Source organism: Dyella acidiphila (assembly GCF_014863405.1).
In the GTDB taxonomy this organism is placed as follows: Bacteria; Pseudomonadota; Gammaproteobacteria; order Xanthomonadales; family Rhodanobacteraceae; genus Dyella_B; species Dyella_B acidiphila.
Genome location: NZ_JACZZA010000005.1, coordinates 230686 through 287801 on the forward strand (window position 1 = coordinate 230686; position 57116 = coordinate 287801).

Annotated in this window: 56 protein-coding genes (2 of these 56 only partly in view); 21 read left to right on the forward strand and 35 right to left on the reverse strand. The window is 63.8% G+C overall.

The window, feature by feature from the left end; translation table 11 throughout:
• The 16 genes from IGX34_RS10460 to IGX34_RS10535 all read left to right on the forward strand — a co-directional run.
• Positions 1-293 carry the end of a TMEM175 family protein gene (locus IGX34_RS10460; protein WP_192555662.1) on the forward strand. Its footprint begins 379 nt before the window's first position, so 293 of the gene's 672 nt are visible here — the last part of the coding sequence; the start codon falls outside the window, past its left edge; it ends in the stop codon at positions 291-293.
• 749 nt (positions 294-1042) lie between these two features.
• Positions 1043-1222, forward strand: a complete 180-nt coding sequence (locus IGX34_RS10465) for a Flp family type IVb pilin (protein WP_192555663.1) — start codon at positions 1043-1045, stop codon at positions 1220-1222.
• Between the two features lie 133 nt (positions 1223-1355).
• Positions 1356-1865: an A24 family peptidase gene (locus IGX34_RS10470; RefSeq protein WP_192555664.1), complete on the forward strand. Its 510-nt coding sequence runs from the start codon at positions 1356-1358 to the stop codon at positions 1863-1865.
• 13 nt (positions 1866-1878) lie between these two features.
• Positions 1879-2397, forward strand: a complete 519-nt coding sequence (locus IGX34_RS10475; RefSeq protein ID WP_192555665.1) for a TadE/TadG family type IV pilus assembly protein — start codon at positions 1879-1881, stop codon at positions 2395-2397.
• A 32-nt stretch (positions 2398-2429) separates the two neighbouring features.
• Positions 2430-3422 carry a Flp pilus assembly protein CpaB gene (gene cpaB / locus IGX34_RS10480; RefSeq protein WP_192555666.1) on the forward strand — a complete coding sequence of 331 codons (993 nt, stop codon included), beginning with the start codon at positions 2430-2432 and terminating at the stop codon, positions 3420-3422.
• A complete protein-coding gene (locus IGX34_RS10485) occupies positions 3419-4771 on the forward strand; it encodes a type II and III secretion system protein family protein (protein ID WP_192555667.1) in 1353 nt (450 codons plus the stop codon). The genes cpaB and IGX34_RS10485 overlap by 4 nt, the downstream gene beginning before the upstream one ends.
• A gap of 12 nt (positions 4772-4783) precedes the next feature.
• A complete protein-coding gene (locus tag IGX34_RS10490; RefSeq protein WP_192555668.1) occupies positions 4784-6055 on the forward strand; it encodes a CpaE/TadZ family protein in 1272 nt (423 codons plus the stop codon).
• Positions 6040-7398 carry a TadA family conjugal transfer-associated ATPase gene (locus tag IGX34_RS10495; RefSeq protein ID WP_192555669.1) on the forward strand — a complete coding sequence of 453 codons (1359 nt, stop codon included), beginning with the start codon at positions 6040-6042 and terminating at the stop codon, positions 7396-7398. The genes IGX34_RS10490 and IGX34_RS10495 overlap by 16 nt, the downstream gene beginning before the upstream one ends.
• Complete coding sequence (locus IGX34_RS10500; RefSeq protein ID WP_192555670.1) at positions 7395-8321, forward strand: type II secretion system F family protein; 927 nt, start codon at positions 7395-7397, stop codon at positions 8319-8321. Before IGX34_RS10495 ends, IGX34_RS10500 begins: the two co-directional genes overlap by 4 nt.
• A complete protein-coding gene (locus tag IGX34_RS10505; RefSeq protein WP_192555671.1) occupies positions 8318-9271 on the forward strand; it encodes a type II secretion system F family protein in 954 nt (317 codons plus the stop codon). Before IGX34_RS10500 ends, IGX34_RS10505 begins: the two co-directional genes overlap by 4 nt.
• Positions 9272-9273: 2 nt before the next feature.
• Entirely contained in the window at positions 9274-10104 is an 831-nt protein-coding gene (locus IGX34_RS10510) for a tetratricopeptide repeat protein (protein WP_192555672.1), read from the forward strand.
• Positions 10101-10418, forward strand: coding sequence for a DUF3613 domain-containing protein (locus tag IGX34_RS10515; protein ID WP_192555673.1), 318 nt, complete (start codon positions 10101-10103; stop codon positions 10416-10418). The genes IGX34_RS10510 and IGX34_RS10515 overlap by 4 nt, the downstream gene beginning before the upstream one ends.
• A gap of 5 nt (positions 10419-10423) precedes the next feature.
• On the forward strand, positions 10424-12529 hold the full coding sequence (locus IGX34_RS10520) for a pilus assembly protein TadG-related protein (protein WP_192555674.1): 2106 nt from the start codon (positions 10424-10426) through the stop codon (positions 12527-12529).
• 41 nt (positions 12530-12570) lie between these two features.
• On the forward strand, positions 12571-13293 hold the full coding sequence (locus IGX34_RS10525; protein ID WP_192555675.1) for a DUF2968 domain-containing protein: 723 nt from the start codon (positions 12571-12573) through the stop codon (positions 13291-13293).
• A gap of 404 nt (positions 13294-13697) precedes the next feature.
• A complete protein-coding gene (locus tag IGX34_RS10530) occupies positions 13698-14276 on the forward strand; it encodes an acetate uptake transporter (protein ID WP_192555676.1) in 579 nt (192 codons plus the stop codon).
• A 28-nt stretch (positions 14277-14304) separates the two neighbouring features.
• Positions 14305-15726, forward strand: a complete 1422-nt coding sequence (locus IGX34_RS10535; protein WP_225737377.1) for a hypothetical protein — start codon at positions 14305-14307, stop codon at positions 15724-15726.
• A gap of 373 nt (positions 15727-16099) precedes the next feature.
• Here the strand turns inward: IGX34_RS10535 and IGX34_RS10540 are convergent, their stop codons facing one another.
• From IGX34_RS10540 to IGX34_RS10580, 9 genes are all read right to left on the reverse strand, one after another.
• Positions 16100-17557, reverse strand: coding sequence for an efflux transporter outer membrane subunit (locus IGX34_RS10540; RefSeq protein ID WP_192555677.1), 1458 nt, complete (start codon positions 17555-17557; stop codon positions 16100-16102).
• Positions 17558-17576: 19 nt separating this feature from the next.
• Positions 17577-18602: an HlyD family secretion protein gene (locus IGX34_RS10545; protein ID WP_192555678.1), complete on the reverse strand. Its 1026-nt coding sequence runs from the start codon at positions 18600-18602 to the stop codon at positions 17577-17579.
• 30 nt (positions 18603-18632) lie between these two features.
• The gene (locus IGX34_RS10550; protein WP_192555679.1) at positions 18633-18830 is read right to left on the reverse strand and encodes a DUF1656 domain-containing protein; all 198 of its coding nucleotides are present in this window, start codon (positions 18828-18830) and stop codon (positions 18633-18635) included.
• A complete protein-coding gene (locus IGX34_RS10555; RefSeq protein WP_192555680.1) occupies positions 18820-20943 on the reverse strand; it encodes an FUSC family protein in 2124 nt (707 codons plus the stop codon). The genes IGX34_RS10550 and IGX34_RS10555 overlap by 11 nt, the downstream gene beginning before the upstream one ends.
• Positions 20944-20956: 13 nt before the next feature.
• Entirely contained in the window at positions 20957-21448 is a 492-nt protein-coding gene (locus tag IGX34_RS10560) for a MarR family winged helix-turn-helix transcriptional regulator (RefSeq protein ID WP_192555681.1), read from the reverse strand.
• Positions 21449-21809: 361 nt separating this feature from the next.
• A complete protein-coding gene (locus IGX34_RS10565) occupies positions 21810-22808 on the reverse strand; it encodes an LLM class flavin-dependent oxidoreductase (RefSeq protein WP_192555682.1) in 999 nt (332 codons plus the stop codon).
• A 66-nt stretch (positions 22809-22874) separates the two neighbouring features.
• Positions 22875-23897, reverse strand: a complete 1023-nt coding sequence (locus IGX34_RS10570; protein ID WP_192555683.1) for a cupin-like domain-containing protein — start codon at positions 23895-23897, stop codon at positions 22875-22877.
• Positions 23898-24019: 122 nt separating this feature from the next.
• A complete protein-coding gene (gene pgm, locus IGX34_RS10575) occupies positions 24020-25669 on the reverse strand; it encodes a phosphoglucomutase (alpha-D-glucose-1,6-bisphosphate-dependent) (RefSeq protein WP_192555684.1) in 1650 nt (549 codons plus the stop codon).
• 96 nt (positions 25670-25765) lie between these two features.
• A complete protein-coding gene (locus IGX34_RS10580; RefSeq protein WP_192555685.1) occupies positions 25766-26464 on the reverse strand; it encodes an HAD family hydrolase in 699 nt (232 codons plus the stop codon).
• Between the two features lie 195 nt (positions 26465-26659).
• Here IGX34_RS10580 and IGX34_RS10585 point away from each other — a divergent pair, with 195 nt between their 5' ends.
• Positions 26660-27505, forward strand: a complete 846-nt coding sequence (locus IGX34_RS10585) for a substrate-binding periplasmic protein (protein WP_192555686.1) — start codon at positions 26660-26662, stop codon at positions 27503-27505.
• 59 nt (positions 27506-27564) lie between these two features.
• Here IGX34_RS10585 and IGX34_RS10590 read toward each other — a convergent pair whose 3' ends face one another.
• From IGX34_RS10590 to IGX34_RS10615, 6 genes are all read right to left on the reverse strand, one after another.
• On the reverse strand, positions 27565-29646 hold the full coding sequence (locus tag IGX34_RS10590) for a S46 family peptidase (RefSeq protein WP_192555687.1): 2082 nt from the start codon (positions 29644-29646) through the stop codon (positions 27565-27567).
• A gap of 125 nt (positions 29647-29771) precedes the next feature.
• Positions 29772-31337, reverse strand: coding sequence for a DHA2 family efflux MFS transporter permease subunit (locus IGX34_RS10595; protein WP_192555688.1), 1566 nt, complete (start codon positions 31335-31337; stop codon positions 29772-29774).
• A gap of 10 nt (positions 31338-31347) precedes the next feature.
• Positions 31348-32586, reverse strand: coding sequence for an HlyD/EmrA/EmrK family protein (locus IGX34_RS10600; protein ID WP_192555689.1), 1239 nt, complete (start codon positions 32584-32586; stop codon positions 31348-31350).
• Positions 32587-32634: 48 nt separating this feature from the next.
• The gene (locus IGX34_RS10605; RefSeq protein ID WP_192555690.1) at positions 32635-34089 is read right to left on the reverse strand and encodes an efflux transporter outer membrane subunit; all 1455 of its coding nucleotides are present in this window, start codon (positions 34087-34089) and stop codon (positions 32635-32637) included.
• Positions 34090-34147: 58 nt separating this feature from the next.
• Positions 34148-34726, reverse strand: a complete 579-nt coding sequence (locus IGX34_RS10610; protein ID WP_192555691.1) for a MarR family winged helix-turn-helix transcriptional regulator — start codon at positions 34724-34726, stop codon at positions 34148-34150.
• Positions 34727-34741: 15 nt separating this feature from the next.
• Positions 34742-35329 carry a TetR/AcrR family transcriptional regulator gene (locus tag IGX34_RS10615; RefSeq protein ID WP_192555692.1) on the reverse strand — a complete coding sequence of 196 codons (588 nt, stop codon included), beginning with the start codon at positions 35327-35329 and terminating at the stop codon, positions 34742-34744.
• Positions 35330-35465: 136 nt separating this feature from the next.
• Between IGX34_RS10615 and IGX34_RS10620 the strand changes: the two genes are divergently transcribed.
• Positions 35466-36176 carry an SDR family oxidoreductase gene (locus IGX34_RS10620; RefSeq protein WP_192555693.1) on the forward strand — a complete coding sequence of 237 codons (711 nt, stop codon included), beginning with the start codon at positions 35466-35468 and terminating at the stop codon, positions 36174-36176.
• A gap of 23 nt (positions 36177-36199) precedes the next feature.
• Positions 36200-37498 carry an acetyl-CoA C-acetyltransferase gene (locus IGX34_RS10625; RefSeq protein WP_192555694.1) on the forward strand — a complete coding sequence of 433 codons (1299 nt, stop codon included), beginning with the start codon at positions 36200-36202 and terminating at the stop codon, positions 37496-37498.
• A gap of 19 nt (positions 37499-37517) precedes the next feature.
• On the opposite strand, the gene IGX34_RS10630 is transcribed toward IGX34_RS10625, so the two are convergent.
• Together IGX34_RS10630 and aqpZ are read right to left on the reverse strand one after the other, a co-directional pair.
• Positions 37518-38510: a DedA family protein/thiosulfate sulfurtransferase GlpE gene (locus IGX34_RS10630; protein ID WP_338015451.1), complete on the reverse strand. Its 993-nt coding sequence runs from the start codon at positions 38508-38510 to the stop codon at positions 37518-37520.
• A gap of 135 nt (positions 38511-38645) precedes the next feature.
• Entirely contained in the window at positions 38646-39347 is a 702-nt protein-coding gene (aqpZ, locus tag IGX34_RS10635) for an aquaporin Z (protein ID WP_192555696.1), read from the reverse strand.
• A 224-nt stretch (positions 39348-39571) separates the two neighbouring features.
• Here aqpZ and IGX34_RS10640 point away from each other — a divergent pair, with 224 nt between their 5' ends.
• Entirely contained in the window at positions 39572-40255 is a 684-nt protein-coding gene (locus tag IGX34_RS10640; protein ID WP_192555697.1) for a class I SAM-dependent methyltransferase, read from the forward strand.
• Positions 40256-40348: 93 nt separating this feature from the next.
• On the opposite strand, the gene IGX34_RS10645 is transcribed toward IGX34_RS10640, so the two are convergent.
• The 7 genes from IGX34_RS10645 to IGX34_RS10675 all read right to left on the reverse strand — a co-directional run bounded on the left by IGX34_RS10645 (position 40349) and on the right by IGX34_RS10675 (position 45978).
• Complete coding sequence (locus IGX34_RS10645) at positions 40349-40717, reverse strand: HU family DNA-binding protein (RefSeq protein ID WP_192555698.1); 369 nt, start codon at positions 40715-40717, stop codon at positions 40349-40351.
• A 139-nt stretch (positions 40718-40856) separates the two neighbouring features.
• Complete coding sequence (locus tag IGX34_RS10650) at positions 40857-41633, reverse strand: sulfite exporter TauE/SafE family protein (protein ID WP_192555699.1); 777 nt, start codon at positions 41631-41633, stop codon at positions 40857-40859.
• A gap of 100 nt (positions 41634-41733) precedes the next feature.
• Positions 41734-42324 (reverse strand): c-type cytochrome, encoded by a 591-nt coding sequence (locus tag IGX34_RS10655; protein WP_192555700.1) that lies wholly within the window; start codon positions 42322-42324, stop codon positions 41734-41736.
• A gap of 9 nt (positions 42325-42333) precedes the next feature.
• The gene (locus tag IGX34_RS10660) at positions 42334-43026 is read right to left on the reverse strand and encodes a copper resistance protein B (protein WP_225737378.1); all 693 of its coding nucleotides are present in this window, start codon (positions 43024-43026) and stop codon (positions 42334-42336) included.
• A 92-nt stretch (positions 43027-43118) separates the two neighbouring features.
• Entirely contained in the window at positions 43119-44882 is a 1764-nt protein-coding gene (locus IGX34_RS10665) for a copper resistance system multicopper oxidase (RefSeq protein WP_192555702.1), read from the reverse strand.
• An 85-nt stretch (positions 44883-44967) separates the two neighbouring features.
• Positions 44968-45360, reverse strand: coding sequence for a hypothetical protein (locus tag IGX34_RS10670; RefSeq protein ID WP_192555703.1), 393 nt, complete (start codon positions 45358-45360; stop codon positions 44968-44970).
• A 159-nt stretch (positions 45361-45519) separates the two neighbouring features.
• Complete coding sequence (locus tag IGX34_RS10675) at positions 45520-45978, reverse strand: Hpt domain-containing protein (protein ID WP_192555704.1); 459 nt, start codon at positions 45976-45978, stop codon at positions 45520-45522.
• Between the two features lie 249 nt (positions 45979-46227).
• Between IGX34_RS10675 and IGX34_RS10680 the strand changes: the two genes are divergently transcribed.
• Complete coding sequence (locus IGX34_RS10680; RefSeq protein WP_192555705.1) at positions 46228-47160, forward strand: MBL fold metallo-hydrolase; 933 nt, start codon at positions 46228-46230, stop codon at positions 47158-47160.
• Here IGX34_RS10680 and IGX34_RS10685 read toward each other — a convergent pair.
• From IGX34_RS10685 to cmk, 11 genes are all read right to left on the reverse strand, one after another.
• Positions 47157-47591 carry a GNAT family N-acetyltransferase gene (locus tag IGX34_RS10685; protein ID WP_192555706.1) on the reverse strand — a complete coding sequence of 145 codons (435 nt, stop codon included), beginning with the start codon at positions 47589-47591 and terminating at the stop codon, positions 47157-47159. The two genes, IGX34_RS10680 and IGX34_RS10685, sit on opposite strands and share 4 nt — an antisense overlap.
• Position 47592: 1 nt before the next feature.
• A complete protein-coding gene (locus IGX34_RS10690) occupies positions 47593-47937 on the reverse strand; it encodes a tRNA-binding protein (protein WP_192555707.1) in 345 nt (114 codons plus the stop codon).
• Entirely contained in the window at positions 47934-49223 is a 1290-nt protein-coding gene (locus IGX34_RS10695) for an NAD(P)/FAD-dependent oxidoreductase (protein WP_192555708.1), read from the reverse strand. Before IGX34_RS10695 ends, IGX34_RS10690 begins: the two co-directional genes overlap by 4 nt.
• A gap of 188 nt (positions 49224-49411) precedes the next feature.
• Positions 49412-50284 carry a UTP--glucose-1-phosphate uridylyltransferase GalU gene (galU, locus tag IGX34_RS10700; RefSeq protein WP_192555709.1) on the reverse strand — a complete coding sequence of 291 codons (873 nt, stop codon included), beginning with the start codon at positions 50282-50284 and terminating at the stop codon, positions 49412-49414.
• Positions 50285-52180 (reverse strand): nucleoside-diphosphate sugar epimerase/dehydratase, encoded by a 1896-nt coding sequence (locus IGX34_RS10705; RefSeq protein WP_192555710.1) that lies wholly within the window; start codon positions 52178-52180, stop codon positions 50285-50287.
• On the reverse strand, positions 52167-53213 hold the full coding sequence (locus IGX34_RS10710; RefSeq protein WP_192555711.1) for an MraY family glycosyltransferase: 1047 nt from the start codon (positions 53211-53213) through the stop codon (positions 52167-52169). Before IGX34_RS10710 ends, IGX34_RS10705 begins: the two co-directional genes overlap by 14 nt.
• On the reverse strand, positions 53206-54381 hold the full coding sequence (gene lapB / locus IGX34_RS10715) for a lipopolysaccharide assembly protein LapB (RefSeq protein WP_192555712.1): 1176 nt from the start codon (positions 54379-54381) through the stop codon (positions 53206-53208). Before lapB ends, IGX34_RS10710 begins: the two co-directional genes overlap by 8 nt.
• Positions 54378-54638, reverse strand: a complete 261-nt coding sequence (locus IGX34_RS10720) for a DUF1049 domain-containing protein (RefSeq protein ID WP_192555713.1) — start codon at positions 54636-54638, stop codon at positions 54378-54380. The genes lapB and IGX34_RS10720 overlap by 4 nt, the downstream gene beginning before the upstream one ends.
• 149 nt (positions 54639-54787) lie before the next feature.
• Positions 54788-55159 (reverse strand): integration host factor subunit beta, encoded by a 372-nt coding sequence (locus tag IGX34_RS10725; protein WP_225737379.1) that lies wholly within the window; start codon positions 55157-55159, stop codon positions 54788-54790.
• Complete coding sequence (rpsA, locus tag IGX34_RS10730) at positions 55156-56829, reverse strand: 30S ribosomal protein S1 (RefSeq protein WP_192555715.1); 1674 nt, start codon at positions 56827-56829, stop codon at positions 55156-55158. Before rpsA ends, IGX34_RS10725 begins: the two co-directional genes overlap by 4 nt.
• A 162-nt stretch (positions 56830-56991) precedes the next feature.
• Positions 56992-57116, reverse strand: partial view of a (d)CMP kinase gene (cmk, locus tag IGX34_RS10735; RefSeq protein ID WP_192555716.1) — the 3' end only. Its footprint extends 556 nt past the window's final position; only the last 125 of its 681 coding nucleotides appear in the window; its start codon lies beyond the right edge, outside the window; its stop codon occupies positions 56992-56994.

Consider the following 57116-nt stretch of genomic DNA (forward strand, 5'->3'; position numbering starts at 1 on the left):
CGCTGTCGCTGGTGGCGATTTATCTCTGCCTGGCGGCGGGATGGTTCTATGCCGCGTTTATTCGCCACTTGGCGCCGAGTGTGCCGCGGGTGCGCGCATGGGGCTGGTTGATGGAGGATTTTTTTGTCGCGATGTTCTTTGCGGGAACTGCGCTGTATAGCCTGCAAATGCATATGCTGGCATTGCTGATGGCCTTGGCGGGTTCCGCCATGCGCATCGGGGTGACAGTATTTGAGAAGAAGGCCAAGGCGCAGGAAGCACAGGCGGATGGACACGCTGATTCGCAGCATTAATAAGTAAGTGAGGCGCCTTGCAAACGCAGCACTGCCGCAGCCTGCGCCCCACCCCGCTGCCTCGCCACCGCACCGCCGTCATTCCCGCATTCGCGGGAATGACGGCCCCTCTAGAGTGAGGCTTTGTCGTAAAGGCCGGCTCCGCGGACGGAGCGGACGAAGATGAAGCAAGGATGGGGCATTTGCCGAAAATGCCAGCCTAGGCAGGCTCCACGCAAATGGCCCCCTGGGCCATCAACGGCCGCAGCCCTGCCGCCTTTATAAGAAGTGACAAAACACGTCACATCCGCGCCATTATCCCGTCGCTATTCACTCCGCAATAACGGTTAATCGATCCAAAAAATCATTTAGATCGATAAATATTCAAACACGCCAATGGCGCGATTAATGCCTTTATCAAGGGATAAGCTAAAAAGCTGGTTTTTAATGACAAGCGTCAAAATATCGACAGCAACACACTTATCTTTATAGATAAGAAAATTTCCCAATGCGCATATTCAATATAAAGATCACGCAATAATTCACGCGTTATCCACATAATGATGCATAGCATCCGGCTCGGGTGAATCCAGAAAATAACCCTAAGTAATCCGAAAAACGGCGACCCAGCCGCTTGGTGTCGCCGCAGGTCCGGTAAGGGCCAGCCTACGACGCGCTGTCGCGGGCCATCGGCAAGTGTGTGTCGACCACTTCACATGTTTGGCCATGTCGGAATGGCTTATGGGCTTTAAAGCCCAAGGGGGATTCAAATGAACGCAGCGATCCGCAATTTCCTCGTCGAAGAAGATGGCATCACCGCGCTGGAATACGGCATTTTGGCCTGCCTGGTGGCAGTCGCCCTGGTGGCCGGTTTCAAGACGCAGCTGGGCACGATTTACGGCCAGATCATGACGGCGCTTGGCAACGCCGTGACCAGCGCCACCACCTAAGTCGGCACCCGGATCAGGGCCGGCTGCTTACAACGCAATAATGGGTCGCGCACTACTTGCGGGTAGTGCGCAGCGGGTTATTGCGCCCTGTGGAACCGGCTGTTGAAACGGGCCGACCGTGGACGAATCGACCATGCCTGCACTATTGCCCGCACTGGTTGCGCCCTTGTGTGTGCTGATTGCCATCAGCGACATCACCACGCGCCGCGTGCCGAATGCATGGCTGTTGATTGCATTGGCGGCGGGCGCGCTGTTGTTCGGTACGACGTGGGCATTGGGCAGAACGGGGCCGCCATGGTCGGCGTTGGCAGGCTTGGTGATCGGCCTGCTGGTGCTGTTGCCGCTGTATGCGATCCACTGGATGGGTGCGGGCGACGTGAAGCTGTTCGCCACCTTCGGCTTTCTGCTCGGCGCCAAGGCGCTGCTGCCGATCTGGATCGTCGCCAGCCTGCTGGCCGGCGTGCATGTGATCTATGTATCGCTCGCCAATTATCGGCTGCGGCATGCCGCACAGGGTGTGCTGGATGCGGACATGATCGAGGCGCAGGCGGCCGAGCGCAGTCGCCGCGGCAGTCCGTATGCGGCATTTCTTTCGGTCGGCGCGCTGATCGCGCTGTTCGGTCCGCCATGGGTGCATGGATGAGGATCGCATCGTGATGCAGCTGCCGCCCCTGCCACATCGCCATCACCATTATCGCAGCCGCCGCCGGCAGCATGGCGTGGTGGCGATCGAATTTGCCTTGGTGTTCCTGCTCGGCGTGCTGCCGCTGCTGCTGATCACCTTGTCCGGCGTGATGATTTTCGCCGCCCAGGAAACGCTGACACTTGCCGCCGCCGAAGGCGCGCGCGCCGCGTTGCATTACGGCAGCACTGCGCAGCGCGAAAGCAATGCGTGCAATGCGGCACAGGAGTCGATGGGCTGGCTGCTGAATTTTTCCGGCCAGCAACCGAACTGCGCTGCGCCGCCGGCGCCGGGCGGTGCGTTTGCATCGATTGCGGTGTCGGCGCCCACGGCCTGCCCTTCTACCCCGGCGATGCAATGCATCACGGTGGTGACCTCCTACAACTACAACGCCAAACCGTTCCTGCCCGGCACCAAGACGCTGTACGGCTGGGTGCTGGGCGCGGTGATGAGCAGTTCGGCCACGGTGCAACTGGACCTTACCGGCGACTAACGCCACACGCCCGCGACCCGGAGACAGCATCGATGCAGAAAATCACACGAATCGCGGCGATCTTGCTGGTGTCACTGGCCTTTGTACTGGCCGTGCTGGCCTTCAGCCTTGGGCGGCGCACGCCGCCGGCCCAAGCCGCGGCACCTGTCGCAACGCCCGCTGCACAAACCGCCGCACCCCAAAACAATGGCGTGCCGGTGGTGGTCGCCACCGAGGCCTTGCCCGCGGGCAAGGCGATTGCCTTCTCGGCACTGCGCATGGCCACGGCAGCGCAGGCGCCGCCAGGTGCGTTCGTCAGCATGGATCAGGTAGTCGGCCGGCTGCCGCTGGTGGGTATTCCCGCCGGCACGCCGATTACCGCCGACCTGCTCGCGCACGGCGTGGCGATCCAGCTGATGCCCGGCGAGCGCGCACTGGCCGTGCCGGTGGATGAAGTAGCCGGCGTGGGTAACCGGATCGTGCCCGGCGATTACGTAGATGTTTTCCTGAGCTTGAAGAACCCGCCAAATACAGCGTTTGGCCAGAATCACGACCTGAGCCAGACGCGCCTGCTGCTGTCGCGCCTGCGCGTGCTGGCCTATGGCGATCGCAATTTGCCGGTACCGGCTAGTTCCATCGCCAAGCCGGCTGCCGAGCAGACAGTAAAGAACGAGGTGGCCGAAGCTGCGCGCACCGCAGTGCTGGCGGTGCCGGTGGCCGATATCGATCAGCTGCTGCTGGGCGCGCAGAACGGCAAGCTCACGCTGGCGCTGCGTTACCCGGGCGATGCGAACCGGCCGGACCGCCAATGGTTCCCGCAGCCGCCGGTGGTGCTGGCGCCGCTGGCGTATCTGGATGGCGAGCAGCATCAGCAAGTGCATACGCCGGACAACGATGCTTTCGCCGGCATCGACGGTTCCGGCCTGGCCGGCCAGAGCGTCGCGTTGGCACGTACACCGGCGCATCGCCATGTCGACCTTGCCGGCGGCGTGGAAATCATCCGCGGCACGCAACGCAACGACACCACAGGGAACCATTCCCCATGATGCGCTACGGCTACCTGTGCTGTGCGGCCGCGCTGGCGATGCTCGCCGCGCCGTGCCTGGCCGCGGATGAAAACACGGTCGAACTGCAGACGCACGAGCAGCGCCCCTGGCACCTGCCCAAGGATCTGGAGCGGATCGCGATTGCCGATCCTGGCGTGGCCGATGTGGTGACGCTGAAGACGCGCAGCGACGTTCTGCTGGTCGGCAAGCAGGCGGGCGAAACCGTGCTGCTGCTGTGGTACCGCGGCCAGGCCCAGCCGCAGCGCGTCAGCGTGGTGGTGCGCAGCGCGATCCAGTCGCAGCTGGAAAGCAGCGCCGGCACCCAGCTGGATCAGCAGGACGGCATGGCGCTGCTGCACGGCGAAGCGCCGAGCCTGCTCAATCACCAGCAGGCGTGGAATGCCGCCGGCGCGGGCGATGCCAAGGCCACGGTGACCGACATGTCCACCATCGACAGCGGCGGCGTGGTGCAGGTGGATGTGAAGGTGGTGGAATTCGACAAGACCGCCATGAGTTCCATCGGCCTGAACCTGGTGAAGAGCAATGGCGGTTTTACCTTCGGCACGTTCGCACCGACCTCGCTGAGTTCGGTGCAGGTGGGTGGCACGCAGAACAGCACCACCAGCAACAGCAACTCCAGCGTGGGCAGCGTGAGTTTCAATGCCACGCAGCCGATTTCCTCGGCCTTCAATCTTATTTTCAATTCCACCACGCATAACTTGTTCAGCGATTTGAGCCTGCTGCAGGCCGATGGCCTGGCGCGGATTCTGGCCGAGCCCACGCTGGTGGCCTTGTCGGGCCAGAGCGCGAGCTTCCTGGCCGGCGGCGAATTGCCGATACCGGAACCGCAGGGGCTGGGTACGGTGGCGATCGTCTACAAGCCGTATGGCGTGGGCCTTACCTTGACGCCGACCGTGCTGGCGCCCGATCGCATCGCCTTGAAGGTGGCGCCGGAAGCGAGCGAGCTTGATTACACCAATGAATTGGTGATCAGCGGTGTTTCGGTACCGGCCATCACCACCCGCCGCGCCGATACCACGGTGGAGCTTGGCGACGGCGAAAGCTTTGTGATCGGCGGCCTGGTAAGCCAGGACATCACCAGCCAGATGAACAAGATTCCGCTGCTGGGCGATATCCCGGTGATCGGCGCGTTCTTCCGCGACATGCAGTACAGCAAGCAGGACAAGGAGCTGGTGATCATGGTGACGCCGCATCTGGTGCATGCGATGGCGCGCGGCGTGAAGCTGCCGCTGCCGGGCGAACGCGAGCAGCAGCAGGCGATGCCGATATGGGGTTCGTTCCTGTTGCATCCGGCCGGCTCCGACCAGCTGCCCGGGTTTTCCCGCTAGAGGGGCCGCGCCATGCAGACGGTGGCCTCGATTCTTCCCTTCGGCAAACTGGAGCTCGGCGTGCAGCTGATGTTCTATTCGTCGGACGAACAACGCGCCCAGCGGCTGGCCGCGCGGCTGCGTCATATCGCGACGGTGCGCTGGGAAGACAGCCGGCGCTTCTCGCCCGAACACTGGGCGGCGCTGCGCGGGCTGCAGCGCATGGTGCTGCTCGACTACGCCTGCGAAACCGCCGATGCCTCCACCGCCCTCGCCCGCCAGCTGCATGCGCTGTCGCCGGAGATACCGCTGATCGGGGTGGGTTCTACCGCCGCGGATCGCGCCACCGGCGTACTGGCCGCGTTGCGCGCCGGCGTGCGCGACTTTATCGACATGGATGCGCCGGATGAGGAAATCCGCGCCCTGCTCGAACATGCGCTGGAACATGCCGCCACCGCACAGGTGCCGGCCGCCGTCATCACGCACAAGCCGGGGCAACTGGTGATTCTGCTCGGTGTGCGCCCTGGCGTAGGTACCAGCACGCTGGCGGCGCACCTGGGTGCGCTGTCCATGCCGCCGGCCAAGGCCGGCAGCGAGACCGAGGCCACACCGCACAGCCTGCTGCTGGACCTGGGTGCGCCGCACGGCGATGCCGCGCTGTATCTGGGCGCCAAGGGCGAATTCCATTACGAGGATGCGCTGCGCCATACCTCGCGCATTGACGCCACCTTGATCCGCACCGCCATGCCTCACCACAGCAGCCGGCTGGCGGTACTGACGCAGACGCAGGAACTGGCCGGCAACATCGATACGGCACCGCTGGTCGAACGGCTGCGCAGCCTGTTCGAGCTGGTGTTGTGCGATGCGGGCGGCCTGCCGCTGCGCCAGCTGCCGCAGGCCATGCTGCAGGCTGCCGACGAGATCTGGCTGGTGGCCGATCAGGGTATTGCTTCAATGGTGTCGCTCGATCATTGCCTGCGCCAGCTGGCGCAATGGCAGCTGCGCGACAAGCGCGTGTCGCTGATCGTCAATCGCCACGACGAGGAATGCGGCATCAGCGCGCGCCAGATCGCCGAACGCTTCGAACTGCCGCTGCTGGCCGCCCTGCCCGAGCGCGGGCGCACGCTGCGCAGCAGCGCCAACCAGGGCCGCCTGCTGCACGAGGTGGCGCCGCACGATGCGTATGTGCGTGCGTTGGCGCCACTGCTGGCCAAGCTGCATATCGGCATGCAGGACGCGGCCGATTCGTCCCGCTGGAAAAGATTGTTCAACCGTAAGGGAGAGCATCGATGGAAAACGCCTTGAATCGCGCGGATCCCTTTCCGGATGTCCTGCGCCGCATTGACGCCGTCACCACGCCACGGCGGGACGTGCCGTTCGAGCAGAGCCAGCAGTTCCACGACGTGCTGTCGGGCGCGCACGAGTTTCTGCTCAACCGGGTGGAAGAGCAGCACCTGGATATCACCGGCTGGGCGCTGGACACCATCACCAAGTACGCCGAGATCGAAACGGCCACGTTTGTGCAGGAGTGGCATATTCCGATCAACGAAGCGGAGATGCACAAGGTCTCGCTCGCGCTGGTGAAGGAACTGACCGGCTTCGGCCCGCTGGATGACCTGCTGCACGATCCGGAAGTGGAAGACATCCTGATCAATGGCTACAAGGATGTATACGTATCGCGCTGCGGCGTGCTGGAGCACAGCACCGCGCGCTTTACCGACAATCGCCATCTGCTGCGCATCGTGCGGCGCTTCCTGGTGCCGATCGGGCGGCGGCTGGACGAATCCAACCCGATGGTGGATGCGCGCCTGCCCGATGGCGGGCGCCTGAATGCGATTATCGAGCCGCTGTCGGTCTCCGGACCGTGCGTGTCGATCCGCAAATTCCGCAAGGAGCCGTTTACGCCGGACGACCTGCTGGCGCGCAAGATGTTCGACAAGCCGGTGCATGCACTGCTGCGCGCGGCGGTGATGGGCCGCTGCAATGTGCTGATCTCCGGCGGCACCAGCTGCGGCAAGACTTCGCTACTGAATGCACTGGCCAGTTTCATTCCGCATACCGAGCGGGTGATTACGGTGGAAGACACCGCCGAACTCTCGCTCAATCACCCGCATGTGGTGCGACTGGAAAGCCGGCTGGGCGGTTTCGAGGGCGACGGCACGGTGGGCATCCGCGACCTGGTGCGCAACAGCCTGCGCATGCGGCCGGACCGCATCGTGGTGGGCGAGGTACGCGGCTCGGAAGTGCTGGAAATGCTGCAGGCGATGAACACCGGGCACGACGGCTCGATGTCCACCATTCACGCCAATTCGCCGCGCGATGCCTTGTACCGACTGGAAATGCTGTGCGGCTTCGCCGGTTTCCAGGGCACCGAGAACAGCCTGCGCCGGCAGATTGCCAGCGCCATCGATTTCATTGTGCAGATTGCGCGGCTCAACAACGGGCGACGCGTGATTTCCTCGATTACCGAGGTGATCGGCACCAGCGACGATGTGGTCACCACCCAGGAGCTGTACCGCTACGAGGCGGCGGTGGATCTGGATGGGGTGGAGCATGAGCGTTGGCCGGGCCTGGGCTTTCATCCGCATACGCCCAAGCTGGAGCCGTACCGGCAATTTCTGCGCGAAGCGGGCGGAGGCCTGGCGTGATCCAGGCCCTTGCCCTGATCAGCATTGCGCTGCTGTTGCTGGCCGGCGCCATCGAACTATGGTGGGGCACGGCGGCGCGCCGGCAGACCCGCCGCAGCATCGCGCATATGGAGCAGAGCCTGCTGGTGCAGGCCCAGACACCGCACCCTGTACCGGCCGCACAACCGGCGCAGGCGCAGGCAAAAGGCGAGCCGCGCACCGATGCCCTGCTGCTGCGCGCCGGGCTGCCCACCGGCTGGCGCGTGCCGGTGCTGCTGGCACTGGTCGGCTTGGCCATTGCGCTGGCCGGCTGGTGGCGCGTAGGCAGTGTCTGGATTACGCCGCTGCTGCTGGGCGTGTATGCCGTCGGCGTATGGCTGTGGCTGCGCTCGCGCATGGAAAAACTGCAAAAGCAGTTTATTCGCCAGCTGCCGGATTTCCTCGATGGCATTGTGCGCATGTCGCATATCGGCAACAGCTTGCCGATGGCGTTTCAGGCCACCTTGCTGTCGGTGCAGCCGCCGCTGCGGGTGGTGCTGGACCGCGCCATGCAATCGGTGCGCACCGGCCTGGACCTGGACCGCGCGCTGCAAGTGGCATCACGCCCGTATCGGGTGGAGGAGCTGGAATTGCTGCACGTGGTGCTGGGCACCGGCATGCGCATGGGTGGCCGCGCCGACCTGATCCTGCAGCGTATGAGCGACTTTATGCGCGACCTCAGCCAGGCGCGGCAGGAGCTGCGCGCGATCACCTCGGAAACGCGTTTGTCGGCCTGGGTAATCGGCTTGCTGCCGGTGGGCACGGCGGTGTTTCTCACCATGACCAATCCGGCCTTTTTCACGCCGATGTTCAGCGAGCCGCTGGGTCACAAGATTCTGCTGATCGCGCTGGGACTGGAGATGCTCGGCGCCGGCCTGCTGTATCGACTGGCGCGATCGCTATGAGCGCCTCCTTGCTGTTTACCTGCGCATGGGTGGCCCTGCTGCTCGGGCTGGCGCTGATCGGCATGCTCTGGCTGCAGCGCACGCGGCAGCACGAGCATGCGGCCGAAGTGATCGAGCGTGCCTTGCAGCAGCCGAGCGCCGTGGCGGCGGACCCGGGCATGCACAGCGAGCGCACGCCATGGCGGCGTGCCATCGACATTCTGGAAACCATCGGCCGCCGCTTCGAAAACGGACGCCTGGGGCAGTTGCTGCTCGCCTCGGAAGATCGCCTGCTGCTCGAGCGCACCAACCACAACACCCCCACCGACCGCGCCATCTATCTCGGGCTGCGCGTGGTGCTGGCGTTCGCCTTGCCGCTGGCGCTGCTGCCGTGGCTGGCTACCGACGGCGTGCGCACGGGCTTGAACATGCTGGCCGGTTTTGCCGCCGGGCTGTTGCTGCCGAAGTTTCTGCTCGGTGCCTGGGCCAGCCGCTTGCGCAAGCGCGTGGACGACGAACTGCCGCTGCTGATCGATCTGCTGCGGCTGCTGCAGGGCGTGGGCGTAAGCATGGACCAGAGCCTGCAGATCATCGCCGAGCGCTTTCGCACAGTGATTCCGGTGCTGGGCCGCGAGATCCACGACGCCAACGTGGCCTATATCCACGGGCGGCCGCGGGCGCAGTCGCTGCGGCGGCTGTCGGAGTCTTTCGACAATCACGACCTGCAAAGCCTGGTGCAGATCATCGTGCAGGTGCACGAGCACGGCGGCGCGGTGCAGGAACCGCTGCGCCAGTTTGCCGAGCGCCTGCGCGAGCAACGCAAGATGAGCATGAAGGAACGCACCGGCAAGCTGTCGGTGAAGATGACCCTGGTGATGATGCTGACGCTGCTGCCTGCGCTGATGCTGGTATTGGGCGGCCCGGCGGTGATCTCGCTGATCAGCACGATGGCCAAGCTGCGAGGACATTGAGCATGCGCGCTGCAAAGACTTATCGCTGCAAGACGACGCTGATTGCCGCAGCCTGCGTGCTGCTGGCCGCCTGCAGCACGTTCCGCAACGGCTTTCCCAATCATCCGCAGGCGCCGAGCCTGGAGGACCCCGCCAGACCCAGCACGGACAGCAAGGCGATGTATCTGGACCTGATCCGCCAGATGCAGCAGCAAGGCGCTTATTACGCCTCGCTGGCGCATATCGATGCGTTCCGGCTGCGCTATGGCGATCCGCCCGAATTGCAGCGACTGCAAGGCGACGCACTACGCGAAACCGGCCAGGGCGAGGCGGCGGCCAAGGTCTACCAGGGCATGCTGCACGGGCCGCAGGCTGCTGCGGCATGGCATGGACTGGGCCTGATCGCGGCCAACGACCAGCGCTATGCCGAGGCCGAAAAAAATCTGCGGCAGGCGACCCAGCTCGAGCCGATCAACGTGACCTATTTGAACGATCTGGGCTATGCGCGGCTGACTGCCGGCAACGTCGCGGCGGCGCATCAACCGCTGGCTGAAGCGGCTGAACTGGAACCGGCCAATACCAAGGTGGTTTCCAATCTTGCACTGTGGGCTTCGCTGCAAGGCGACGATGCTCAGGCCGACGCCATCATGCAGCGCGCCAACCTGCCCGCGGCGACCCGCGATGCGGTGCGCAAGCTGGCCATGCAAATGCATCTGCAGCAACTGCGCAGCGATACCGCCGCGACCGGCAGCGCGTCCGGCGACAAGGCGGCGTTGAATGCACCGGCGCAAGGCATCCCCGCCACCCTGCTCGACCGCCTGGGCAATCCGCCCGCCACTGGAGGCCAGCCATGAAAATCCTTCTTGCCGGCATGCTGCTGCTCAGCGGCACCGCCATGGCGCAGCAGGCGCCCACCACGCCATCGACCGCACCGACGCCGGGCTTTGCGCCGGCCGAGGCGGCGCCGCCCTTCCATGCCAGCCAGCCGGGCGATACCACGCGCTATCTGCTGCAACTGCAGGCGAGCGGCAGCCAGGGCGGCAAAAGCCTGCCGATGCTGGGTGACGAAGGCAGCGCGGCGTACCGGCGCTATCTGAAGAGCTTCGATCACCCGATTCCCGATTTCTACGACACCACGCTCAGCCGCAACAGCGATACGGTGAGATAGCGGCGATGGACGCGTTCGTCGCCCGCCCCTCGCTGCGCAGGCATCGCCGGCACGCCCAGGCCGGTTCGATGGCGATCAACATGATGCTGATCCTGCTGAGCCTGATCGCCATGCTCGGACTGGTGGAGATCGGCTATGTGTACTGGGCCAAGCGCGATACGCAAAAAGTGGCCGACCTGGCCGCGCTGGCCGGCGCGCAGCAGCTGCAGGATTGCAATGCGGCCAACAGCGACAATTCCGCGGCGCGTGGCAATGCCACCAACGAGAATCACTTCGGCGGCAACGTCGCCATCAATTGCGGCACCTGGAGTGCCGCGGCCGCCTCGGGTACCGCGGATGGTTTTTCCAATGCGGCCAGCGGTGCCACGCCCACGGCAGTACAAGTGATCGCAGAACGGCCGGTGACGCCGTTCTTTGCCTTTACGCCGGCGCTGCCCAATGTAAGCGCCAAGGCGGTAGCCACCACCACCACGCCGCTGGCCACGTTTTCGATCGGCACCACGCTGGTAGATGTAAGCGGCGCGGCGCCGTTGCAGAATTTCCTGGCCGGCATCGGCATCAACGCCAGCGGCAGTTCGCTGGTGGGCTACCAGGGGTTGGCCAATGTCTACATCACGCCCGCCGGCCTGTTGCAGCAACTGGGTGTGCAGGTGCCGACCAATTTGTCGGTAGGCCAGCTCAATACACTGCTGTCGGCGCAGACCAATGCGCAGGCGCTGATCAATGTGCTCAATGCGGTGGTCACCGTCGGCGGCCAATCGACGCTGACCAGCGCCAATGCCACGCTGCTGAATACGATCAGCGCGGCGCTGGGCAATATTCCGCTCAATCTCTCGCTGGGTTCGAATGACAGCACGCCGAGCGGACTGTTTGCGCAGATCGTTGGGCCGGATAGTTCGGTCGGCGATGCACTCAATACGCAGGTCAATGCGCTGCAGCTGCTGGAAGCGGCGATCGGCGTGGCGACTACCGGGCATGCGATCAGTGCGCAGTCGGTGAATCTGAACCTGCCGTTCGGGATCAATGTGACGGCGGCGGCGAGTGTGATCGAGCCGCCGTCGATCGGTATCGGCGGTGTGGGGGCGACGGCGTATACGGCGCAGGTACGGGTGTTTCTGGACATTACGACATCGGGCAACTCGTTGCTCGGCAGTAGTGGCCTGATCAAATTGAACGTCAATCTGCCAATTGCTATCGACGTCGCCAATGCACAAGCCACCTTGACCAGCCTGTGCAATGCCACCAATGCCTCCGGTGCACCCCTGGCCACCCTGGCCGTGACCTCGTCGGTGCTGAAGATGTGCGTGGGCAATATTACGCAGGCGAATGCATTCTCCACTTCTGCGAGTTGCGACCAGATTCCTGGTGCGAGCACTGCGTCGCAGCTGTTTGGACTGTCGGCGGCGGGTGCAAATCTCGCCAGCCTCACCACCTCCTTCAACACCAATGCACTCACCGGCAGCAGCAGTGTCACGCTCGCACCGGGCCAGTCGGCCATCACCGGCGACGCACTCAATATCGGCACCAGCCTGAACAACCTGGTCACGGCGCTTTCCGCCGCGCTGCTGGCCAATACCGCATCGCAGACCGGCTCCACCGCCTCCTCGATTGCCGGCCAGACGGCGACGGATCTGTGGAACGACACCAATACCAAATTGAGCTATCCGCAACGCGCACAGCAGGCATTGCAGGAAATCCAGTCCGCCTCCACCGGCCTGCAAGGCACACTGGGCAATGTCACTACCAATGTCAGCTCTCTGCTCGGCAATACCCTGCAGCTGAATGTGCCGGGCGTGCTGAGCGACGTCGGCAGCCTGCTCGGCAATGTGACCAACGTGCTGTCCGGCATTCTCAACAATCTCGGTTGCACGCTGGGCAACCAGACCTCGTGCATCAATGTGATCAGCGGCGCCATGGCCGGCGGCACCGGTACCGGCTCCAACGCGTTCGTCGGGCTGATCGGCTTTCTGCTGCAGGCCTTGCAGCAACCGCTCGACGACGTGGGCTCGCAAGTGCTGACACCACTGCTGAACTTCACCGGCCTGCAGTTGGGCCAGAACACCGTGACCCTGCATTCGCTGATGTGCCACAACGTGCAACTGGTTTATTGACCCTGCCCTTCACCCGCATGCCAACGACAAGGAACCCCAGGATGAGCTTCGTGACCCGCCGTGCCGCCAAGCCGCTTTGCCTGCCAGCGCTGCTTGCGATCGCCCTGTTCTGCAGCGCAGCCTTTGCCGCCGACACGCCCGCGCCGGCCGCCAGTGCGCCCGCCGCGCCCGGTCCGGCCAGCATCGTGGATGATTTCCACCGGTTGCTGCAGAACCACCAGCTCACCGAGCTGCGCACCACCTACAACAGCAGCTACGGCGCCAGCCTGCTGTTCCAGCCGGAGCAGCTGGAATTTTACGTAGCGCTGTTCCACGGCAAGGATTTCTGGCGCGTGATCCGCACCGATTCCTATGACGATGCGCAGAACGTGTATCACACCTTTGTGGCGCAGACCGAAGAACTCGCCAAGGTGGATATCGATGCGCTGCGCCTGCAGGCCAATAAGCAATACACCGACCGCATGGTGTCGATGAACCAGCAGCGCCTACAGAACCTGGAGCGCGACGCCGAATACCAGCGGCAGCAGACCCAGCTGGTGGCTGCGCAACAGCAACAGGCCGCGCAGCAAAGCTCTTCGCTGACTGCCGACCTGCGCGCATCCAACAGCGAACTCGATGCGGTGCGCGAACGCATTCATGAGCTGGAAGCGCAGCAGTCCAATCCCACGCTGACGCTGCCCAAGCAGGAGGCACCGGCGCCCGCACCCGTGCCGTCGGCACCGGCAGTACCTGCGGCCACCGCACAAACCGCGTCCACCCAATAAGCCGCGCGGTTTTCACATAAAAAATGCATAACCTGCCAAATATGTCCGAATAAGACCTATTTTTTCGGCAGCAATTGAGTAAAGTCAGCCCAACTGCCGGGCGGCTTACCTGCTGCTGCGCAACAGGGCCGCCCGCGCCAACGGATCGAAAAAGCCACGCTTTTTTTCTACATCCGCAGGGAGGGGCCCATGTTCAGACTGGCGCGAACCCTTAGTACGACGGCTTATCTGCCGGCGCCTGGCGCCGGTGCTTGCGCGTGCCTGTCGTACGCCGCCGAGCCGGCCTGAATACCGATTACGCGTGCGCCTGCCCGGCGCACATGCCGCCAGTGGGGAAATGAGGGAGCCGTACGCCGCGATCACGCGGAGCGAGCACGTCATCCATTTCTGGGGAGGTTCCTGCCATGAGCAACGAACAAATACACGCGCGATTCGCCAATCCCGCCCCGCTGGGACTGGCCGGCTTCGCGCTGACGACGTGGCTGTTGAGCATGATCAACGCCGGCTGGTTCAGCGCCGACGGCATGAACATGGTGCTGGCGGTGGCGATGGCCTATGGCGGCACGGCGCAGATGATCGCCGGCGTGATGGAGCTGCCGCGCGGCAATACTTTCGGCGCTACGGCATTTGTGAGCTATGGCGCGTTCTGGTGGTCGTTCGCCTTGTTCGTGCTGTTTCTGCACGACAAGGTGCCGGCCGCCTTTGTGGGCTGGTATCTGTGCATGTGGGGCGTTTTCACCTTCTACATGTGGCTCGGCACGCTGGCGGCGGCGCGCGCCTTGCAGCTGATTTTCATGGCGCTGTGGATCACGTTCTTCCTGCTGGCCGCCGCCGAGTGGACCGGCATGGGCGCCCTGCATGTGGCTGGCGGCTACGTGGGGCTGCTCACCGCGCTGCTGGCGTTCTATCTCTCCGCGGCGGAAATCATCAATGACGCGCACAAGCGCACGGTGTTGCCGATCGGCGCACCGGGCGCCCGCTGATGCCCCAAACATAACAAGGGAGAACCCCATGAAACGACACGCTCTGTTTTTGGCCCTCGCCGCCACCGGCCTGGTTGCCACGGCTCCCGCCTTCGCTCAAACCGACAGCCGCGATGCGCAGATCCAGGCCCTGAAGACGCTGGTGGAGAAACAACAACAGCAGCTCAACCAGCAACAGCAGGATCTGCAGCAACTGCATACCGCCCTCACCCAGTTGCAGAACCAGCAGAGCCAGCAACAGACGCAGATTCAGCAGACCCAGCAGGCGCAGGCCACGATCGCCGCGGCGGCGCCCACCAATGCCAAGCCGACGTTCACCAGCGCACCTGGCCTGTCGGTAGCCTTCCACGGCTTTATCGATGCCACCGCGTTTGGGCAAAGCCGCAACTTCACCTACGGCAATGGCCAGAACGCCGAATATCCAGTACCCGGTTCGAACGGCAATCTCAGCGGCGTGGATGTGCGCAATACCCGCTTCTGGTTCGATTTGACCGGGGCCAAGATCGCCGGCAACTGGACCGGTGGCGCGCATCTGGAAATGGATTTCTTCGGCGGCTTCAACGGCACCGGCGGCTACGCGCAGGAACAGCCGCTGCCGCGCCTGCGCCAGGCTTATATGGTGCTGGAGAATCCGGTGGCCGGCGCCACGGTGAAGATCGGCCAGATGTGGGACCTGATGTTCCCGCTGGACGACCTGCCCGATTCGCTCAGCCATATCGCCTTTCCGCTCGGCTATGGCACCGGCATCATCGGCTGGCGCTTCCCCGGCATCATCTATTCGCAGAACCTCAACACCGCCGACGGCGGCCCACAGTGGCGGCTGGATGTGGGTGGCTTCGAAGGCACCTGGAGCGGACCCGGCAGCCCGATCAATTACCTCAGCGCGGGCAATGCCGGCTTCCGCCCGCAGATCGAGGCGAAGCTGCATGTGGAGCAATCCAAAGAGTGGATGTTCTTCCTGGCCGGGCACTGGAGCCAGATCAATCTGGCCGGCGTCGGCAACACCGAACCCACGCCGGTCCGGCGGCAATTCTCCAGCGTGGCAATGGAAGCCGGCGGCCAATGGACGCCTGGACCGTGGACGTTCAAGAGCGTGCTGTACGACGGCCGCGGCATCGGCCAGATCTTCGGCGACCTGTCGCAGTTCGGCGATATCAAGGACAAGGGCGGCTATGTTTCGGCCGGCTACAAGTTCACGCCGAACTGGAGCACCAATGTGTTCTATGCGATCAGCAAGCCGAGTGCGAACGATGTGATCGAGTGGCTCAACAACGGTTCCACCGGGCTGCTGCGCAATCACCAGGTGGCGGCGAACGTGATGTACACGGTGGGCGACTATGCGTTTGCGCTGGAGTGGATCCACGCCATTCTCAGCACCACCAGCAATGGGGATAACCGGGTGTCGACGGCGGGCAACCAGATTAATTTGAGTGCGATGTATAAGTTCTGAGAAGGCGTTTGGGCGTCGTTTCAGTATGGTTTGTTGGGGCGCCTGCGCTGGGTCACCGAGTCGTTTTTTCCACGAAAGCGGGAATCCATTTGCTCTGATGCAAGAGCGACAATGGATTCCTCGCTCCTCAATGCCGAGCACATCCATGTGCTCTTCCCGCGTACCCGCTTTCGCGGGAATGACGGCGTTGAGGCATCTGTGACGTGTGCCGCACGCTCAAGCTGCCCCAACGCCGCCCGCGAGCCCGTTTTCAGGTACGGCTCAGTACCCCACAAGAGCGCCATCTACCTGAGCCGTCATTCCCGCGAAAGCGGGAATCCATTTTGCTCTGATGGCAAGGGCGACAATTTGCCTGCCCAACAAGGCCATCCAATTAACGCGGTTGCTCCAGCTTTGGCACGGCATTAGTGCTGTAGCCGCCACCCAATGCATTGACCATGCGGATGGATAGATCGGCCTGCTGGCTTTCCAGCGCCGCCAGCCGCTGCTCGGTCAGCAGCAATTGCTGGCGTGCGGTAAGCGGCGTGAGCTGGCCGGTGATGCCGCCCTTGTAGCCGGCCAGGGCATCGTTCCAGCTTTTCTGCGCGTCCTGCTGCGCGCGTTTTTCCAGCGCGATCTGCGTGCGGATGGAATTGAGCGCGGAGACCAGGTCGGCCACTTCGTTTACCGCCTTGATCAGCAGGCTGTTGTAGCGCGCAACGGCTTCGTCATAGCCCGCATTGGCACCGGCCAGATTGGCGCGGCGACGGCCGCCGTCGAAGATCGGCAGGCTCAGCGCCGGGCCGCCTCCATAGGTACGCGCCGGCAGCTGGAACACATTGGTGCTGCCGCCGACGGCAACGAAGCCGGCCATCGCGCTGAGATTGATATTGGGCAGGAACTGGGTGCGCGCGGTCTTGATGTTCTTGGCCGCGGCCTCGACCTGCCAGCGTGCGGCGACCAGATCGGCACGGCGGCCGATCAGATCCACTTGCAGTTGCTCGGGCAGTACCAGCTGATCGGTGTTCATCAGCTGCGGACGGGTGATGCTCAGGCCCCGATCCGAACCTTCGCCCAGCAACACCGACAAGGCGCTGCGTGCGGCATCCACGGCACGGTCGGCCTGCACTTTCTGCTGCTCGGCGCTGGCTACCTGCGAATCGGCCAGTGCATCCTGCTGCGGTGTGCCCAGGCCTCCGGCCACCAGGCGGTGGGTCAGGCCGTAGCTTTGCGAGGCGCGCTGCAATTCGTGCTGGGCGACATCCTGCTCGGCGAAGGCGTAACCGAGATTCACATAGGCGCGCGCCACGTTGACCGACAGCTGGATGCGTGCGGCGTGTGCATCGATCTCGGCCGCACGGCTGCGACCCAGCGCCGCCTCCCATGCCGCGCGCTGGCCGCCCCACAGATCCAGGTCCCAGGACAAGCCTGCGGTAAAGGACTTGGCCCAGGCAAAAGTGCCCAGCGCATAGGACGGATACACCGGATCCTTTTCGGAGAAACGCGCACCGAGCACGCTGGCATCCAGTTCGGCCTGCGGCATGCGGTCGGCATCCACGCCGGCCGCCACTGCCTGCGCCTGGCGTGCACGCGCTTCGGCTTCGCTCAGGCTTGGATTGTTCTGCAAGGCTTCGCCGATCAAGGTGCTCAGCTGCGGATCGCCGAAGCTGGTCCACCAATCCTGGCTCGGCCACGCGGTGGCGCTGAGCGTGACATGGGCGAGGCTCTGCTCGCTCTTCAGGCTACTGGCATCCATTGCTTTGCCGGTGGTGTGCAGGCCGCCGGGCGTGGCGCACGCGGCCAGCAACGCAGTGCAGAGCGCGGTGGCGGAAAAACGTTTGAGATGGTTCATCGTGGCGCGCATGGTTGGATTACCGTGACGTGCCGTCGCTGTGGTGGGCATGCTCATCCGGATGCAGGATCAGCGTTGCGGTCTGCCCTGCCACCAGCACGGTGCCGGCCGGCATATGCTCGGTATCGATGCGCACGCGCACCGGTACGCGTTGGGCCAGGCGCACCCAATTGAAAGTGGGATTGATATTGGCCAGCAGGTCGCTGCTGGTCGGATCCACTGCTTCGGCGATGCCGCGCGCGATGCCTTCCACCGTGCCGTGCAGATGCATGCCGCCGGCCATCAGGCGGATATCGACATCGTCGCCCACGCGGATATGCGGCAGCTTGGTTTCCTCGAAATAGCCGTCCACCCAGAACGAATGGCTGTCCAGCAGCGCCAGCCGCGGCGCACCGGCACTGGCGTAGTCGCCGACGCGCACCAGCAGGTTGGTGACGTAGCCATCGACCGGTGCGCGCACCTGGGTGCGCTGCAGGTTGAGGGTGGCGGTGGCCAATGCGGCTTCGGCCTGCTTCACCGCGGCCATGGCCTGCTGTTTGGCGGCCATCGCCTGCTCCTGACCGGCCTGCGCCTTGTTGACGGTGGCGCGTGCGGCGGCGGCCGTGGCGGTGGCGTTGGCGCGGTCTTCGCTGGACACCACGTCCTTGAGATCTTCGCGGCGCTTGGCCTGGGCCGCATACATGTCGAGATTGGATCTGCTTTGCGCGGTACCGGCCCTGGCCGCGTCGATATTGGCATCGGCCGCCTGCACCGCGGCCTGTGCGGCGGCGAGGTTGGCCTTGGCCTGGTCCACCGCGTCGGTGTAGCGCGCGGGGTCGATCACGAACAGCACGTCGCCTTTCTTCACCGTCTGGTTATCGATCACGTTCACCTGCGTGACCAGGCCGGAGACATCGGGCGCGATGCGCACCACTTCGGCGCGTACGCGGCCGTCGCGGGTCCAGGGCGAATACATGTAGTGCCGCCACATGGCCGTGGCGATAAGCACGGCAAGCAGCACGATGACGGCGGTGATGGCGATGCGGAGGTATTGGGCAGTTTTCATGGGAGCCTGGTTGGAAACGATCGTCGCCGGTCAATAGAACAGCAGCGCGATGCCGCTGAAGATGCAAACGAAAAAGGCCAGCCGGAACAGTGCCGGATGCCAGATATAGCGGTACAGGCCAAAACGCCCCACCGTCCAGTCGAACATCAGCAACAGCACCAGCGAGAGCACGAACCACAACAGCAGCCCGGGCACCAGCACGCCGCCGAGGGCAATTTCACGCGACATGGGGAACTCCCTGGGCAAGTTTCTTGGTTTGCATGTATTGGCCGAGCACGGATTGATCGTCGACCAGCGCCAGCCGCAGCAGGTGCAGGTAATCCATCAGCACCTGCATGGATGCGTCCGCGCGGGTCATGGTGGTGGCGACATCCAGCGCATGCAGGGCATGTTGGTAGCTGGCCGCGCTGGGCAATTCGTAGAGCCGGGCCAGTGCATCGATGGCGCGTGCAATGGCGCCGTGGACCTCGCCCGGCAGCTCGCGGTTCATCATCTGCACGCGCAGTTCGATCAGCGTGCGGCCCATTTCGTGTACGGACAACGCCCACGCCAGCAGATTGCGCGATGCCTGGCTGCCACGCTCGGTCTGCGCCACGATCTGGCCGAACAGATCGTGGTTGAGGCTTTCGAAGCGGCTGCGCAGGCCCATCAGCGGCGCGGTGGCGGCAAAGCCGACCTGGCGACGCAGGCGATCGAGCTGGCGATGGACCAGCCACATGCTGCCGATCGCCGTCGGCACGAACACAAAGGCGATGCCCGCGGAAGCCACGCCGATCAGCTGGGCGAGCATGTCGTTGAGGGTTTGCAGAACGTTGAAGTCCATCTGGTTCTTCACGCCCAGGATGTAGGCGCAGCCAATGCCGTAGCCGACCCCGATGCGGATGGTCCGCGGCCAGTCCATCAGTACCAGGCCGATCATCAGGAACGGTGCGCTGCCGACCACCAGCAGCGGGAAGCCATCCATTTCAGGCAGCACGAAGAACACGCAGACGAAGCTGGCGACCATACCCAGCAGATAACCGATGAAGGTTTCCCGCACCGCCAGCGACGGATTCGGCGCCGATGCGAACAGGCCGGCGAACACGGAGGCAATCAGCATCGCCGACGAACCGTACGGCCATGCGGAGCCGATCCAGAACACGCTGAGCGCGCCCATCGCCAGAACCGTGCGCAGGAAGGCCAGGCTGGCGCCGATGTAGTCGTTGCCACGCTCGAAATGCACGCGCTCGGCGGTGCCGCTGATCAGCGGCGTCTGCAGGGCCGAGGCGGTATCGACGTAGTCGCGCAGTTCGCCGACAAATTGCTCGGCCAGGGTGACGCCGGTATCGAAATCCAGCAGGTCGCTGTCCGAGCGCATGTCGGCGCGCAAGGCGGGCTTGTGCAATTGCATGGCCTTGCGTGCATCGTCCAGGCGCGGCAGCAGCACGCGCGCGGCGGCGCCGGCTTCGATCGGCGCATCCAGGGCGGCGCTGATCGGTGCGTAGAACGCGATCAAGGCATCCGCCGGCGTCTGGTGGCCGCTGCGCTTGAGCCGATTGATCAGGTGATGCAGCGATTGCATGCTGGTGGAGGCAGCCATGAAGCGCTGGTTCATCAGCATGATGTGGCCGCTGCGCGCACGCGCTTCGGGGTCTTCGAAAATCACCGAACTGCGCAGGTCTTCCAGGGTGACGACCTCGCGCACGAAGCGCAGGTGCGCGTTTTCCATATCGTCGCGCGCCACCTTGCCGCACAGCGCGCGATGCAGAAATCCGATAAAGCTGGCGAATTGCGTGCGTGCCAGCCGGCGCATGTCGTCGCGGATGCGGCGCGGAAAGACCAGGTCGTGCACCGCGCCGGATACGGCCAGGCCCAACAGCACCTCGCTCAGGCGCGCCACGGCGGAGTCGAAGACGCCCAGCGGATGATCGATCACTGGCAGCGCGACGATTGCCGCGGTGTAGCCGGCCAGCACGAAGGCGTACGCCTTGAAGTTGCGGTACAGCGTGGCGCCGCCGGCACAGGCGCCGATCCACAGCGACATGGCGGTGAGAAACAGCACGCGCTGCTGCGGAAACAACGCAATCAGCAGGAAGCCGGCCATTGCACCCACCACGGTGCCGATACCGCGGTAAAAGCTTTTCGCCAGCACCATGCCGGTCTGTCGGTTGGCCACGATGATGGTGGTGAGCATGGCCGTGGACGGCTGCGGCAGCGCCAGGCGCATCGCCAGCCAGCCGGTGATGTAGAACGCCAGCAGCGACTTGAGCACGAACAGCCAGGTGGCCGTTTCCTCGCGCAGGGTCGCGGCGATGAGTTCGCGCCGGCAGGCGATCGCTTCCTTGGCCTCGATTACAGACATGGCGCTACGTTCCTCATTCGCCCAACCCGCCAAGGAACTTCTTCAACAGCTTTTCGAACTGCACTTGCTCGGAGGCCGTAAGCTGACGCGCCTGCCGCTCGACCAGACTGCAGATATCCGGCAGAAAACTGTCGATCAAGGCCAGTCCCTTGGCCGTCAGGCTCAATTCGATCTTGCGCCGGTCATCGGCGCTGGCCGTACGGGTGATCAGTCCCTTGTCGCAAAGCTCATTGGTCAGGCGGGTGATGTTGGCCGACTTTTCCCCCGCCGCATCCGCCAGCTCCGACGGCGACATCGTACCGCTGGCGGTGCCATACAACATCATCATGAGGTTGTATTCGGGGTGATTGACCCCGTGCGGCTTGAGCGAGAGATTGGCCTCGTCGTTCAGCAGCTTGTAGATGTGCTTGACCAGCCGGACCAGGGTGGCCGGGCGGCGCGGGAAGTCCGGATAGCGGCGGCAAGTCACTGCCAGGCGTTGTTCGGTGGAGGCAAAATCGGCCATGGAGGCACCCCGGTGCGGCGGATCTACTTCAGAAGTAAATATTATATAAATGTAATATTTAAGAGTAAAGGAGTGTGCCGCAGCCGGGGGTGGCGCGCTATGGGATGAGTCAGAAATGAGCGGCTTGGGGGTGTTGGGTTACGCCTGCGGCTAACCCAACCTACGCGCACCGTGTCGGCGTGCCGCAATGGGCAGCTATCTGCACGCGCGTTCCCCCGTCATCCCGGCGAAAGCCGGGACCTAGCGTCTTTCGTGCGCCGAAGTCACTGGGTCCCGGCCTTCGCCGGGATGACGGATGGCGGGAATGCATTGCATGCACTGGCGAACAGGCGGGAGTTTTCAACACCGCCTGGCGTCCAGGTTATGCGCCAGTGGCGAGCTGCTCCCGCGCCTGCATGGCCAGTTCGAACGAACGCTTGCGCTGGGCATGGTCGAACACGTTGGCGGTGATCATCAGTTCATCGGGGCGATGCCGTTCGATAAAGGCCGCCAGCCCTGCCCTCACCGTGTCAGGGCCACCCACCACGGCGCAGGCAAGTGCATGTTCCACGCCATGCTTCTCGATCGGCGACCAGAAGCTTTCGATATCGTCGATCGGCGGCGGAATCAGGCCCGGGCGGCCACGGCGCAGATTGGTGAAGCTCTGCTGCTGGGTGGTGAACAGGCGCCTGGCTTCCTCATCACTCTCCGCCGCCACCACGTTGACGCCCAGCACTGCATGCGGCGTGGCCAGGCGCGCGGAAGGCTTGAAGTCGCGGCGGTAGAGCATCAGCGCCTCGTCCATGGCATCCGGTGCGAAATGCGAGGCGAAGGCGAACGGCAGGCCCAGTGCCGCAGCGAGTTGTGCACTGAACAGGCTGGAGCCGAGCAGCCATACCGGCACCTCCACGCCCGCACCGGGCACGGCCTGCACCACCTGCCCCGGCACGGCCGGCTCGAAATAAGCCAGCAGCTCGCGCACATCGTTGGGGAAGGTTTCGGCACCTTCGTAATAGCGGCGCAGTGCGCGCGCTGTGGGCTGGTCGGTGCCGGGCGCGCGGCCCAGACCCAGGTCGATGCGCCCCGGATACAGCGACGCCAGCGTGCCGAACTGCTCGGCCACCTGCAGCGGCGCATGGTTGGGCAGCATGATGCCACCCGCCCCGACGCGGATACGCGAGGTCCCGCCGGCGATATGCCCGATCAACACTGAGGTAGCCGCGCTGGCGATGCCCGGCATGTTGTGGTGTTCGGCCAGCCAATAGCGCGTGTAGCCGAGCTGCTCGGCCCAGCGCGCCAGATCGAGCGAATTGGCGAACGCCTGCGAGGGCGTACTGCCCTGGGTGACGGGAGCCAGATCGAGTACGGAAAAGGGAATCATGCCGGAGGGCCTCGGAGGTGAGGCCCTTATCTGGGGGCGACGCGCTTCAATCCCAGGGCCGTACGTTCAGAACGCCTGCTGCGACGGGTATTGGCCGGTGAAATCGTTGTCCCACAGGAAATTGGTAAACGACACGGTGACCGAGATATCCAGCCCTTCCACAAAATGCCAGCAGCCCACCGGCAAAAACAGTACTTCGCCGGGATTCAAAGTACAGGAAAGCACCTGCACATCGTGCATGCGCGGATAGCGTTGCAGATCGATCTGGCGGCCATCCACGTGCGTGAAGCAATGCTCGTGGTTATAGACGTTGGCGATCTCGCACGCCGGCATCAGCAGGATGCGCTTGCGCCCAAGCACCTGCGCCATGAAGTTGTTGGTGAGATCGTGATGGAACGGCGTGACCGTACCGGCCGGCCCGAACCACAGAAAACCCTGGGTGGAAGCGCTGCCGTCGAGGTAAGCGGGAATCTGCACGATGTCCTGCCACAGCACATCGAGCGCCTGGCGGTTCTGGCCTTCGTTGTAGGCCGTCATGTAGAAGTTGTTGCTGTGGCCGGCGTTGCGTACCAGCTCGACATAGTCGCCGAACGACATGGTTTTGCGATGCGCGGTCTTGCGCAATTCGTATTGCGCATCGGTGTCGCGGCCGAACTGGATCTCTACGTCGCGATCGCCGCAGCGCTGCTTGAAGTAATCCAGGTTCCAGCGCTGTAGCGCCGGCCAGTCTTCCATCATGCCGGTGATGATGACCGGGCGGCCCGTGCTGTAATAGCCATCCAGAAATTCCTCGCGCGACAGCTGATGCCTGCGCGGCACCTCCGCCTCGCGCAGGCGGTTCATGCGGCGCTGCGTGTCGAGCACCCAGTCGCGCTTGCCGAGCCGATTGCGCAGGCGCTGCGCACCCGCAATGTAGGGGCTGCCTATCGCCTGCTGCAGCTCCTGCACGGCCTCGTCATGCGGAATGCCGGCGTGCAGCATCTGCTCGTAGATGGCCTGCGGCGGTCCGTCCAGCAGCAGGTTTTCCGCGATCCAGCGGCGCCACTCGTTATCGACGTGGATAACCGGCCTCAATTCGACCTGAGCCATGACTCCCCCTCGCGATCCTGCCTGCCGGCACCCCTGCCGGGGCATCGAGCTTAGCGGCAGAAACGTCATGGCGAAGTGGACGCCGTCGACGGATCGGAGACGCCCACGCTGCCAACCGCACCCTACTCGGCCAGGGCCGCATCCACGATTTTTTGCGCTTCGCTGAGGATGGCCTGCAGGTGCTCCTCGCTTTTGAAGCTCTCGCCGTAGATCTTGTAGATCTCTTCGGTACCGGACGGACGCGCCGCAAACCAGCCGCTGGCCGCCATCACCTTGATGCCGCCGATCGCCGCGTTGTTGCCCGGCGCACGATCCAGCACCTGCTCGATCTGCTCGCCCGCCAGCTCCCGGCTTTGCAGCTGCTGCGGCGACAGCTTGGACAGGCGCGCCTTCTGCGAGCCGGTGGCGGGAGCGTCGATGCGGCTGCAATACGGACGCCCCAGTGCGTCGGTAAGCGCGTCGAACAACTGGCCGGGATCGCGGCCGGTGCGCGCGGTCATCTCGGCCGACAACAGGGCCGGCACGATGCCGTCCTTGTCGGTGGACCAGACCGTGCCGTCATGGCGCAGCATCGAGGCACCGGCGCTTTCCTCGCAGCCGAAGCCCAGCGAGCCTTCGAACAGGCCGTCGGCGAACCACTTGAAGCCCACCGGCACCTCATACAGCCGGCGACCCAGCCGCTGGGTGACGCGGTCGATCAGCGAGCTGCTCACCACCGTCTTGCCCACACCCGCCTGGCCGCCCCACTGCGGGCGATGGCGATACAGGTAATCCACCATCACCGCCAGATAGTTGTTCGGCAGCATCAGGCCGCTGCTGCGCGCCACGATGCCGTGGCGATCGTGGTCGGTATCGCAGCCGAAGGCGACGTCGTAGTCGTCCTTCAGGCCGATCAGGCGCTGCATGGCGTACTGCGAGGAAGGATCCATGCGGATCTTGCCGTCCCAGTCCACGGTCATGAAACGGAACGTGGGATCGACCGTTTCGCTGACCACGGTCAGGTCGATGCCGTAGCGCTGCGCAATCGGCTGCCAGTAATGCACACCGGCACCGCCCAGCGGATCGACCGCCATGCGTACGCCGGCATGGCGGATCACGTCGAAGTCGATCATGTGCTGCAGGTCGTCGACGTAGTGCGTGAGGTAATCGTGTTCTCGCACCTGCGTGGCACGGCGTGCCTGCGCATACGGCAGGCGCTTGACGCCATCGAGCCTGTTTTCAAGCAGCGCATTGGCGCGCTTTTGAATCCAGCCGGTGACATCGGTATCGGCCGGACCGCCGTTGGGCGGGTTGTATTTGAAGCCGCCATCGGCCGGCGGATTGTGCGACGGGGTCACCACGATGCCGTCGGCCAGGCCGCTCGTGCGGCCGCGGTTGTAGACCAGGATCGCGTGCGACACGGCCGGCGTGGGCGTGTATTCGTCGCCGGCGGAAACCATCACCGCCACGTCATTGGCCACCAGCACTTCCAGCGCGCTTTCGAGCGCGGGACGCGATAGCGCATGCGTGTCGATGCCGATAAACAAGGGACCGTCGATGCCCTGCTGCCGGCGGTAATCGCAGATCGCCTGGCTGATCGCCAGCACATGCCATTCGTTGAAGCTGCGCTCGAACGAGCTGCCGCGGTGGCCCGAGGTGCCGAACGCCACGCGCTGGGACGGCTCGGCCGGATCGGGCTGCAGATTGATATAGGCGTCCAGCAGCTTGCTTACATCCACCAGCAGGGATGCAGGCGCGACCTTGCCGGCCAGCGTATCGACTTTGGCATTCACGTGAACAAAACCCTCGGCATCTGGATATCGCCGCGTATTATCGGCGAGCGAACATAAACTGTTCGTAGTGAGACCGCCTGCGCCGGTGGCGCCCGTTCAGGCCGCGGGCGAGGCCGTGGTGCGCAGCAAGTCGGGCGCGAGCGCTTTCAGGTCGGCGATGGCATCGATGATGCGATTCGGGGCCGGTTCGATCCGGGCCAGATCGGCTATCGCCGCGTAATGGCCCTGGCGCACAAATACCGTGGTGAGCTTGTCGCCGAGCTTGCGCTTCATCGCCGCGAGCAGGTTGGGCTTGTCGTCCACCATCACATAGTGCTCCGCCGGATAGCGCGCCTGCATCGCATCCAGCGACAGTTCCTTGTGCACGAAGATCAGCACCTCGCCGCGCACCGCGCCGTAGATGCCGGCGCGATCGATCTTGTGCGGCTGGAACACGATATCGCCGTCGGAGAGGATCACCGAGCGGCCCAGCTTGTTGAGTGCCTCGATGGTCGACAGCGCACCGGCAAACACGCGCTCCTCGAACGGATAGTCGAGCAGCCAGGCGGCAGTGGCCAGCAATCCGGGCCGCGCATCGCTGTCGCGCCGGAAATGCTGCAAGGCGCCCAGGTAATCCGCATAGCCCACGGTGTCGCGCAGCTGTTCATACACGGCCCAATAGCGGTCGCACTCTTCCTGACCGAACTGCTGGGTCAAATGCGCACGCAGGTCGGCGGCAAAGCGGTCGTTGTCCAGCAGGGTATTGTCGACGTCCAGCAGGAAGACGGTGGCGGATGCGTTTGCAGCTTGGTTCACGAAAGATGTCCAGAAAGTATTGGCATGCCGTGGGTGCACCTGCGGCGCGCATGGCCGGGCCAGTATGCCACCCCGGCGATTTCAACGTGTGGAAACCGTGAAACAAGCCCATTCGCAGGCTTGCGCGAGATCTTGCTTTGGCACCAAGATCGCATAACGGACTGACATCAAGGTCGCCGACAACTGGGGATAGACATGCGATTGCTTAAGGTAATGGGCTGTCTGGTTGCTGTTGTGCTGGTAGGCGTATTTACCGATGCGCCGATGGTAGCGGGGGTTCGGGCCAAGACGCCCCATGTGTCGCAGACTGCTGGCGATACGCTCGCGGCGATTCAAAAGCGCGGCGTGATCCGCGTGGGCGTAGCGCTCAATGCGCCCTGGGTACTGCGTGACAAGAGCGGCCAGTGGATCGGGCTGGACGTGGATCTGGCCCGCCAGTTCGCGCAGGACATGCATTGGCAGATCGAACTGGTGCCCACCACCTGGGCCACCGCCATCGACGACCTGCGCGCCGACCGCTTCGATCTGCTCGCTGCTGGCCTGAGCGTGACGCCACAACGCGCGCTGCTGCTGAAATACAGCCATCCGTACGGCAATTTCGCGCTGGGCCTGGTAGTGAACCGCAAGGCGCTGGGCAAGGATGACCTGCTCACGCTGCAGACCGGTGCGGGGCATCACAAGGTCGGCGTATTGTCCGGCACGGTGACGGCCGCGGCGGCGAAGGAATATCTGGGCAACAGCGAACTGGTGGAGCTCAATGACGAAAGCAAGGCCATCCAGGATCTGCGCAGCGGTGCGCTGGATGGGCTGATTGCCGAACAACCGCTGCCGGATGCGCTGGCGCATTCCTATCCGGATCAGTTGCACACGCTGGACGTCAGCACCTACGGCAAGACCGCACACGCCTTCGCGGTGCGGCAGGAAGATCAGGATCTGGCCGACGTGGTCAATGCGTGGCTGACCTATGAAGACGCAGCCGGCTGGATCCAGTCGCGCAAGGATTTCTGGATCCGCAGCGCGGCGTGGGTCGAATTGATGTAAGGCCTGTTTCGTCTGCACATAACGGGCCCCGCCTCGACCTCAGGCGGGGCCCTTTCGTTTTACAGATGCCCGTTGCTGAGCTCGTCCGCCAGCCGCGGCAGGTTGTAGACCTTGCGCACCGCTTCGACCAGGGCGGCCGTATCCACCGCCACGGCGCGATTGTTGCTGCCGTCGTAGACGAAATCGCCACCCAGCGAATGGATATTGCCGTCGAAGATCAGGCCCACGGCATGCCCTTCGCGATTGATCACCGGGCTGCCGGAGTTGCCGCCGATGATGTCGTTGTCGGACACAAAGTCCATCGGCGTGGACAGATCCAGCTTGCTCTGCGCCTTCACCCAGCTGTCCGGCAGTTTGAACGGATCGGCGCCGGTAGCGCGCTTGTACAAGCCATCGAAATGGGTGAACGGCGGCACCGGCTTGCCGTTTTCATTCCAGCCCACCACCTTGCCGTAGGACAGGCGCATGGTGAAGGTGGCATCCGGATAGCTGGACATGCCGTCGCGATCGAAGCGTGCCTTGGCGATCGCCTCGTTGGCCTTGTCGGTGGGCGCAACTACGTCGTCTTCATAAGACTTGCGCACCTGGCGCGATTCCGTATCCACCTGGCGCGCCAGCGCAATCATCGGGTCGCTGGAGGCTTCGATGGCTTTTTCGCCGCCATCCCAGAGTTGCTTGCGTACGGCCGGATCGGCCAGCTTGCTGCCGCTGACCAATTGTTGCGCGCGCTGCTCGGGCGAATCCTTGCCGAGCACTTCGTGCACGGTGGGATCGTCGGCACCGAGCGACTGGCGCAACTTGCCCAGCGACCAGGCCATCAAGGTCTGCTCGTAGGCCGGATACACCGGCACATCCGATTCCACCTGCTGCTGCACCGCCGGCAGATTCGCATCGCGATAAGCCGGCAGGCGTTCGGCATCCGGCTTGGCCCGCTCGGCTGCAGCACGCACCAGCGTGCGCGCATCGTTGAACAATTCGCCGAACTGACCTACGCCCAGTCCGCGCTCCAGCATCATGAAGCGCGTGGACAGATCCTTGCCGCGCTGCTGCGCTTTATCCAGCTCGGTCCAGGGATCGCCGTACTTGGCACGGCGCTCGGGCGTGGCAGTCATCCATTGGCGCAAGGATGCATCCTGCTCGCGCTTGTGCTGAACAAAACTATCGTCGCCCAGGGTCTGCAGCCAGCCGTTGTAGACCTTGATGGCGTTCTCGATGCCGAACTGCAGTTCCTGCGATTCCTTGGTCTGCTGCTCGCCGCCGCGTGCGTATTGCCACAGCATGCCGCGCAGCTCCGACAGGATCGCGTAGCCCGGCACGATATTGAAATCGCGCGTGGCCGAAAGCTCGATCCAGCTCAGGCCGCGCCGGGTCGAACCGGGATTGCCGACCACGAAGGTCATGTCGCCCGCCTTCGGCCCCTGCGTATCGAACTTGAAATACTGCGGTGTGTTGGCCGGCTTGCCGTCGACATAGGCGCGGAAGAAGGTGACGTCCAGGTCGTAGCGCGGGAAGTTGAAGTTGTCCGGATCGCCGCCGAAGAACGCGATGCTCTGCTCCGGCGCAAACACCAGGCGCACATCCTGGTAGCGGCGATATTTGTACAGCGCATAGCGGCCGCCGTTGTAGAGCGTAATCACATCGCAACGCCAGGTCTTGGCATCGCCGTTCACGCAGGATTGCTCCAGCTTGCTATCCACCGCGCGCTCGGCCTTCACGCGATCCGCACCGGCCTTGCCATTGGTCGCGGCATTCACCTGCGCGGTAACGTCGGTGATCGATTCGAGCTGGTTGAGCTCGACATCGGGGCACTTGGGCTCGTCGTCCTGCTTGAGCGCGATATAGCCATTGGACATGTAGTCGGCATGGCCCTTGGAAAGCTGCGAGAGGCAGCCGTTGGCGCAGTGGTGGTTGGTCATCACCAGGCCGTTGGCCGACACGAACGAACCCGAGCAACCTTCGGCCAGACGCAAGGCCGCATGCTGTACCAGGTCGATCCATTGCTGGCCGGGCGTAAATCCGTATTGCTGCTGCATCTGCTTGATCGGCAGATGATCCATGGTCCACATGCCTTCGTCGGCCATCACTGCCCCGCTGCCGGCTACGCACAGGCCGGCCAGCGCCAAACCCAACATCTGCTTCATAGCGATCTCCCCTCAGCGAGCGAGGATCCGCCATGGCCCTCGCAATATCTTGAGTATGAGATCGACGTTACAACATAACAATGTGACCAATGGCAGAGGGGCGCCACGGCCCCTCTGCGCGCGCATCAATGGGCACCCGAGGCCGCCGCCGATGCATCGTCGTTGCCACCGGCATGGCCCGGACGCTTGGTGATCCACAGCAGCCCGACCAGGGCTACAAACAGGATGCCGGAGATATAGAACAGATCGTCCACGCCAAGCTGCGCCGCCTGCTGGTCGAGCACGCGATTGAAAATGCCGTACGCCTGCTGCGCATCGACACCGCCCTGCTGCAAGCGATGGGTAAATTGCTGGAATACCGGGTTGTAAGCGGTGCTCACTTCATTGAGTTGCGCATGATGCAGGATCGAGCGGTGATCCCAGGCGGTCTGGAAAATGGAGGTGCCGATGCCGCCGCACAAAATGCGCAGGAAATTGGACAAGCCCGATGCCGCGGCAATCCGCGACGGCGACAGCCCGGTAAAGATCACGCCCAGCAACGGCACGAACAGCGTAGCCAGGCCGACGCCCTGCAACAGGGTCGGCATGATCAGCGACCAGGGATCCACATCGCTGGTGTAGTTGGCACGCCAGAGAAAACAGGCGGCAAACGCCAGCAGCGAGATCGACGCGATCATGCGCGGATCCATCCGTGCCATCAGCTTGCCGGTGAACGGCGTAAGGATCACCGCGACCAGGCCTGCCGGCGCGAGCACCAGCCCGGCATCGGTGGCGCGATAGCCGATATTGGTCTGCAGCCATAGCGGCAGCAGCACGATATTGGCGAAATACAGTCCGTATGCCACCGCCAGCGCGATGGTGCCGGCGCTGAAATTGCGCAGCTTGAACAGGCTCAGATCGACGATCGGGTGCGTCTCGGTCAGCTCCCACGCCACAAAGTAGATAAAGGCGATGGCGGAGGTCACGGCCAGGGCGATGATCGTCGGCGAGTTGAACCAGTCCAGATCCTTGCCCTTGTCGAGCATGATCTGCAGCGCACCCACCCAGACCACCAACAACAGCAGGCCGAGCTTGTCGATCGGCAATCGATGCGTGGCCGATTCGCGCTCGCGGAAAATCCACCAGGTGGCCGTCACTGCCAGAATGCCTACCGGAATATTGACGTAGAAGATCCACGGCCAGGTGTAGTTGTCGGAAATCCAGCCGCCAAGAATCGGGCCGGCCACCGGTGCGGCCAGCGTGGTCATCGACCACAGCGCCAAGGCCACCGGCGCCTTGCTGCGTGGAAATGCCGCCAGCAGTAACGATTGCGAAAGCGGAATCATCGGCCCCGCCACCGCGCCTTGCAGCACGCGCGCCAGCAGCAGCAACGGCAGATTGGGCGCCGCGCCGCACAGCCACGAGGCCAGCACAAACAACACCGTGGCACTGATAAACAACCGCACCTGCCCGACCCGCTGCGACAGCCAGCCGGTCAGCGGCAAGGCAATCGCATTGGACACCGCAAACGAGGTGATCACCCAGGTGCCCTGGTCCGAGGACACGCCGAGATTGCCGGAGATGGTCGGGATCGACACGTTGGCGATCGAGGTGTCGAGCACGTTCATGAAGGTCGCCAGCGACACCGCCACGGTGCCGATCGCCAGCTTGGCGCCCTGCAAGGGCGGATGATCGATGTGTTTGTCGCTCATGGCGGTGCCCTCAGCGGGCTACGGCAACGTGCTGCGCGTTGTGCACCGCGCGTGCGGCCACCGCCGCCGGCAGCGCATCGTCACCGGCGTTCTGCGCGATGATGCGGGCGATTTCGCCGTTGGCCTGCGCACCGTAGTCGGCGAATACCGGGGTCTGATAAACCGTGTTCGGCGCATTGTCGAGCGCGGCACCGCGTTCGTTGTGCAGATCCACCTCGGCCAGCACCGACAGGCCGATACGCAGCGGGTGCGCCTGCAGTTCCTGCGGGTCGAGCGCAATGCGCACCGGCAGACGCTGCACGATCTTGATCCAGTTGCCGGTGGCGTTCTGCGGCGGCAGCAGTGCGAAGGCCGAACCGGTGCCGGCCGAAAAGCCCACCACATGGCCGTGATAAGTCACCGAAGAACCATAGACATCGGCATGCAGGGAAACCGGCTGGCCGATGCGCATATGCTGGAGCTGCACTTCCTTGAAGTTGGCGTCCACCCAGATTTCATTCAGCGGCACCACTGCCATCAGCGGCGTGCCCGGGGCGACGCGCTGCCCCACCTGCACCACGCGCTGCGCCACATAACCGGTAACCGGCGCCGGCAAGGTGTTGCGCGCATAAGCCAGATACGCGTCGCGCACCTTGGCCGCGGCGGCGAGCACGTCGGGATGATTGGCGATCGATACATTCCAGGTCAGCGCCTGATTGGCGGCCAGTTGCTGATTAGCCGCGTCGTAGGCTGCCTGCGCATTGCTCAGCGCATCGCGCGCATGGGTGATTTCTTCGGTGGATACCGCCCCGGACTTGGCGATCTCCAGGCGGCGGCGGTAATCATCCTGCGCCCGCGCCAGATCGGCCTTGCGCTGCGCGAGCAGCGCGCGGTACTGCAGCGTATCCACGTACAAGGTATGCACCTGGCGCACCGTCTGCCCCAGCGCCGCTTCGGACTGTTGCAGGGCAATGCGTGCGTCGGCCGGGTCCAGCGTCACCAGCGGCTGGCCCTGCTTGATGGTCTGGGTATTGTCGGCGTTGACCGCAATCACCGTGCCGGTAACCTGCGGCGTGACCTGCACCACGTTGCCGTTGACGTAGGCATCGTCGGTCGATTCGTAATAGCGCGCCACCAGCAGGTAGTACACCACGGCGGCCGCGGCGATCACGACGATGCCGAGCGTGATCAATGCCAGCACCGCGCGGCGGCGGCTGCGCACGGGTTGTGCGCCTTGTTCGATGGGAATGGATGCAGCTTGAGCGTTCATGGCGAATTCCTGAGAGGGGAACTAAGCGAAAAAGTGGGGCGAGCCGAATCAGGGCGCCGAGGCGACGCGATCGGTGCCGGCTGGCTTGGGTGCGGCGTAACCGCCGCCCAGCGCCTGGATCAGCGCAATCTGTGCATCCAGCCGTTGCATGCGCAGCGTGGCCACACGCTGGCTCTGCTGCAGGCGGGCAACATCCGACGACAGCACCTGCAACTGCGGATCGAGGCCGGCCTTGTAGCGAACGATCTCCAGGTCGTAGGCACGGCGACTGGCGTCGTAGGCATGCTGTGCGGTGGTTTGCTGCTGCTCGATGGCATGCAGGCTGGCCACTTGCGTGGCGACATCGTTCAAGGCGGCGATCAAGGTCTGGTTGTAGGCGTCGACCGCGGTGTCGTAACCGGCGTAGCGATCCTTCAATTGCGCACGCAGGGCGCCGCCGTCGAACAAGGGCAGATGGATGGCCGGGCCGGCCTGCACCTGGCGGCTGCTGGCGCTGAACAAATGACCCCAGCCAAAGGCGTCGTAACCGGCTACAGCGGCCAGGTTGATGTCAGGAAAGAAATCGGCCTTGGCCACCTTCACATCATGGCCGGACGCATCGATGCGCCAATGCGCGGCAACGATATCCGGGCGGCGCGACAACAGATCCGCCGGCAAGCTCGCCGGCAATGCGTTGTCGGCAGCATCCAGCAACACCGGGCGCGCAATCTGCAAGCCGCGATCGGGGCCTTTGCCCAGCAGCGCCGCCAGCTGATAGCGCGTAACGGCGATCTGGCCATCCAGCTCGGATATATCGGTCTGGGTCGCATCGATGGTGACATCCACCGTGCGGCTTTCCACTTCGTTATCGAGCCCGGTGCGCACGCGCTGCTGGGTCAATGCGCCGATCGAGCGGCGGCTGGTCACTTCGTTCTGCGCCACGTCGCGCAGCGCATACAGCAAGGCCAGATGCACGTAGGCATGCGCTACCGAGGTGGACAGCACCAGCCGCGCCTGTTGCGCTTCGGCTTCGGCCGCCTTGCGTTCGGAAATCGCCGAACGCAGCGCCTCGTGGTTCTTGCCCCACAGATCCAGATCGTAGGAAGCACCGAACGTCAGCGCGTTTTCGTTCTGCCAGCTGTTGCCAATCGGCGGCGGAAAATACGTGCTGCCGCTGAAATGCTCATGCGTAAACGCATATTTGACGTCGGCACTCGGGCCGGTCGCGGCACGCGCCTGCTCGGTATAAGCCGTGGCTTTGGCCACGCGGGCGCGCGCTTCGGCCAGCGTGGGGCTGCTGGCCACGGCCTCGCCGATCAGCGCGCCCAGTTGCGGATCGCCGAACTGTGCGGACCAGTCCATCGCCGGCCATGTTCCGCCCTGCACGGGAATGCTGACGGCGCTTGGGTAATCGGTCACCGCGGCCGGATGACTGTCGCCATGGATGCCGCGGTAGTTGACGCAGGCGCTGAGCGCGGCAGCCAGCAACGTGACTGCGATAACGCGCCATGGCGGGCGAAGCATGTTTGAATGCTGGCGGAGGCGGGAATTCATAGGGTGCACCTGGGAGTGGTGAAAGGAATCAGGACTTGCGCGAACGACCGCTGCGCGGGGAAGGCCCGGCATCGGCACGGCAGTTGTCGACCATGCGCCGCAAGCCGCGCTGCAATGCCTGCAGATCGGAGTGGCTGATACCGGCGGTAAGGGCATCTAGAATGTGCTGGGTGATGGCTATCGTGCGGCGTGCGATACGCTTGGCCTGATCGGTCAGGGCAATGCGCACTACGCGACGGTCATCGGTGCAGCGCCTGCGCGTCAGCAACTGCCGTTGTTCAAGTGCATCCAGCGCGTGGCTGATGGTGCTGGCATTGACGCCGACCACCGCGGCCAAATCGTTGCCGAGCATGCTCGGCTCGGTCGCCAGCAGCATCAGGATTTCCGCCTGGATGCCGGTGATGGCGAATTCGTCTTTCATGCGCTGGGTGGTCAGCCGCTTGAACGCAGCCGCCGTGCGTACCAGCGCATGGGCGACATGGTCGTGCTTGCTGCGTGCGGCAACCCTGCGCGTCTGCGTCGTTTGCACCGCACTGCCCCGCTTCGACGGCAACGTCGATACAAGACTCGCGCCGGTACTGTGCTTGCTGATTCGTGCCGTGGCCATGAGCGTGTGCCTGCGCTAGAAAGCAGCATTCGCCGTGACGATGGCGGCGCGGCGGCCGGCATCCAGGATGCGGTCGGACATCTGCGCATCGTCCGTGGCGCGCGCCAGGATCATGCAGCCGACCAGGCCGGACACCACCGCCATCGCACGCGCCTCGCGCTGCGCCGGTGCGACCGATTCCGGCAACACCAGGCCGATCAGCTGCACCATCTCCTTGATGCCGTCGGACAGCTGTGTGCGCACTGCGCCATCACTGCGCCCCGCTTCGATCACCAGGGTCGTCAACATGCAGCCGCGGCCTACGTTGTCGCGATGCGCCGCACTCAGGTAGCTGTCGACCAAGTCCTCGATGCGTGCGGCGCCGCTTTTGGCGCTGGCTTTGCGGGTGCGCTCGCGCATGCGTTCCAGCCCCAGCGCCAGCGCTTCGCGAGCCAGTTCTTCCTTGGATGCAAAGTGATTGTAGAAACCGCCCTGGGTCAGCCCGACTTCGCCCATCAGATGGGCCACGCCCACCGCAGCAATGCCCTGCTCGCGAAAGCGCTGCGCAGCGGTATCGACGATGCGGCTGCGGGTCGCTTCTTTATGGCCTTTTTCGTAGCGCATGGAGGGGGTCCTCGAAAGCATTGCAAGAGCAATGCTTGCAATTGAATGATGGTCATCATATTGTATGACGCACATCATGTAAAGACCCGTCAGGCAACCCGCCGACATCTCCCAACCGCAGCCAGAGACCCTCATCATGAATATCCAAGGCAAAACCGCTCTCGTTACCGGCGCCAATCGCGGCCTCGGCCTGGCTTATGCCCAGGCCCTGCTCGCGGCCGGTGCCGCCAAGGTCTATGCAGGCGCCCGCGATCCCTCCTCCGTCAAACTTGCCGGTGTCATTCCGGTAAAACTGGATGTCACCTCGGACAGCGATGTTGCGGCAGCCGCCGCGCAATGCGGCGACGTGGAAATCCTGATCAACAACGCCGGCATCTCCGCCGGCGGCGTGCAGTTGCTGGACGGCAACGCCTACCAGGCCATCGACACGCAGATCGATACCAATGTGCTGGGCATCCTGCGAACCAGCCGCGCGTTCGCACCGGTGCTGCGCGCCAATGGCGGCGGCACGCTGGTGAATATGCTGTCGGTGCTGAGCTGGCTGAGCCTGCCGAACAGCCCGACCTACTCCATGTCCAAGGCCATGGCCTGGGCGCTGACCAACGGCCTGCGCAACGAACTGCGCGCGCAAGGCACCTTGGTGGTGGCCGTGCATGCCGGCCTGATCGAAACCGACATGGCCAGCCGCTTCGATGGCCCCAAGAGCAAGCCCGAAGACATTGCGCAGCACGTGATCGAAGGTCTGCTGCGCGGTGACGAAGAAATTCTCGCCGACGATATTTCGCGCCAAGTCAAAGCCGGCTTCGGCGTCTCCCCTTCCCCGTATCTGGTCGCCCAAAACCGCTAAGCCGTTCCGCACAGGTGACGCTTATGAAAACCATCCAACGGGTCGCCGTGCTCGGCGGCGACCGCATTCCCTTTGCACGCTACAACACCGCGTACAAGGATTTTTCCAACCAGCAGATGTTTACCCAGACACTAAGCCAGCTGGTGCGCCGCTTCGACCTGCAGGGCCAGCGCCTGGGTGAAGTGGTGGGCGGCGCGGTGCTCAAGCACGCCAAGGATTTCAACCTCACGCGCGAAAGTGCGCTCGGCAGCGGCCTGTCGGCGCAGACGCCGGCCTACGATCTGCAACAGGCCTGCGCCACCTCGATCCAGGCCACGGTGGCGGTCGCCAACAAGATCGCACTTGGCCAGATCGAGGTGGGCATCGCCGGTGGCGTGGATTCGGCGTCCGATGTGCCGTTGGCGGTGTCGGATGGCCAGCGCACCCTGTTCCGTGAACTTGCCGCTGCACGCAGCACCGGCGCGCGCTTGCGGGCATGGAGCGGATTCCGTCCCGCCATGCTCAAGCCCAAGGTCGCCGATGTCGACGAACCTCGCACCGGTTTGTCGATGGGCCAGCATACCGAGCGCATGGTGCGCGAATGGAACGTCAGCCGCGAGGAGCAGGATGCGCTGGCACTGGCCAGCCATCGCAACGGCGTGGCCGCTTATGCGCGCGGCTTTTATCGCGATCTGTTAACGCCGTTCGGCGGCCTGGAACGCGATGGCATCCTGCGTCCGGATACCTCGCTGGAGCGCCTGGCCAAGCTGGCACCGGCGTATGACAAAACCTCCGGCAAAGGCACGCTGACCGCCGGCAATTCCACTCCGCTTACCGATGGCGCCGCCAGCGTGCTGCTGGCCAGCGAAGCCTGGGCCGCGGCCACGCAGCGCCAGCCGCTGGCTTGGCTGGTCGATGCCGAAACGGCTGCCGTCGATTTCTTCAGCCAGCCATCCGAAGGCTTGCTGATGGCACCGGCGCATGCGGTGGCGAGGCTGTTGGCGCGCAACCAGCTCACGCTGGCCGATTTCGATTACTACGAAATCCACGAAGCCTTTGCCGGCCAGGTGCTGTGTACGCTGAAGGCCTGGGAAAGCGCCGACTACTGCCGCACACGGCTGGGCCTGGATGCACCGCTGGGCAGCATTGATCGCGCGCGCCTGAACATCAACGGCGGTTCGGTCGGACTGGGGCATCCGTTTGCCGCCACCGGTGCACGCATCGTGGCGGCGGCAGCCAAGCAACTGGCGGAGCATCGGGCGGCCAGTGGCCGTTCCGGGCGCACGCTGATCTCGGTGTGCGCGGCCGGCGGATTGGGCGTCGCAGCAATTCTCGAAGGCTGATACCGGCAGGCCGGTAGCGTCAGTGCAGGTGACCTGACGCTATCGGCGGCTGATCCAGCACCAGTTCTTCGGGCAGGATCAGTTGCTCGATCGCATAACCGGCATCGGCCCACGCATCGAGTCCGCCCAGCAGCGGGCGTACGCGGCGATAGCCCAGCAGCATCAATCCCTTCGCCGCCTTGGCCGCGGAAACTTCGTTCGGGCAGCTGCAATAGATCACCACGTCCTGGTCGATCGACACCTGCTCCAGCTCGCGATCGATCGCCCGCAGGTCGACCATCAAGGCACCCGGGATGACGCGCGCATCCACCAGGCGCGAGGCCGGCGAACGCACATCCACCACCACCGGCATGCGACCCTGTTCGACCAGCTCATGCAGCTCGTCCACCGTGATGCGCGCCAGCCGCAGCGACAACAGCAGCCGGCGGCGCTGCCACCATTTCACCAGCACATAAGCAAGCAAGGCAGCGACGATGCATTCCACCGCCACCGTGCCGGCGCTGGCCAGCAGCAACAGCACGCGATCGATCTGGTAGGCGAAGGCATAGCCCAGCCCCACCACCAGTCCGATCCATAGCAGCGAACCGAGGCCATCCATCAGCACGAATACCGGTGCGCTCAGCCGCATCGCACCGACCAGCGGCGGCGCAATGGTGGAAAGCCCGGGCACGAATTTCGCGATCAGCAGGATCTGGCCGCGCCAGCGCTGGAAGCGCAGCTCCGATTGCTTGACGCAGGAATCGGGCGACAGCGAGATGCGGCACAGCGTACGCATTACCGCCGCGCCGTAGCGGCGCCCGGCCCAGTACCAGGCCAGGTCGGCGATCAGACAGGCCAGCAGCGCCACCAGCACCACCGCCGCCAGCGGCAGCCGTCCGGCCGCAGACAGAGCGCCGGCCACCACCAGGGTGGGCACGGCCGGCAACGGCGCGCCGGCCTGCTCCACCAGCACGTTGATGAAGACCAGCAGCAGGCCGTATTGGGCGATCAGTTCGACAACCGCATGCGTCACCGGAGTGCGCCTCGGGCAGGATGGGGCCGTATCGGCTGAGCGCATCGTTGGGGTAATCGGTGCCGATTGCAAGGCATAAAAAAAGGCTGCCGGCGTGGCCGGCAACCCCTGTGGCATAACTGTCGTGGAAGCTGCTTACGTGGTGGCATCCTCGGCCAGCAAGCCGCGGAAAATCAGGCCGCCCACCGCCCCTCCGAGCAGCGGCACCAGCCAGAACATCCACAACTGCTGCAGCGCCCAGGTGCCCTGGAACAAGGCCACGCCGGTGCTGCGCGCGGGATTTACCGAGGTGTTGGTGATCGGGATGCTGATCAGGTGAATGATGGTGAGGGTCAGGCCGATGGCAAGCGGGCCGAACCCGGCCGGCGCGCGCCGATCGGTGGAACCGTGGATCACGATCACGAACATCGCGGTGAGCACGAACTCGCTGACCATGCAGGACAACAGCGAATACCCGCCCGGCGAATGGGCACCATAGCCGTTGGAAGCGAAACCGCTGCCGGTAGCATCAAAGCCCAGCTTGCCGCTGGCGATCACGTAGATCACCGCAGCCGCGGCGATCGCGCCGATCACCTGCACCACGATGTAGGGAATCACGTCCCTGCCGCTGAAGCGTCCGCCGAAAAACAGCCCGACCGTGACGGCCGGATTGAAATGCGCACCGGAAATGCCCGCACAGGCATAGGCCATGGTGACCACGGTGAGGCCGAAAGCCAGCGCCACGCCGAGAAAGCCGATCCCCAAGGCCGGAAAGGCCGCGGCGAATACTGCACTGCCGCAACCGCCAAGCACTAACCAGAACGTGCCGAAGAACTCGGCGCTAAGTCGTTTGAACATGGTTGTCTCCGATTCAATAGAAATGACGAGCGAAACACGCAAAGCGAGGTTTGCTGCTGATTTCTTATGCGACGTCTACTGTCCCCCGGAGGCCACGCTGCGTTCCACGCGGTGGCTGTGCGGGTAATAGCATGCGGCGTGCGGATGCGGAAGCGGGGTTGCTGCGGCCAGGCCGGCAGGCGCTACCATCAGCCGGCTTGTTGCCACTGCCCAGCTGACCGCCCATGCCCACCCCGCTGCACGATCCGGCGCACGAAACGAACGTCCTGCACAGCTGGCAACGCAATGCCCAGGCATGGACGAACAGCGTGCGCGACGGCCAGATCGAAAGCAGGCGCCTGGTCACCGATCGCGCGATCGTCCAGGCGGTTATCGACGGCCAGCCACACTCGGTGCTGGATCTGGGCTGCGGCGAAGGCTGGCTGGTGCGTGCCCTCGCCGCCGAAGGCCTGCACGCCATCGGCGTGGACGCGGTGCCGGAGCTGATCGAGCATGCACGCCGTGCCGGTGGCGAGTTTCATGTCGCCTCTTACGAAGACATAAGCGCGGGTCGACTAAGCCTTCGGGCCGATACCCTGGTATGCAATTTCGCCCTGCTGGGCGAGGCATCCGTGGCGCAGCTGATGACCTCGCTGCCGCACCTGCTGGAGCCGGGCGGACGCCTGGTGGTGCAGACGGTGCATCCCTTGATCGCCTGCGGCGAACAGGCCTATGCAGACGGCTGGCGGCAGGAAGAATGGAGCGGTTTCGGTGCAGCCTTTGTGGCGCCGGCACCCTGGTATTTCCGCACCCTGGCGAGCTGGCTGTCGCTGTTTGCGAACACCGGCTGGAAACTTGGCGAAGTGCGGGAGCCGCTGCATCCGCTGACCGGCAAGCCGGCATCGATCATCTTCATCGCGCAGAGGTAGCAGGCACTCGATACGCGGAAACGGGATGCGCCAACTTGCGCGACGCATCCCGCGGTTTCCGGGCCGGCACATGCGGCCGGCCTGGAACAAGGATCAGACCGCAGCGTCCTTGAGCTTCTTCAGCGGACGGATCTTCACCTTCACTGTCGCAGGCTTGGCAGCGAACCACTGCTCTTCCTTGGTGAAGGGGTTGATGCCCTTGCGCTTCGGCTTGGCCGGAACGTTGACGGCGGTGATCTTCAGCAGGCCCGGCAGGGTGAACATGCCGGCACCCTTCTTATGAACCGACGCGTGGACAGCACCTTCCAGCGCGGAAAGAACCGCGCGCACTTCCTTGGAGGCAACACCGGTCGTTTCAGCCAGGTGTGCAACCAGACCGGACTTGCTCAGTGCTTCCTTGATCGGCTTCGGAGCTGCGGCGGCTTTGGATGCCGTCTTGCCTTTTGCTGCCTTCTTTGCCATGGACTACCCCATCGTTATTGGATTGTTGAAATGCCTCTCGGCGAGCTGAAATGTAGGGGAAATTTGCGGCGTCGCCAACTACCAAACGCAAAAAAACCTATAAAAGATGCATCCGAAGGGGGGCGGCACGGCCGGGACGCTAGGGAAGCAAGCTTTTTGCCAGCATAAAAAGGGCTACCGCGACGATCACGGCGGCGAACAGCACGGTCAATGCACCGCGTTTCCTGGACAGTTTTTGAGCACCCAGCATGCCCAGCCAGCCGCCTGCGATACCGCCGGCAATGAACTCCAGCGCAATCGGCCAGGCCACCCATCCGGATGCGGCATAGTTGATGGCAGCGGTAAGCCCGAAGCTGCCCACGCAGAACAGCGAGGTGCCGATGGCGTCGATCATCGCCATGCCGCTGGCAAAGACCATCCCGGGAACAATCAGAAAACCGCCGCCGATACCAAAGAATCCTGCCAGGCTCCCTGCCCCCAGCCCGACTGCGCCCAGGCGCGGATACATATGTTTGCGCGGATACCCGGTACCGTCATGGCCGCGTCTGCCGCGTAGCATCAATGCGGCGATCACCAGCATCAGCAGGGCGAACAACACCAGCAGATGATGGCCGTCGATAAGCTTGCCGATGCTTGAACCGATAAAGGCGCCGAGCACGCCGGTACTGGCAAAAGTGACCGCCGCAGCCCAGCGCACATGCCCGGCCCGGGCATGCGGCAACAGGTTGGCGAAGGCATTGGCCGCGACGGCCAGGGCGCTGGTACCGATCGCCATGTGCGGGTCGTGCAGACCCACTACGTAGAGCAATAGCGGCACCGCCAGAATGGAGCCGCCGCCGCCGATCAAGGCCAGCGAAAAACCCACGGCAGACCCGCAGAAAATCGCGAGCAGATCGTGCAAAGGCAAGAAATTCATGCCCGCGACTGTAGCCGAAAAGCGCACGGCCAAACGCTGCTGCGCAACGCCAGCGCCGGCCGCCCGGCAGGCGGCATCAGGCCGCCTGCCGGCTGGTGCCTCAATGTGTTTTGTCGTCCGCGCCAGCATGCGTGGCATCGTGCCCGCCGCTCATGTCCATATCGCCCATATCGTCGTCCGGCGGCGCCTTGGCGACGATCTCTTTGTATTGCGCTGGCGTCAGGCCCGGCAGCTTTTGCAGAAAGGCAACCATGCTCCAGATGGTGGCGTCGTCATGCGTGGTTCCCCAGGCCGGCATGCCGCTCATCTTGATGCCGTGCTTGATGATCCAGAACGCTTCGCGCGGATCCACCTGCTGCTGCGCAAGCATCGGCGGCTGCGGATACAGGCCAGCGCGAAGTTCCGATTGCTGCATGCCCGGCGCCAGATGGCAGCCGGTGCACATGGCCGCATATTGCCCGGCGCCCTTCAGGATCAGCGCGGGATCGTCCAGCGCAGGCACGCGGATGGACTTGGCATGGTGCTGTACGGAGTGCTCGCGCAGCATGCTCAGGAAGCGATAGGTCCAGGGTGCATGCGGCGCATCCGCGCCGATGTTGTAGAAGCCGGACCAGGCGTAGGCATACGCCAGCAAGCCCAGCGCCAGGATGCCAGCCACGATGCTGGTGCGGTATTCGATGCGACGTTGCATAAGATGTCCTTAAAACCAGAAACGGAAGCCGGCGACGAATTGCCGGTCGAAAACAGCTTGCTGTTGCTCACGCAGGTAATCGGCAGTGGTGCCGAAACGGCGCGTCCAGACAATGCCCACGTAGGGGGCGAATTGCCGCGTGATCTCATAGCGCAGCCGCAGGCCCAGTTGCGCATCGGATACACCGCTGCCGACGCGCTGCGCCGGATCGTCCTTGTCGTAAAGATTGAGCTCGAATTCCGGCTGCAGCATCCAGCGCTGGGTAAAGCGCAACGTATATTCGGCACGCATGCGCGCGGACAGCCTGCCGGATTCGCCGGCATAGCCGGTGGCTTCCAGTTCCAGCCAATATGGCGCAAGCCCTTCCACGCCGAAGGCCAGCCAATTGCGCTGCGGCCCCAGCCCCAGGTCATGCCGCACACCCAGCTGCGTACTCCAGAATGCCGAGACCGGGTGACTCCACAGCGCTTCGATATCGCCACTGTCGACACGCCCGGCACTGCCCTCGCCTTCGCTGCGCAACCACAGCTTGTTGTCGTCGTTGCCGTACCAGCCCTCGGCTTCCCAGGCCGGCCCGTTGCCGTTGCGGCCGTGGGTGTATTCCAGTTGATCGAACAGCAACATGGCGCGCGAAGCGTCGTCGTTCATGTCCATGTTCTGCATCGATGCCGACGTGGGCATGCCGGGCATGGACATGGCCATCGGAGCATCCTGGGCGAACAGCGGCGTGAGCATGCACAGTCCCAGCGCGGCCGCTAAGTGGCACGCCATCCGTGCCTTGCACGCGTGTCCGTTCATGCCACCACCACTTCACGGAACATGCCCGCTTCCATATGGAACAGCATGTGGCAGTGGTAGGCCCAGCGGCCGGGGTTGTCGGCGCTTACCGCATAGCTGATCTGTTGCGCCGGCTGCACGTTGACGGTGTGCTTGCGCACCTGGAAGCGCCCCTCGGCCGTTTCCAGCTCGCTCCACATGCCATGCAGATGGATGGGATGGTTCATCATCGTGTCGTTGATCAATACGACGCGCAGGCGCTCGCCGTATTTGAAGCGCACCGGCTCGGCGGCGGAGAACTTCACGCCGTCGAACGACCATATGTAACGCTCCATATTGCCGGTCAGGCGCAAGGTGACTTCGCGTTCGGGCTCGCGCTTATCCAGCGCGCCGCCGATGGTGTGCAGATCGGCGTAAGTGAGCACGCGCCGACCGTTGCCGCGCAGGCCGACGCCCGGATCATCGAGACTGGTGCGTGGCTGTGCGACGCGCGCATCCACGCCGGGACCGGTTTTCAGCGCCTGGCCCGGCGCCGCCGGTGCGCTGTGCATCGCCATGTCCGAACCGTCCATGCCGGGCATATCCTGCATGCCGGCCATCTCGTGCATGGCATGCCCGGCCGGCGGTGCCGACGACATGCCGCCCATCATGTCCTGCATATCGAGCCAGACGCGCGGATCCATCGCCGGCACTTCCGCTTCCATGCCCGGGCGGGGCGCCAGGGTGCCGCGTGCATAGCCGCTGCGATCGATGGATTGCGCGAACAGGGTGTAGGCGCGGTCTTCCTGCGGCGTGACGATCAGGTCATAGGTCTCGGCCGGCATGATGCGCACTTCATCCACCTGCACCGGTTCCACATCCTGGCCATCGGCGCTGATCACGCTCAGCTTCAGTCCGGGTATGCGCAGGTCGAAGATGGTCATGGCCGAGCCGTTGATGATGCGCAGCCGCACTTTTTCGCCAGGCTTGAACAGGCCCGTCCAATTGCCGGCAAGTGCCTGCCCGTTCAGCAGATAAGTATAGGCACGTGCCGATACATCGCTGAGATCGGTGGGATTCATGCGCATCGCATTCCACATCCTGCGCATGGCCAGCGCCTGGTGCAGTCCCATCTGCCGCGCATCGCGCAACAGTTCGGCCACGGTGGGCTGGGCGGTGTTGTAGTAATCGCTCTGCTTTTTCAAGCGCGCGAAGATGTGGCCTGGATCATCGTCGGTCCAGTCGTTGAGCATCACGACATAGTCGCGATCGGCTGCGATGCGTTCGCCCCCGGCCGGCTCGATCACGATGGCGCCGAACAGGCCGGTCTGTTCCTGATAGCTGGAATGCGCGTGGTACCAGTACGTTCCCGCCTGCCGCACCGGAAATTGATAGACGAACGTTTCGCCGGGAGCGATGCCGTCGAAACTGATGCCGGGCACGCCGTCCATGCGGAAGGGCAGCACGATGCCATGCCAGTGGATCGACGTAGGCACGCGTAGGCGGTTGGTAACCTGCAACGTCACCGTGCTGCCCTCTTTCCAGCGCAGAGTCGGGCCGGGCAAGCCGCCGTTGACGGTGGTCGCCATGGCCGGCTTGCCGGTGTAATTCACGGCCACGCTTCCCACATTCAGCGCGAAATCGGTACCGCTCAGCGCGGCAGACGCATCGAAGCGCGCCATCGCCTCGGCACGCGCGGTGCGCAACATGCCAAAGGCCGCGGCGGTACCACCCAGCGCCAGCCCTTGCACAAATCGCCGCCGCGAAAGATCCAGCGCTGGCAGCGCATCAAACCTGTTCATAAGGATTACTCCATGCAACGCAGAACACCTGCCGCTGCCGGCACCAAGGTGCATGGCAGCTCAGGAAGATCATCGGGCGGAGCAATCAGACGGCCGGTGGCCGTAGCGGTGGTATCGAAGCAATATTGGGAGCGCTGACGCCACGGAACATGGCATAGCGCGCAGGAAGCAAGCCCGGACCACGCAAGCGCATGGCCGAAGGCAGCAACAGGCTGCCGCACATGGCGTCGCATTGGCAGCTTGAATGCGAAGACGGGCTGCCGCAGCAACCGTCGTGATGATGGCCGGCCATCGCGGCAGCCGGCATGCCATGACCATTCATCGCCGCCATCGCCGCCGGCATGGCGCCACCAGCATCGGGTTCAGCCACCGCATTCAGCGGCAGCGAGAGCAGGACCAGCATGGCCCATGCGAACAGCGCCATGGCGCGTGTGAAACGCGATGCGCGAATGCGTTGCATGGAAAGCGGACGGCCCATGAGAGCAAGCTTATATCCGCCCGGCAAGCCGGCTCAACAGGCCGAAGGTTTACCTGGCACAGGCTTGACCCTGGTGCTGCTCCAGGGTGTAGACGGCACTCCGAGGCATCTGCGTTGCGTGCCTGCCCCGCTTTGCGGGCGCTCGGCGCCATACCTGCATCAAAGCGATTCGGCGTAGTGCCGAAGCAGTTGATGCATGGCGTCGCCGAGCTTTTCGAAATCGGCGGCGGCCGCCTCGATGCCGCATGCCTTGATGAATTTTTCCAGGGCGGCGCATTGCGCGGCCACACCGTCTTCGCCAAGCATCAGCAGCGCGCCTTTCATGCCATGGATGCGGGCCAGCAATGCCGGCTGATCGCGTTTGGCAAATGCATCGAGAATGGCATGCAGGTCGCGTGCGCCGGAGTTGACGAAGACTTGATGCACCTGCCGGGAATACTTGCAGGCCCGCGCCGAGTCGCCTGCCACAGGCGGCGCGGCTCCGACCTGATCGGTGCGACAGACGGTGGCGCTGCCAGCGGGTTCGGACGACAACGGATTGCCATGGACTGGCCCATACTTGGTCATCTCATTCACCCGATGATCCCCGAAAACCCCAAGGTAAACGTGCAACGCCAACGCCCAAAAAGGCTTGGCAGGACAAGTGCGGCTTACCCCCTCCTGTGTGTTCCCTGCAGCCGGCCGCTACGCCTGAAAAAGCCCCCGGGCCACGCGGCCCGAGGGAAACGCCGTTGGAGGGAACACGGGTTGAGTGATCCTAAAAGTCGTCTTATTTGAGAGGTATCGGATCCAACTTAAAAATAACGCCGAAGCAACGGCAATATCCTTAGAACAATTCCATCCACCTCATCACACGAGCGCTCGCCCATGGCATTCGCAGACATCCATACCGTTGATACCGGCTTTGTACGTCCACAGTTCGATGCCGCTTATCTGCTGGTGCATCGTGGGCGCGCTGCGTTTATCGATTGCGGCACCAATCACGCCGTGCCCCGGCTACTCGCCAGCCTCGAAGAAGCCGGCATCGGTGCGCCCGATGTGGAGTGGCTGATCCTCACCCATGTGCATCTCGATCATGCAGGCGGCGCTGGCGAATTGATGGCGCAGCTGCCCCATGCACGACTGGCCGTGCATCCGCGCGGCGCGCGCCACATGATCGATCCCTCGCAGCTGTGGGCAGGCGCGCTGGCCGTGTACGGCGCCGAGGTGATGGAACAGGCGTACGGCCAGCTTCGTGCGGTGCCCGCAGAGCGCGTGGTGGAAGCACCGGACAATTTTGTGATCGATCTATGCGGCCGGCCGTTGCGCTGCCTGGATACGCCCGGCCATGCCAAACACCACATGGCCATTTACGACGAGCACAGCAAGGCATGCTTCACCGGCGACACGTTTGGCCTTTCCTATCGCGAATTCGACACCGCACAAGGGGCCTACATCCTGCCCACTACCACTCCGGTCCAGTTCGATCCGGAGGCGTTGCACGCGTCGATCGACCGCCTGCTGAGCCTCAAACCCCAAGCCGTGTATCTGACCCACTATGGCCGGCTGGAAAACGTCGAACTGCTTGCCGGCCAGCTGCATCAACATATCGACGCCATGGTCGCCCTCGCCCGCCAGGTCGACGACGGTACCGCCGATCGGCATGTGCGGCTTACCCAGGGATTGACCGAGCAGTACGCCGCACAGCTCGCCGCGCACGGCTGGCAGGGCAGCCGGGATGAACTTCTGCATTGGCTGGGCACCGATATCGAGCTCAATGCGCAGGGTCTTGGCGTGTGGCTGGATCGCGCGCGCGGTTAATCGACGGCGAGCAATTTGACGTAGAAGTGCTGGGTTTTGCGCCGCACGTAGCCCAGCCGTTCGTAAAACGGATGGGAACCCTCGCGCACGATATTGGAACGCACCGACACCGCCTCGAATCCCAGGCGGCGCGCCCACTGCTCCGCATCCGCCACCAGCATCCGGCCGATGCCGCCGCCGCGGCAGGCCGCATCCACCACCAGGCCTACGATCTCGACGCGTTCGCCGGACTCCAGCGTGCGGCGATGTTCAACCGCGATCCATCCACGCAATATGCCGCCGGCATCCACGACGCTGATGTGATGATCCGGACGCGGCAACAGCCCGCGCAATCGATCCAGCATCACAACCGGCGATACCGGATAGCCAAGATCCGTCGCCAGGCGGGCTATTTCTACCGCATCGTCGGCGCATGCTGCACGCACTTGCATGTCAGGCCAGCCGCGCGCCGTTCGGGACCGGACGCTCCACCGTCGTCACCACAACGCCTTGCTCCGTATGAAACCCGGTCAACAAGAACTGGGAACGAAATGGGCCGATCTGCTTTTCGGGAAAATTGAGCACGCCTACGATCTGCCGCCCGAGCAGCGCTTCGGGCGCATACAGCGCGGCAATCTGCGCACTGGTCTTGCGTTCGCCATAGGGGCCGAAATCCGCCCACACTTTCCACGCCGGCTTGCGCGCCTCGGGAAACGGTTCGACCCGGGTCACCGTGCCCGCCACGATCAGCACCTTCTGGAAATCGGCCCAGCTGATTTCTTCGGCCTGCTCATTCATCCTTCGAGACTCGTCTTGAACCAATCGTTGAATTCATACCACCAATAACTTGCCTGCGCACCTACGAAACCGAACGGTTTGTAGGTATGCGTAAGACCGTAACTGCCGAATTGCTTCCAGCTTTCATCGCCTTCGGCAATCGCTGCCGCCAGCAATTCGCCTGCCGCGCACGTAGGTGCCAGGCCGTGGCCGCCGAACGCCTGCGCCCACCACAGACCGTTGCCTTCGCTGCCAATCTGCGGCATCTGGTGGCGCGCATAACTCATCAGTCCGGACCATGCGTATTCGATGCCTGCGCCACGCAGGGCCGGAAATACGCGCAGCAGATCGCGAGTCAGCACGCGCTGCACGGCGGCGGGCGAACGATTGCGGATCGAGATGCGGCCACCCCACAGCAGGCGCTTGTCGGGCAGCGGACGGTAGTAATCAAAGGCGAAGCGGGTGTCGTAGACGGCGGCCTGCGTCTGCAGGCATTCATCGAGCCGTTCGCCCAGCGGTTCGGTCACCATTACATAGGTGGCGATCGGCAGGATCGCGCGATCGATCCGGCGGCGCAGCCCGGCCAGATAGCCGCCGCAGGCCAGCACCACGTGTTCTGCCTGTACCTCGCCCTGCGGCGTACTGATCAGCCAATGGCTGTTTTCCCGGCGCAAGCGCCATACATCGCTGTTTTCGTGGATGCGCACACCCTGCTCCGCCGCAGCCGCCGCGAGCCCGATGGCGTAATTGAGCGGGTGCAGATGCAAGGCGTTGCGTTCGTAAAGACCATCCGTATAGCGTTCGCTGCGCACCAGTTCGCGCAATTCTTCCTGCGGCAGCCAGTCCCAATGCAGCCCGTAACGGTCACCCAGCAGGCGCTGGCGTTTGCGCAGCACTTCCGGATCGCGGAACCAGTTGGCCCAGATCACACCGCGGTCCACCAGGTCGCAGGCAATCGCATAGCGCGCAGCGCGCTCGCGTATGCGCTGCACCGCTGCGGTGGTGAGCGCAAAGAGGGTTTGCGCGCGCGATTCGCCAAGCTGGTGCAGCAAGGCTTCTTCGCCGAGCGAATAGCCGCCGAAGACAAAGCCGCCGTTGCGGCCCGAAGCGCCAAAGCCGATCTGTTCGCGCTCCAGCACCATCACGTCGCGCACGCCGCGCTCGGCCAGGCCGAGCGCCGTATTCAATCCGGCAAAGCCGCCGCCGATAATCGCCACTCGTGTTTCCTGGCGCCCTTGCACGGGCGCATACGGCGCATACGGCGTCGCCGTGGCGCGGTAATAGGAGCGAACCGGTGGGTGTTTCATACCTAGCGTGCAGATGCCCGGGCGGCTGGACGGCCGAGCATACCCCGTAGCCGGCGCGCTCGCTCAGGCCGATCGGCCTAGGCGCACTGCATGCGCAAAGGCCCCCCTCCCAAAACGCGTGTGGCCGGGCGCCAAAGACGCCCGGCCACACGCAATCGGATCTGATAAACGAAGCGTGCCCTGCGCGCTCAGAGCGTGCTGGCGACCTCGCGAACCACCTTGGCCAGCGCCGGATCCTGCATCGCCATGTGCATGGTGGCGCGTACCAGGCCAGCCTTGTTGCCGCAGTCGAAGCGCGTGCCCTGGAAGCGGTAGGCCAGCACCTTGCCCTGCTCTTTCAACAAGGCTTCGATCGCGTCGGTGAGCTGGATCTCGCCGCCGGCGCCGGGCTTGGTCTGCTCCAGCAACTGGAAAATGCGTCCCGGCAGCACATAGCGACCGACCACCGCAAGATTGGACGGCGCATCGGCCGGCTTGGGTTTTTCCACCATGAAACGAATGCGTGCGCTGCGCTCGTCGACCGGCTCGGCATCGACAATGCCGTATTTGTCGGTCTGGTCTTGCGGCACTTCTTCCACCGCAATCACGCCAGCGTTGTCGGCCTCGGCCAGTTCGGCCATCTGTCGCAGGGCGCCCTTGCCGCTATGCCAGATCAAGTCATCGGGCAGCACCACGCCAAACGGTTCGTCGCCGACCACCGCCTTGGCGCACAGCACCGCATGGCCCAGGCCCAGCGCTTCAGGCTGGGTCACGAAGATCGCGCGCACATTGCGCGGCAGCGTGCCCTGCACCAGGGCCAGCAGTTCGTCCTTGCCCTTCTCCTGCAGCTTGGCTTCCAGCTCGTAGGCCTTGTCGAAGTAGTCGGCAATGGCGTGCTTGTAGCGGTTGGTGACGAACACCAGCGTATCGGCGCCCGCATCAACGGCTTCGTCGACGGCGTACTGGATCAGCGGCCGATCCAGCACCGGCAGCATTTCCTTGGCGACGACCTTGGTAGCCGGCAGAAAACGCGTGCCCAGGCCTGCGACCGGGAATACCACCTTGCGCAATGGCTTACTCACTCACTTCTCTCCAATATCGTTGCGACGAAGCGGGACTACATTGCCCGGCTGGGCAACATCGCTCCAGCAGAAAGACGGCAGCAGGCTGGATACGCAATTTTTCAGCGTGTCCTCATCGTAGTGATGGACCGCATCGGCGGCCTTGTCCAGCTGTGCCTGCAGCAGTTCCCAGGAAACGGGGCGGTGCTGCGCCAGGAAGATCTTGTTGTGCGTGGTGGCGCTGTAGTTTTCCAGCGGATGGAACAGCTCCTCGAACAACTTTTCGCCGGAACGCAGCCCGGTGTAGACGATCGGGATCTCGGTGCCCGGCTTCTTGCCGGCAAGACGGATCATCTGCTCGGCCAGATCGCGGATCTTCACCGGTTCGCCCATGTCCAGCGCGAAAATCTCGCCGCCCTTGCCCAGCGCCGACGCCTGCAGGATCAGCTGGGTGGCTTCCGGAATGGTCATGAAATAGCGCGAGATCTCCGGATGCGTCACCGTCACCGGGCCGCCGGCATGAATCTGCTGGCGGAACAGCGGCACCACCGAACCGGCCGAATCCAGCACGTTGCCGAACCGCACGGTGATGAAATGGGTGCTGGAATGCGCGTTGAGGTTCTGGCACCAGATCTCGGCGATGCGCTTGCAGGCGCCCATCACGCTGGTGGGATTGACCGCTTTGTCAGTAGAGATCAGGACGAAGCATTCCACCCGCGTTTCGCTGGCCAGATCGGCCACCGTCCGCGTCGCCAGCACGTTGTTGCGCACCGCCGTGCGCAGCTGCCCTTGCAGCATCGGCACATGCTTGTACGCCGCCGCATGGAAAACCACTTGCGGCATGACATCGGTGAACAGCCTGCGCATCGCCACGCGATCGCCGGCATCGGCCAGCACGCTGTTGAGCAGCAGCTCCGGATAAGCGGCGCGCAATTCCTGCGAGATCTGGTACAGGTTGTACTCGCACGATTCCACGATGGTGAGCGCATGCACACCCAGCCGCGCCACCTGACGGCACAGTTCCGAACCGATCGAACCGCCGCCGCCGGTGATCAATACACGGCGGCCGGTAAGGGTTTCGCGGATGCGGGTCCAGTCCAGCTCGACCGCATCGCGGCCGAGCAGATCCTCGATCGATACTTCCTTGATCTGGTTGAACTGGGCACGCCCGGCAACCACGTCTTCGAGCTTGGGCACGGTGCGGTAGGGCAGACCGGTGCGGTCGCACAACTCCACCACCTGGCGCATTTCCCGCGCACTGGCGCCGGGCAACGCGATCAGCAGCATCTGCACGGCAGCTTCCTTGGCCACGTCCGGGAGCTGTTCCAGCGTGCCCAGCACCGGCTTGCCATTGATGCGTGCGCCGCGCAGCGAGCGCTGGTCGTCGACAAAACCCACCACCACATAGCGGCTGTCGCGATGCAGGTCGCGCGCCAGCGCTTCGCCGGCGCGGTCCGCGCCGACAATCAATACGCGCTGGGTCTTGGCATTGGCGAACAGATCGATGCGGCTGTCTTTCCAGAAACGGTACGCAAGACGCGGCGTACCCAGGAACAAGGCCAGCACGAAGGGATATAGCAGCAGGATCGAACGGGGTACGCCGTCCAGACGTCCATACAGGAATAGCGCCACACCGATGGCCACGGTGCCGACGATCGCCGCGCGCAGGATATTCCACAGGTCCGGCAGGCTGGCGAAGCGCCAGACGCCCTTGTAGAGACCGGTCCAGGCATACACCAGCCCCTGCACCAGCAGCACGATGGGAAACTCGAACATCCCGAACGTGACCACCAGCTGGGGATCCAGCGTATAGCGCAGTTCCTTGGCGACCCACCAGGCCAGTGCGGTGATCAGCAGGTCATGCGCGACCACTGCAATGCGAGGATGAACAACGCCGACCCACTTACGTATGGACATGACGAACCTTGTATCGAACTCGGCGAAGCATGCGGCGCTTGGCAATCAACCAGGCCGCCGCGGCAATCGCATAAGCGGCGATGCAGGCCATAAGCCCCATCCCTGGCCGCTCCCATGCCAGCACGGCCAACGGCGCCGCCACCAGCACATTCCACCCCAAATACCACGCAGTTCCTGTAGCGTGCGTGTAGCCCCTGCGTACAATCCATTGATAAAGATGTTCGCGATGCGCAGTGTACCAGCGGCGTCCACCCAGCATACGGCTAAGCAGAGTAAGGGTGGCATCCGACACAAAAGCTGAACTCAGTATCAAAGCAGGCCATAGCAGCGCCCCATCGACCCGCCACAACATGGCGGTCAGGGCAAACAGCAAGAAGCCGATGCTGCCGCTGCCCACATCCCCCATGAAAATACGGGCCGGCGCACGGTTGTAGCACCAGAATCCAAGGCAGGCCGCGGCCACGCAGGCAGCTGCACCGGCCAGGGCGGCTTGCCCGGCACACCAGGCCAGCACGGCGGCACCGCAGGCAACGAAGATGGCTTGCTGCGCCAGCAGGCCATCGATGCCGTCCATGAAATTGTGCAGGTTGATGCTCCAGGCCCCGGCCAGCACCAGCAAGGGCAGCCACCACCAACTCAGCCCGGTGGCGATCAGCGCTGCCGAAAACAGCGCGGCCGCAAGAATTTGCACACCGAAGCGCGGCAGCGCAGGCAGCGAGCTGTGGTCATCCCACCACCCGATCCATGCCACCAGCACCACCGCCGCCAGCAAGGTGATGACGACGTGAAGCGGCCACACCGGCTGCAGGTACAGCATGCACACCGGCACGGTGAGCAGCACGGATACGATGATGCCGATGCCACCGCCACGCGGCGTGGGAATCTTGTGCGAACGGCGCTGCCCCGGCTGGTCGTACATGCCGCGGCGATGCGCGTACGCAATGGCCGCCCGCACCACGCCCAGGGCAAGCAGGAAAGCGATCAGTGCGGCAAATGCGATCGGGGCGTAGCGAGCCGCGACAGCATCACTCATTGGCTACACCATGAATCGGGCGGATCGTGCTCCAGCCTTTGCAGCTGGGGCATTGCCAGTGATGCGCCTTGGTACCGAAACCGCAATGGCTGCAGCGATACATCGCCTGCCCCTCAAGCAGCTTGTGCGTGAGATCGCGCAGGATCAGGAAATTCTCCCTGGCCTCACCTTCGATCTTGTCCATGGTGGCATCGATGAGCGCCATCAGGCCGCGCACCGAAGGACGTTGCCGCAGCTGCGAGGTAAGGAATTCGATCGCGGGTTTTTCGCCGTCGCGCTTTTCGTACAGATGGGTCAAGGCCAGCACCGGCGAGATGCCGTGGTAGCGCGCCAGGATGTCGCGCAGGAAACGCTCGGCACGTTCCATTTGTCCCGAGCGGGCATAGCTGTCCAGCAGGGGCGGCAGGATTTCCGGCACAAAAGCGATATCGGCTTCGACCGCCCGCTCGTAAATATCCACGGCCTCGGCATGCTGGCCCTCTTCCGCATGCAGGCGACCAGTGAGCATGAAGGCACGCACGCAATCAGGCTGGCAGGCAAACGCATGCTGCAGATACTCGCGCGCTTCGCCGCGTGCGCCGTGCTGGCGCGACTGCTCGGCCAGCTCGCAATAGAACTGCGCGATATTGGTGACCTCTTCCTCGCCGGTCATGGTTTCCAGGCGGCGGGCGTGCTCGATTGCCTTGTGCCAGTCGCGCTCGTGCTGATAGATCGCGATCAGGTGGCGCAGGGCCGACGGGGCGTGCGCATTCATCGCCACCAGGTCGGAAAACAATGCCTCGGCACGGTCCAGCAGACCGGCGCGCATGTAGTCCTCGCCCAGTTCCAGCAAGGCAACCGTCTTCATGCCCTCGGACAGGCCGGGCCTGGAGACCAGATGCTGATGCAGACGGATAGCTCGATCCACTTCGCCGCGACGCCGAAAAAGGTTGCCTAACGCTAAGTGCGTTTCCACCGTGTCGCGGTTGTATTCGGCGAGCTTGAGGAACACCTCGATCGCCTTGTCCTGCTCCTCGTTGAGCAGGTAGTTCAGGCCGCGGAAGTAATCGGACGACAGTTCGCTGACTTGCGCGCCCGAGCGGCGCACGCCGGCGCGCCGCGCTGTCCACCAGCCGCTCAGGAAAGCCGCCGGTATGAGCAAGGCCAGCAGCGGATAGAGAGCACTCATGGCGTCTTCGATGCCTTGGCGCCTGCCGCCTTGTCGGAGCGGCGCTTGTCGCGCCGGTGTCGGGTGGTGACGCCCAGCCAGGCCGTCAATCCGCCGAGGATCCAGCCCAGCGCCAGCGCGGCCAGCAGGGCCGCGCCCTTGGGAACCTGCACGCGCGCAAAGGCCAGGTCGTAGCCCACCAGGTCCGCATTGAGCGCCCCGAGTACCACTCCCCCGGCGATGAACAACAGCAATAGAAGCATGACGATCAGTCGCATCGCGAGACTTTAACCGATTGGCTGAATGCGGCACAGGCGGTGCTCGCAGATTGATTCAGCCTGCCTTGTTCGCACAGGCCCCAAAAAGAAAAGGCAGGACCAGCCCAAGGCCGCCTGCCTGTCGGATAAGAATTTTGGAGCGGGAAGAATCAGCCTTCCTGCTGCTCCAGGTGCATATTGACGCGCTCGCGCAGCTCCTTGCCGGGCTTGAAGTGCGGAACATGCTTGCCGGGCAAGGCCACCGCATCGCCCGTCTTGGGGTTGCGGCCCATCCGCGGCGGACGGTAATGCAAGGCAAAACTGCCAAAACCACGAACTTCAATGCGCTCGCCGGTGGCCAGCGCCTGGCTCATCTGCTCGATCACGTTTTTGACCGCCAACTCGACGTCGCTAAACGCAAGATGGGTTTGGCGCCTCGCCAGCGCCTCAATCAACTCGGATTTGGTCATGGGTCCCCAATGTCCGTGACGTGGAACGAAACGGGGCGGCGTAGCGCCGCCCCGTAACTGACACTCAATCAATCAGCTTTGTTGAGCTGCTCTTTCAGCAGTGCACCAAGCTTGGTCGTGCCACCCGACGCGGACGAGTATTCGGCCATGGCGTCTTGCAGCTCTTCCTCATCCTTGGCACGAATCGACAGCGCCAGCTGGCGACCCTTGCGGTCCATACCGGTGAACTTGGCCTCGACCTTGTCGCCCACCTTCAGATGCTGCGTGGCATCTTCGATGCGCTCCTTGGCGATGTCGTTGGCGCGCAGGTAACCCTCGACGCCGTCGCCCAGATCGATCACCGCACCCTTGGCGTCCACTTCCTTCACGGTACCGTTGACGATGGTGCCGCGCGGATGGACGGCCATGAAATGACCGAACGGATCCTGCTCCATCTGCTTGATACCGAGCGAGATGCGCTCGCGCTCCGGATCCACTGCCAGCACCACGGCCTCGATCTCGTCGCCCTTCTTGAAGTTGCGTACGAGGTCTTCGCCGGAAGCCTGCCAGGAGATGTCGGACAGGTGCACCAGACCATCGATGCCGCCGTCCAGGCCGATGAAGATGCCGAAGTCGGTGATCGACTTGATCTGACCGGACACCTTGTCGTTCTTCTTGTGCATTGCTGCGAACGCTTCCCACGGATTGGAACGCGTCTGCTTGATGCCCAGCGAGATGCGGCGACGCTCTTCATCCACGTCCAGCACCATCACTTCGGTCTCGTCGCCAACCTGCACGACCTTGGCCGGATTGACGTTCTTGTTGGTCCAATCCATTTCGGAAACGTGGACCAGACCTTCGACGCCCGGCTCGATCTCGACGAAGCAGCCGTAATCGGTGACGTTGGAGACCTTGCCGAACAGGCGGCTGCCGACCGGGTAGCGACGCGAGATGTTCACCCACGGATCGTCGCCCAGCTGCTTCAGGCCCAGCGAAACGCGGTTGCGCTCGCGGTCGTACTTCAGCACGCGCACGTCCAGCTCGTCGCCGACGTTGACCACTTCGGACGGATGGCGCACGCGCTTCCACGCCATGTCGGTGATGTGCAGCAGGCCGTCGATGCCGCCCAGGTCCACGAACGCGCCGTAGTCGGTGAGGTTCTTGACGGTACCCTTCACCACTGCGCCTTCGGTCAGGCGTTCCAGCAGCTTCTCGCGCTCTTCGGAGAACTCGGTCTCGACGACGGCGCGGCGGCTGACCACCACGTTGTTGCGCTTGCGGTCCAGCTTGATGATCTTGAACTCGAGCGCCTTGCCTTCCAGGTACACCGGATCGCGCACCGGACGCACGTCGACCAGCGAGCCCGGCAGGAATGCGCGGACGTCCTTGATGTCGACGGTGAAGCCACCCTTGACCTTGCCGGAGATCATGCCGGTGATGGTCTCTTCCTTGTCGAAGGCCTGCTCAAGATCGTCCCACACCATGGAACGCTTGGCCTTCTCGCGGGAGAGCTTGGTCTCGCCGAAGCCGTCTTCCAGGGCATCGAGGGCAACCTTCACCTCGTCACCCACCTGCACTTCCAACTCGCCCTTCTCGTCCTTGAACTGCTCGATCGGGACGATGCCTTCGCTCTTCAGGCCGGCGTTGATCACGACCACGTCGTTGCGGATTTCCACAACGATGCCCGTGACGATGGCACCCGGCTTCAGCTTGGAGATGGCCTGTTGGCTCTGTTCAAACAGCTCGGCAAAACTTTCAGTCATGTTGATTCCGTAAATAAGAAAAGGCCCTAACCCCAATGCGCGCCGTCGGATGTTTGCGCTTGGGCAGGCCCACCGGTTGTGGGTGTTGCGGGATCGCTCCCTGGCACCGTTGACCCAAAACTCCATGCCGCGGCATGAAGCACCAAAGCCGCCGCAACCGTTTTACGGTTTTACGACGGCCAAAACTTTGGCGACCACGTCTTCGATCCCCATGCCGGTGGTGTCGACCAGCACTGCATCGTTGGCGGGCTTGAGCGGTGCGACGGCTCGCGAGGCATCGCGAGTGT

Excerpts from the sequence above, each read along its gene's own strand:
- aqpZ (WP_192555696.1), bottom strand. The coding sequence starts at position 39,347 with ATGTTCAAACGACTTAGCGCCGAGTTCTTCGGCACGTTCTGGTTAGTG.
- lapB (WP_192555712.1), bottom strand. The coding sequence starts at position 54,381 with ATGAGTGCTCTCTATCCGCTGCTGGCCTTGCTCATACCGGCGGCTTTC.
- IGX34_RS10540 (WP_192555677.1), bottom strand. The coding sequence starts at position 17,557 with ATGAACCATCTCAAACGTTTTTCCGCCACCGCGCTCTGCACTGCGTTG.
- IGX34_RS10570 (WP_192555683.1), bottom strand. The coding sequence starts at position 23,897 with ATGGCTCAGGTCGAATTGAGGCCGGTTATCCACGTCGATAACGAGTGG.
- IGX34_RS10590 (WP_192555687.1), bottom strand. The coding sequence starts at position 29,646 with ATGAAGCAGATGTTGGGTTTGGCGCTGGCCGGCCTGTGCGTAGCCGGC.
- IGX34_RS10525 (WP_192555675.1), top strand. The coding sequence starts at position 12,571 with ATGAGCTTCGTGACCCGCCGTGCCGCCAAGCCGCTTTGCCTGCCAGCG.
- cpaB (WP_192555666.1), top strand. The coding sequence starts at position 2,430 with ATGCAGAAAATCACACGAATCGCGGCGATCTTGCTGGTGTCACTGGCC.
- IGX34_RS10475 (WP_192555665.1), top strand. The coding sequence starts at position 1,879 with ATGCAGCTGCCGCCCCTGCCACATCGCCATCACCATTATCGCAGCCGC.
- IGX34_RS10710 (WP_192555711.1), bottom strand. The coding sequence starts at position 53,213 with ATGAGTGATGCTGTCGCGGCTCGCTACGCCCCGATCGCATTTGCCGCA.
- IGX34_RS10555 (WP_192555680.1), bottom strand. The coding sequence starts at position 20,943 with ATGTCTGTAATCGAGGCCAAGGAAGCGATCGCCTGCCGGCGCGAACTC.
- IGX34_RS10585 (WP_192555686.1), top strand. The coding sequence starts at position 26,660 with ATGCGATTGCTTAAGGTAATGGGCTGTCTGGTTGCTGTTGTGCTGGTA.
- IGX34_RS10610 (WP_192555691.1), bottom strand. The coding sequence starts at position 34,726 with ATGGCCACGGCACGAATCAGCAAGCACAGTACCGGCGCGAGTCTTGTA.
- IGX34_RS10565 (WP_192555682.1), bottom strand. The coding sequence starts at position 22,808 with ATGATTCCCTTTTCCGTACTCGATCTGGCTCCCGTCACCCAGGGCAGT.
- IGX34_RS10705 (WP_192555710.1), bottom strand. The coding sequence starts at position 52,180 with ATGTCCATACGTAAGTGGGTCGGCGTTGTTCATCCTCGCATTGCAGTG.
- IGX34_RS10485 (WP_192555667.1), top strand. The coding sequence starts at position 3,419 with ATGATGCGCTACGGCTACCTGTGCTGTGCGGCCGCGCTGGCGATGCTC.
- IGX34_RS10680 (WP_192555705.1), top strand. The coding sequence starts at position 46,228 with ATGGCATTCGCAGACATCCATACCGTTGATACCGGCTTTGTACGTCCA.
- IGX34_RS10640 (WP_192555697.1), top strand. The coding sequence starts at position 39,572 with ATGCCCACCCCGCTGCACGATCCGGCGCACGAAACGAACGTCCTGCAC.
- IGX34_RS10545 (WP_192555678.1), bottom strand. The coding sequence starts at position 18,602 with ATGAAAACTGCCCAATACCTCCGCATCGCCATCACCGCCGTCATCGTG.
- IGX34_RS10550 (WP_192555679.1), bottom strand. The coding sequence starts at position 18,830 with ATGTCGCGTGAAATTGCCCTCGGCGGCGTGCTGGTGCCCGGGCTGCTG.
- IGX34_RS10520 (WP_192555674.1), top strand. The coding sequence starts at position 10,424 with ATGGACGCGTTCGTCGCCCGCCCCTCGCTGCGCAGGCATCGCCGGCAC.
- IGX34_RS10535 (WP_225737377.1), top strand. The coding sequence starts at position 14,305 with ATGAAACGACACGCTCTGTTTTTGGCCCTCGCCGCCACCGGCCTGGTT.
- IGX34_RS10560 (WP_192555681.1), bottom strand. The coding sequence starts at position 21,448 with ATGGCCGATTTTGCCTCCACCGAACAACGCCTGGCAGTGACTTGCCGC.
- IGX34_RS10620 (WP_192555693.1), top strand. The coding sequence starts at position 35,466 with ATGAATATCCAAGGCAAAACCGCTCTCGTTACCGGCGCCAATCGCGGC.
- IGX34_RS10670 (WP_192555703.1), bottom strand. The coding sequence starts at position 45,360 with ATGGGCCGTCCGCTTTCCATGCAACGCATTCGCGCATCGCGTTTCACA.
- IGX34_RS10530 (WP_192555676.1), top strand. The coding sequence starts at position 13,698 with ATGAGCAACGAACAAATACACGCGCGATTCGCCAATCCCGCCCCGCTG.
- IGX34_RS10605 (WP_192555690.1), bottom strand. The coding sequence starts at position 34,089 with ATGCTTCGCCCGCCATGGCGCGTTATCGCAGTCACGTTGCTGGCTGCC.
- IGX34_RS10695 (WP_192555708.1), bottom strand. The coding sequence starts at position 49,223 with ATGAAACACCCACCGGTTCGCTCCTATTACCGCGCCACGGCGACGCCG.
- IGX34_RS10645 (WP_192555698.1), bottom strand. The coding sequence starts at position 40,717 with ATGGCAAAGAAGGCAGCAAAAGGCAAGACGGCATCCAAAGCCGCCGCA.
- IGX34_RS10505 (WP_192555671.1), top strand. The coding sequence starts at position 8,318 with ATGAGCGCCTCCTTGCTGTTTACCTGCGCATGGGTGGCCCTGCTGCTC.
- IGX34_RS10720 (WP_192555713.1), bottom strand. The coding sequence starts at position 54,638 with ATGCGACTGATCGTCATGCTTCTATTGCTGTTGTTCATCGCCGGGGGA.
- IGX34_RS10510 (WP_192555672.1), top strand. The coding sequence starts at position 9,274 with ATGCGCGCTGCAAAGACTTATCGCTGCAAGACGACGCTGATTGCCGCA.
- IGX34_RS10595 (WP_192555688.1), bottom strand. The coding sequence starts at position 31,337 with ATGAGCGACAAACACATCGATCATCCGCCCTTGCAGGGCGCCAAGCTG.
- IGX34_RS10600 (WP_192555689.1), bottom strand. The coding sequence starts at position 32,586 with ATGAACGCTCAAGCTGCATCCATTCCCATCGAACAAGGCGCACAACCC.
- rpsA (WP_192555715.1), bottom strand. The coding sequence starts at position 56,829 with ATGACTGAAAGTTTTGCCGAGCTGTTTGAACAGAGCCAACAGGCCATC.
- IGX34_RS10465 (WP_192555663.1), top strand. The coding sequence starts at position 1,043 with ATGAACGCAGCGATCCGCAATTTCCTCGTCGAAGAAGATGGCATCACC.
- IGX34_RS10650 (WP_192555699.1), bottom strand. The coding sequence starts at position 41,633 with ATGAATTTCTTGCCTTTGCACGATCTGCTCGCGATTTTCTGCGGGTCT.
- IGX34_RS10685 (WP_192555706.1), bottom strand. The coding sequence starts at position 47,591 with ATGCAAGTGCGTGCAGCATGCGCCGACGATGCGGTAGAAATAGCCCGC.
- IGX34_RS10470 (WP_192555664.1), top strand. The coding sequence starts at position 1,356 with ATGCCTGCACTATTGCCCGCACTGGTTGCGCCCTTGTGTGTGCTGATT.
- IGX34_RS10625 (WP_192555694.1), top strand. The coding sequence starts at position 36,200 with ATGAAAACCATCCAACGGGTCGCCGTGCTCGGCGGCGACCGCATTCCC.
- IGX34_RS10690 (WP_192555707.1), bottom strand. The coding sequence starts at position 47,937 with ATGAATGAGCAGGCCGAAGAAATCAGCTGGGCCGATTTCCAGAAGGTG.
- IGX34_RS10615 (WP_192555692.1), bottom strand. The coding sequence starts at position 35,329 with ATGCGCTACGAAAAAGGCCATAAAGAAGCGACCCGCAGCCGCATCGTC.
- IGX34_RS10495 (WP_192555669.1), top strand. The coding sequence starts at position 6,040 with ATGGAAAACGCCTTGAATCGCGCGGATCCCTTTCCGGATGTCCTGCGC.
- IGX34_RS10655 (WP_192555700.1), bottom strand. The coding sequence starts at position 42,324 with ATGCAACGTCGCATCGAATACCGCACCAGCATCGTGGCTGGCATCCTG.
- IGX34_RS10660 (WP_225737378.1), bottom strand. The coding sequence starts at position 43,026 with ATGGCCATGTCCATGCCCGGCATGCCCACGTCGGCATCGATGCAGAAC.
- IGX34_RS10515 (WP_192555673.1), top strand. The coding sequence starts at position 10,101 with ATGAAAATCCTTCTTGCCGGCATGCTGCTGCTCAGCGGCACCGCCATG.
- IGX34_RS10665 (WP_192555702.1), bottom strand. The coding sequence starts at position 44,882 with ATGAACAGGTTTGATGCGCTGCCAGCGCTGGATCTTTCGCGGCGGCGA.
- IGX34_RS10490 (WP_192555668.1), top strand. The coding sequence starts at position 4,784 with ATGCAGACGGTGGCCTCGATTCTTCCCTTCGGCAAACTGGAGCTCGGC.